General features: G+C 54.7%; 54 protein-coding genes, 1 tRNA gene and 1 pseudogene (1 of these 56 cut by a window edge). 30 read left to right on the forward strand and 26 right to left on the reverse strand.

Annotation, left to right across the window (positions count from 1 at the left end; genetic code table 11):
* Together BLP93_RS03815 and BLP93_RS03820 are read left to right on the forward strand one after the other, a co-directional pair.
* The coding region (locus tag BLP93_RS03815) for an ISL3 family transposase (RefSeq protein WP_092117403.1) at positions 1-843 on the forward strand (843 nt) is incomplete at its 5' end.
* Between the two features lie 195 nt (positions 844-1,038).
* Positions 1,039-1,464, forward strand: a complete 426-nt coding sequence (locus tag BLP93_RS03820; protein ID WP_161946184.1) for a putative glycolipid-binding domain-containing protein — start codon at positions 1,039-1,041, stop codon at positions 1,462-1,464.
* A gap of 1 nt (position 1,465) precedes the next feature.
* Here BLP93_RS03820 and BLP93_RS03825 read toward each other — a convergent pair whose 3' ends face one another.
* From BLP93_RS03825 to BLP93_RS03835, 3 genes are all read right to left on the reverse strand, one after another.
* Positions 1,466-1,831, reverse strand: a complete 366-nt coding sequence (locus BLP93_RS03825; RefSeq protein ID WP_092117407.1) for a SpoIIAA family protein — start codon at positions 1,829-1,831, stop codon at positions 1,466-1,468.
* 114 nt (positions 1,832-1,945) lie between these two features.
* A complete protein-coding gene (zupT, locus tag BLP93_RS03830; protein ID WP_092117409.1) occupies positions 1,946-2,746 on the reverse strand; it encodes a zinc transporter ZupT in 801 nt (266 codons plus the stop codon).
* Positions 2,747-2,748: 2 nt separating this feature from the next.
* Positions 2,749-5,367: a cobyric acid synthase gene (locus tag BLP93_RS03835; protein WP_092117411.1), complete on the reverse strand. Its 2,619-nt coding sequence runs from the start codon at positions 5,365-5,367 to the stop codon at positions 2,749-2,751.
* A gap of 165 nt (positions 5,368-5,532) precedes the next feature.
* Here BLP93_RS03835 and BLP93_RS03840 point away from each other — a divergent pair, with 165 nt between their 5' ends.
* Genes BLP93_RS03840 through BLP93_RS03850 form a run of 3 tightly spaced genes read left to right on the forward strand, consistent with a single transcriptional unit; the run spans position 5,533 to position 6,837 of the window.
* Complete coding sequence (locus BLP93_RS03840) at positions 5,533-5,946, forward strand: Hsp20/alpha crystallin family protein (protein WP_092117413.1); 414 nt, start codon at positions 5,533-5,535, stop codon at positions 5,944-5,946.
* Positions 5,947-5,963: 17 nt separating this feature from the next.
* Positions 5,964-6,332, forward strand: coding sequence for an Hsp20/alpha crystallin family protein (locus BLP93_RS03845; RefSeq protein WP_092117415.1), 369 nt, complete (start codon positions 5,964-5,966; stop codon positions 6,330-6,332).
* 52 nt (positions 6,333-6,384) lie between these two features.
* Complete coding sequence (locus BLP93_RS03850; RefSeq protein WP_161946185.1) at positions 6,385-6,837, forward strand: Hsp20/alpha crystallin family protein; 453 nt, start codon at positions 6,385-6,387, stop codon at positions 6,835-6,837.
* Positions 6,838-7,228: 391 nt separating this feature from the next.
* On the opposite strand, the gene BLP93_RS03855 is transcribed toward BLP93_RS03850, so the two are convergent.
* Both BLP93_RS03855 and BLP93_RS03860 read right to left on the reverse strand, forming a co-directional pair.
* Positions 7,229-8,473, reverse strand: coding sequence for a molybdopterin molybdotransferase MoeA (locus BLP93_RS03855; RefSeq protein ID WP_092117419.1), 1,245 nt, complete (start codon positions 8,471-8,473; stop codon positions 7,229-7,231).
* Positions 8,470-9,213, reverse strand: coding sequence for a molybdopterin-guanine dinucleotide biosynthesis protein MobB (locus tag BLP93_RS03860; RefSeq protein ID WP_092117421.1), 744 nt, complete (start codon positions 9,211-9,213; stop codon positions 8,470-8,472). Before BLP93_RS03860 ends, BLP93_RS03855 begins: the two co-directional genes overlap by 4 nt.
* A 283-nt stretch (positions 9,214-9,496) precedes the next feature.
* Between BLP93_RS03860 and hisS the strand changes: the two genes are divergently transcribed.
* From hisS to BLP93_RS03890, 6 genes are read left to right on the forward strand one after another with little or no spacing between them, the layout of a single operon-like run.
* Positions 9,497-10,765: a histidine--tRNA ligase gene (hisS, locus tag BLP93_RS03865; RefSeq protein WP_092117423.1), complete on the forward strand. Its 1,269-nt coding sequence runs from the start codon at positions 9,497-9,499 to the stop codon at positions 10,763-10,765.
* Between the two features lie 31 nt (positions 10,766-10,796).
* On the forward strand, positions 10,797-12,587 hold the full coding sequence (gene aspS / locus BLP93_RS03870; RefSeq protein WP_425248217.1) for an aspartate--tRNA ligase: 1,791 nt from the start codon (positions 10,797-10,799) through the stop codon (positions 12,585-12,587).
* Positions 12,587-13,105, forward strand: a complete 519-nt coding sequence (gene def, locus BLP93_RS03875) for a peptide deformylase (protein ID WP_092117426.1) — start codon at positions 12,587-12,589, stop codon at positions 13,103-13,105. The genes aspS and def overlap by 1 nt, the downstream gene beginning before the upstream one ends.
* Complete coding sequence (fmt, locus tag BLP93_RS03880) at positions 13,078-14,088, forward strand: methionyl-tRNA formyltransferase (protein WP_092117428.1); 1,011 nt, start codon at positions 13,078-13,080, stop codon at positions 14,086-14,088. Before def ends, fmt begins: the two co-directional genes overlap by 28 nt.
* Positions 14,088-14,918, forward strand: a complete 831-nt coding sequence (locus BLP93_RS03885; protein ID WP_092117430.1) for a DUF116 domain-containing protein — start codon at positions 14,088-14,090, stop codon at positions 14,916-14,918. Before fmt ends, BLP93_RS03885 begins: the two co-directional genes overlap by 1 nt.
* 15 nt (positions 14,919-14,933) lie before the next feature.
* The gene (locus BLP93_RS03890) at positions 14,934-16,259 is read left to right on the forward strand and encodes an RsmB/NOP family class I SAM-dependent RNA methyltransferase (RefSeq protein WP_092117432.1); all 1,326 of its coding nucleotides are present in this window, start codon (positions 14,934-14,936) and stop codon (positions 16,257-16,259) included.
* A gap of 45 nt (positions 16,260-16,304) precedes the next feature.
* On the opposite strand, the gene BLP93_RS03895 is transcribed toward BLP93_RS03890, so the two are convergent.
* On the reverse strand, positions 16,305-18,269 hold the full coding sequence (locus BLP93_RS03895; RefSeq protein ID WP_092117434.1) for an ABC-F family ATP-binding cassette domain-containing protein: 1,965 nt from the start codon (positions 18,267-18,269) through the stop codon (positions 16,305-16,307).
* Between the two features lie 226 nt (positions 18,270-18,495).
* Between BLP93_RS03895 and BLP93_RS03900 the strand changes: the two genes are divergently transcribed.
* Positions 18,496-19,020, forward strand: coding sequence for a type 1 glutamine amidotransferase domain-containing protein (locus BLP93_RS03900; RefSeq protein ID WP_092117841.1), 525 nt, complete (start codon positions 18,496-18,498; stop codon positions 19,018-19,020).
* A gap of 312 nt (positions 19,021-19,332) precedes the next feature.
* On the opposite strand, the gene BLP93_RS03905 is transcribed toward BLP93_RS03900, so the two are convergent.
* Both BLP93_RS03905 and BLP93_RS03910 read right to left on the reverse strand, forming a co-directional pair.
* A complete protein-coding gene (locus tag BLP93_RS03905) occupies positions 19,333-20,682 on the reverse strand; it encodes a dihydrolipoyl dehydrogenase family protein (RefSeq protein WP_092117436.1) in 1,350 nt (449 codons plus the stop codon).
* Between the two features lie 19 nt (positions 20,683-20,701).
* Positions 20,702-21,019, reverse strand: coding sequence for a carboxymuconolactone decarboxylase family protein (locus tag BLP93_RS03910; protein ID WP_092117438.1), 318 nt, complete (start codon positions 21,017-21,019; stop codon positions 20,702-20,704).
* 196 nt (positions 21,020-21,215) lie between these two features.
* Here BLP93_RS03910 and BLP93_RS03915 point away from each other — a divergent pair, with 196 nt between their 5' ends.
* Together BLP93_RS03915 and BLP93_RS03920 are read left to right on the forward strand one after the other, a co-directional pair.
* Positions 21,216-22,289 (forward strand): FAD-dependent oxidoreductase, encoded by a 1,074-nt coding sequence (locus BLP93_RS03915; protein WP_092117844.1) that lies wholly within the window; start codon positions 21,216-21,218, stop codon positions 22,287-22,289.
* Positions 22,282-22,863, forward strand: coding sequence for a 4Fe-4S dicluster domain-containing protein (locus tag BLP93_RS03920; protein ID WP_092117440.1), 582 nt, complete (start codon positions 22,282-22,284; stop codon positions 22,861-22,863). The genes BLP93_RS03915 and BLP93_RS03920 overlap by 8 nt, the downstream gene beginning before the upstream one ends.
* 43 nt (positions 22,864-22,906) lie before the next feature.
* On the opposite strand, the gene BLP93_RS03925 is transcribed toward BLP93_RS03920, so the two are convergent.
* The 8 genes from BLP93_RS03925 to BLP93_RS03960 form a co-directional block, all read right to left on the reverse strand.
* Entirely contained in the window at positions 22,907-23,845 is a 939-nt protein-coding gene (locus BLP93_RS03925; protein WP_092117847.1) for a histone deacetylase family protein, read from the reverse strand.
* A gap of 180 nt (positions 23,846-24,025) precedes the next feature.
* Positions 24,026-24,538: a 5-(carboxyamino)imidazole ribonucleotide mutase gene (gene purE, locus BLP93_RS03930; protein WP_092117442.1), complete on the reverse strand. Its 513-nt coding sequence runs from the start codon at positions 24,536-24,538 to the stop codon at positions 24,026-24,028.
* Between the two features lie 29 nt (positions 24,539-24,567).
* Entirely contained in the window at positions 24,568-26,142 is a 1,575-nt protein-coding gene (zwf, locus tag BLP93_RS03935; protein ID WP_244148633.1) for a glucose-6-phosphate dehydrogenase, read from the reverse strand.
* Positions 26,143-26,242: 100 nt separating this feature from the next.
* On the reverse strand, positions 26,243-26,446 hold the full coding sequence (locus BLP93_RS03940) for a DUF2905 domain-containing protein (RefSeq protein ID WP_208596558.1): 204 nt from the start codon (positions 26,444-26,446) through the stop codon (positions 26,243-26,245).
* 87 nt (positions 26,447-26,533) lie between these two features.
* Positions 26,534-28,555: a 1-deoxy-D-xylulose-5-phosphate synthase gene (gene dxs, locus BLP93_RS03945; RefSeq protein WP_244148634.1), complete on the reverse strand. Its 2,022-nt coding sequence runs from the start codon at positions 28,553-28,555 to the stop codon at positions 26,534-26,536.
* Positions 28,556-28,614: 59 nt separating this feature from the next.
* The gene (locus BLP93_RS03950) at positions 28,615-29,496 is read right to left on the reverse strand and encodes a polyprenyl synthetase family protein (RefSeq protein ID WP_482156186.1); all 882 of its coding nucleotides are present in this window, start codon (positions 29,494-29,496) and stop codon (positions 28,615-28,617) included.
* Complete coding sequence (gene xseB / locus BLP93_RS03955) at positions 29,471-29,755, reverse strand: exodeoxyribonuclease VII small subunit (RefSeq protein ID WP_092117446.1); 285 nt, start codon at positions 29,753-29,755, stop codon at positions 29,471-29,473. The genes BLP93_RS03950 and xseB overlap by 26 nt, the downstream gene beginning before the upstream one ends.
* Positions 29,756-29,980: 225 nt before the next feature.
* The gene (locus BLP93_RS03960; protein ID WP_161946186.1) at positions 29,981-30,748 is read right to left on the reverse strand and encodes a M48 family metallopeptidase; all 768 of its coding nucleotides are present in this window, start codon (positions 30,746-30,748) and stop codon (positions 29,981-29,983) included.
* 246 nt (positions 30,749-30,994) lie between these two features.
* On the opposite strand from BLP93_RS03960, the gene BLP93_RS03965 reads away from it, so the two are divergent.
* Together BLP93_RS03965 and BLP93_RS03970 are read left to right on the forward strand one after the other, a co-directional pair.
* The gene (locus BLP93_RS03965; protein WP_092117861.1) at positions 30,995-32,776 is read left to right on the forward strand and encodes an extracellular solute-binding protein; all 1,782 of its coding nucleotides are present in this window, start codon (positions 30,995-30,997) and stop codon (positions 32,774-32,776) included.
* A 59-nt stretch (positions 32,777-32,835) separates the two neighbouring features.
* Positions 32,836-33,930, forward strand: a complete 1,095-nt coding sequence (locus tag BLP93_RS03970) for a microcin C ABC transporter permease YejB (protein ID WP_092117450.1) — start codon at positions 32,836-32,838, stop codon at positions 33,928-33,930.
* Between the two features lie 10 nt (positions 33,931-33,940).
* Here the strand turns inward: BLP93_RS03970 and BLP93_RS03975 are convergent, their stop codons facing one another.
* On the reverse strand, positions 33,941-34,705 hold the full coding sequence (locus tag BLP93_RS03975) for a TrmH family RNA methyltransferase (protein ID WP_092117865.1): 765 nt from the start codon (positions 34,703-34,705) through the stop codon (positions 33,941-33,943).
* Positions 34,706-34,864: 159 nt separating this feature from the next.
* On the opposite strand from BLP93_RS03975, the gene BLP93_RS03980 reads away from it, so the two are divergent.
* Positions 34,865-36,502, forward strand: coding sequence for a LysM peptidoglycan-binding domain-containing protein (locus tag BLP93_RS03980; RefSeq protein ID WP_092117452.1), 1,638 nt, complete (start codon positions 34,865-34,867; stop codon positions 36,500-36,502).
* Positions 36,503-36,579: 77 nt separating this feature from the next.
* On the opposite strand, the gene aroE is transcribed toward BLP93_RS03980, so the two are convergent.
* The 6 genes from aroE to queA all read right to left on the reverse strand — a co-directional run bounded on the left by aroE (position 36,580) and on the right by queA (position 41,338).
* Positions 36,580-37,416, reverse strand: coding sequence for a shikimate dehydrogenase (aroE, locus tag BLP93_RS03985; protein ID WP_092117454.1), 837 nt, complete (start codon positions 37,414-37,416; stop codon positions 36,580-36,582).
* Positions 37,417-37,483: 67 nt separating this feature from the next.
* On the reverse strand, positions 37,484-38,032 hold the full coding sequence (locus tag BLP93_RS03990; RefSeq protein WP_092117455.1) for a 2-oxoacid:acceptor oxidoreductase family protein: 549 nt from the start codon (positions 38,030-38,032) through the stop codon (positions 37,484-37,486).
* Positions 38,033-38,794, reverse strand: coding sequence for a thiamine pyrophosphate-dependent enzyme (locus BLP93_RS03995; protein ID WP_092117457.1), 762 nt, complete (start codon positions 38,792-38,794; stop codon positions 38,033-38,035). It abuts the gene before it with no gap.
* A gap of 2 nt (positions 38,795-38,796) precedes the next feature.
* Entirely contained in the window at positions 38,797-39,861 is a 1,065-nt protein-coding gene (locus BLP93_RS04000; RefSeq protein ID WP_092117459.1) for a 3-methyl-2-oxobutanoate dehydrogenase subunit VorB, read from the reverse strand.
* On the reverse strand, positions 39,845-40,102 hold the full coding sequence (locus BLP93_RS04005; RefSeq protein ID WP_092117461.1) for a 4Fe-4S dicluster domain-containing protein: 258 nt from the start codon (positions 40,100-40,102) through the stop codon (positions 39,845-39,847). The genes BLP93_RS04000 and BLP93_RS04005 overlap by 17 nt, the downstream gene beginning before the upstream one ends.
* Positions 40,103-40,225: 123 nt before the next feature.
* Entirely contained in the window at positions 40,226-41,338 is a 1,113-nt protein-coding gene (queA, locus tag BLP93_RS04010; protein ID WP_092117463.1) for a tRNA preQ1(34) S-adenosylmethionine ribosyltransferase-isomerase QueA, read from the reverse strand.
* A 79-nt stretch (positions 41,339-41,417) separates the two neighbouring features.
* On the opposite strand from queA, the gene BLP93_RS04015 reads away from it, so the two are divergent.
* The 7 genes from BLP93_RS04015 (at position 41,418) to BLP93_RS04045 (ending at position 47,656) form a co-directional block, all read left to right on the forward strand.
* Entirely contained in the window at positions 41,418-41,894 is a 477-nt protein-coding gene (locus tag BLP93_RS04015; RefSeq protein ID WP_092117465.1) for a hypothetical protein, read from the forward strand.
* Positions 41,891-43,117, forward strand: coding sequence for a bifunctional phosphopantothenoylcysteine decarboxylase/phosphopantothenate--cysteine ligase CoaBC (gene coaBC, locus BLP93_RS04020; protein ID WP_092117467.1), 1,227 nt, complete (start codon positions 41,891-41,893; stop codon positions 43,115-43,117). The genes BLP93_RS04015 and coaBC overlap by 4 nt, the downstream gene beginning before the upstream one ends.
* A gap of 78 nt (positions 43,118-43,195) precedes the next feature.
* Complete coding sequence (locus BLP93_RS04025; RefSeq protein ID WP_092117469.1) at positions 43,196-43,783, forward strand: hypothetical protein; 588 nt, start codon at positions 43,196-43,198, stop codon at positions 43,781-43,783.
* A 165-nt stretch (positions 43,784-43,948) separates the two neighbouring features.
* Entirely contained in the window at positions 43,949-45,274 is a 1,326-nt protein-coding gene (locus tag BLP93_RS04030; protein ID WP_092117471.1) for an NfeD family protein, read from the forward strand.
* Between the two features lie 2 nt (positions 45,275-45,276).
* Positions 45,277-46,008, forward strand: a complete 732-nt coding sequence (locus tag BLP93_RS04035) for a slipin family protein (protein ID WP_092117473.1) — start codon at positions 45,277-45,279, stop codon at positions 46,006-46,008.
* 63 nt (positions 46,009-46,071) lie between these two features.
* Positions 46,072-46,341 (forward strand): GAK system XXXCH domain-containing protein, encoded by a 270-nt coding sequence (locus BLP93_RS04040; protein WP_161946187.1) that lies wholly within the window; start codon positions 46,072-46,074, stop codon positions 46,339-46,341.
* Between the two features lie 535 nt (positions 46,342-46,876).
* Entirely contained in the window at positions 46,877-47,656 is a 780-nt protein-coding gene (locus BLP93_RS04045) for a ParA family protein (RefSeq protein WP_092117868.1), read from the forward strand.
* 556 nt (positions 47,657-48,212) lie between these two features.
* On the opposite strand, the gene BLP93_RS04050 is transcribed toward BLP93_RS04045, so the two are convergent.
* Entirely contained in the window at positions 48,213-48,608 is a 396-nt protein-coding gene (locus BLP93_RS04050; RefSeq protein ID WP_092117477.1) for a hypothetical protein, read from the reverse strand.
* A gap of 84 nt (positions 48,609-48,692) precedes the next feature.
* Between BLP93_RS04050 and BLP93_RS04055 the strand changes: the two are divergent.
* Positions 48,693-49,292, forward strand: a pseudogene (locus BLP93_RS04055) (ParB/RepB/Spo0J family partition protein); the annotation flags it as partial.
* 416 nt (positions 49,293-49,708) lie between these two features.
* Positions 49,709-50,773 (forward strand): D-glycero-beta-D-manno-heptose-7-phosphate kinase, encoded by a 1,065-nt coding sequence (gene rfaE1 / locus BLP93_RS04060; RefSeq protein WP_244148644.1) that lies wholly within the window; start codon positions 49,709-49,711, stop codon positions 50,771-50,773.
* Between the two features lie 240 nt (positions 50,774-51,013).
* Here the strand turns inward: rfaE1 and BLP93_RS04065 are convergent.
* Positions 51,014-51,100 (reverse strand) — tRNA-Leu (locus BLP93_RS04065).
* Between the two features lie 237 nt (positions 51,101-51,337).
* Here BLP93_RS04065 and BLP93_RS04070 point away from each other — a divergent pair.
* Entirely contained in the window at positions 51,338-52,300 is a 963-nt protein-coding gene (locus tag BLP93_RS04070; RefSeq protein ID WP_092117481.1) for a bifunctional riboflavin kinase/FAD synthetase, read from the forward strand.
* A 21-nt stretch (positions 52,301-52,321) separates the two neighbouring features.
* Here BLP93_RS04070 and BLP93_RS04075 read toward each other — a convergent pair whose 3' ends face one another.
* A complete protein-coding gene (locus BLP93_RS04075; RefSeq protein ID WP_092117483.1) occupies positions 52,322-53,593 on the reverse strand; it encodes an RsmB/NOP family class I SAM-dependent RNA methyltransferase in 1,272 nt (423 codons plus the stop codon).
* Positions 53,594-53,830: 237 nt separating this feature from the next.
* On the opposite strand from BLP93_RS04075, the gene BLP93_RS04080 reads away from it, so the two are divergent.
* The 3 genes from BLP93_RS04080 to BLP93_RS04090 all read left to right on the forward strand — a co-directional run.
* A complete protein-coding gene (locus BLP93_RS04080) occupies positions 53,831-54,226 on the forward strand; it encodes a hypothetical protein (RefSeq protein WP_139162908.1) in 396 nt (131 codons plus the stop codon).
* Positions 54,227-54,463: 237 nt separating this feature from the next.
* Positions 54,464-56,149: an FG-GAP-like repeat-containing protein gene (locus tag BLP93_RS04085; RefSeq protein ID WP_092117487.1), complete on the forward strand. Its 1,686-nt coding sequence runs from the start codon at positions 54,464-54,466 to the stop codon at positions 56,147-56,149.
* Between the two features lie 33 nt (positions 56,150-56,182).
* On the forward strand, positions 56,183-56,914 hold the 5' portion of the coding sequence (locus tag BLP93_RS04090; RefSeq protein ID WP_092117489.1) for an RluA family pseudouridine synthase. 243 nt of this gene lie beyond the right edge of the window; the window shows 732 of its 975 coding nt (coding positions 1-732); the start codon lies at positions 56,183-56,185; its stop codon lies beyond the right edge, outside the window.

Below are 56,914 nucleotides of genomic sequence, written 5' to 3' on the forward strand. Positions count from 1 at the left end.
CGCTTGTGGCGCATCGTCCGCCATTATGTGTCCAAAGCCATTGCCGCACTGGATCTGAAGAGCCTTAAGGCTGTCGGCCTGGATGAGACGGCCTCCAAACGCGGACACAACTATATCACCGTTTTCATCGACCTGGACCGGACCGAAAAACCTGTGATCTTCGCGACCCCCGGCAAAGGCAAAGAAGGCCTGGCGAAGTTCTGTTCGTTCATTGAGGCGCACGGCGGTCATCCCGATAACCTCATCGAGGTTGTCTGCGACATGTCGCCAGCTTTCCTTTCGGCCATTGAGAAAGAATTCAAGGCCGCCAAGGTCACAGTAGACTGGTTCCATGTGGTCCAACTCTTCACCAAGGCTGTCGATGATGTCAGAAAGCTGGAGGCTAAGCAGACCAAACTGCCGGAGCATACCCGCTGGACCGTGCTCAAAGGCGGGGAAAAAGGACGCACAGATGGCCAAAAGAACGCTCTGCTGGAACTCGTCGAGCAGGGCTTCGCCACCGCAAAAGCATATCGGGTCAAAGAACTCCTGCGCTGGATCCGACAGGCCGAAACAAAGCAGGCCGCAAGATGGCGCATTACCCATTTTCTCAAGCATGCTGCTGAGTATGCAATCAACTGTCCGCTCCTGGAGCCCGTAAGGAGCGCTCTTGCCAGCTTTGAAAGGCATTTGCCGCGTATCATTAACCGTTGGCATTCCTTGCATACCAATGCACGACTTGAGGGCTTCAATGGCTTGTTCCAGGCAGCGAGGGCTCGGGCTCGAGGTTATCGAAACGTGGAGAATTTCATCATGATAGTCTACCTAATCGCGGCTCCGATTCAGATCTTGATAACATCATGAATTCCACATCAAACGTCGAAGAACCCGTCTTCTTTCCAAACGGTTTCCATACGCAGTGTACTACAAGGTCGAAGGGGAAACGGTCCACGTCTGGGCTGCGTTGGACTGCCGTCAGGATCCAGCGAAGATCAAAGTCCGACTGACAGAGACTCGAACATCACCCTGAACCCTCTATTGGGCCATACGAAACTCCAAGTGGTCGCCGCATCAGGAGTAGCACCCACACGAGATTTTAAAGCTGCAATTGCCGAAGTGGATGCGAATCCATACGGTGCATGGACAGTGAATGGTGCTGAACTGCCACAAATCACAGGCTGTCAGATCTGTGACCTCGGCTTTACTCCAGCAACGAACTTCCTTCCAGTTCGGCGACTGGCTTTGCGCATTGGTGAAGAAGCGCAAGCGCACGCCGCTTACCTGACTTTCCCTCAGTTGAGGTTTGAGGTGCTCCCACAGCGCTACAAGCGAATTTCAGACACTGAATACGAGTACCAGTCGCCAGGCGTCGGCTATAGTGGAACGCTGGTGTTTTCCGCGCAAGGGGTCATCGTCAGCTACCCCGGTCTGTTTCTCATTGAACATGTTGAAGTGGATGCTGGGAGCATGGATGTCTGGTTTTGATTCAGCTTTGATTTAACCATTTCATTGCCGCATCACGTTCGCCGTACGGAAATTGCCTGATTTCAGCTGCCACGAAATGATCGACCAGATGGTCGGCAACTTCGCCTATTGGCGAGTCTGTGACAATGGCCACCTTGTCGATTTCGCGGTGGTGGTTGCGGACGAATCGAATGTGACGCAGAGCCGCTGCCGTATCCGTCCATCCTGGAAAGTCCGCGGTTTCGATCAGCAGACCGCGGAGCCCGCCGCTTCGTTTGATAAAAGGATCTACTTTTCGAGCCAGAATTTCGAAATCCTCTTCCCGGAGCGGACCGGAAGGCCGAACATGGAGCACGGATCGTTGTTCATCAAGCGTGTGCTCGATCATCATCCTTCTCCTTACGAATCTTGTTATCGTTACGATTAATGTTGAACTTCTGGTCGGAACTTGGACGACAAACATCATCCATCTTTACAATTAATCATTTGCTCTGCCCATGTCTCACATCAACAACAACAGACTCAACGCCATGACCATCATACCGATGATCAGAGCGTAGATCGGCGTATGGCCCTGGTCGTATTCCTTGGCTGCGGGGAAAAGTTCGTCGATGGAAATGAAGACCATGATTCCGGCGACTCCGGCGAAAACCAAGCCGAAAACCGTGTCCGAGAAGAAGGGGCGCAGGATCAGGTAGCCGATCACGGCGCCAAGAGGTTCGGCCAGGCCGGAAAGCAAGGAGAGCCAGAAGGCCTTTATTCTGCTTCCCGTGGAATAGTAGACGGGCACTGCTATGGCGATGCCTTCGGGGATGTTGTGCAGGGCCACGGCTATGGCAATGGCCACGCCCAGGGTCGGATCGTGCAGAGTGGCGAAAAATGTGACCATGCCTTCCGGAAAGTTGTGGATGGCAATGGCCAGGGCAGCGAAGACACCCATCCGGTGCAGCTTGCGGTTTGCTATGCTCGGCTGCATCTCGCTTATGGACCGGACATGGTGGGGATTTTCATATTCCGGAACCAAACGGTCGATGATGCCAATGAAAAAGATCCCGGCAAAAAAGGCCCCGGCCATGAGCCAAGCGGCGGCATGCTCACCGTGGACCGGTTCAAGCAGTTCCAGGGCTTCCGGAAGCATTTCCACAAAGGAAATGTAGATCATAACGCCGGCGGAAAATCCCAGGGCCGCGGCCAGGAACATCTTGTTTTCCCGGCGGACGAATATGGCCAGAAAGCTGCCGAAGCCGGTGGACAGTCCGGCAAATGTGGTCAGGGCAAACGCCAACAACAAATTGTTTTCCATGGTCAACGCACTCTCAGGGTCTTGTAGATTTGGTCGATATCCAGGTGCTGCCGAACATGATCCGCCAACCGGTCCAGGGCGGGCTCCAGGTCCCAGCCCTGGACCCCGCACAGGGGATCAGCTCCCTTCACGGCCAACATGTTGTTCAGGAGCCAGTGTCGGAAGGAAGTGTTGTCGAAAATGCCGTGCAAATACGAGCCCCAGATGGGCCCGTCACGCCGGCCATAGCCGATGTTCTGCCCGTCGGCGTTCCTGATGATAGGGACCAGCTCAGCGGCATGCCCGGACTCCCGGACAGCGGATCGGCCGTGATGGATCTCATATCCTGCAACTTCGAGGCCGGAAGGAAGGTGGACCGCGGCTGTCCGGCACAGTGTCTTGGAAGACTCCAGGCTGGTGGTCATGGAAAGCAGTCCCAGTCCGGTAACGGACTGCGTGGTCGAGGACTCGAGGCCATGGGGATCGTGGATCACTTCGCCGAGCATCTGGAATCCGCCGCAGATGCCGATAAGCTGGGTTGGCGCAGATGCGGTTAAATCCAGGATGGCCGCGACCAGGCCACGTTCGCGCAGAAAGGCCATATCCGCCATGACGTTCTTGGTGCCGGGCAGGATGAGCAGGTCCGGATTTCCCAAATCGTTGGCGGTGCGGACCAGGCGCAGCGAAACCGAGGGCTCCGCGGCCAGGGGATCAAGATCCGTGAAATTGGAGATGTGGGGGAGGTCCAGGCAGGCCACGTCCAGCACTGCATCCTCTAAAGCCCGTTTTTCGGTTCGCGGAGGGCTCGAATGAAACAGCCGGCCCTGCTTGAAGCCCACGGAGTCCTCCTCGGGCAGGCCCAGGTCCGCAAGGTACGGCACGACCCCGACCATGGGTCGGCCAGTGCGGCGGGTGATCCACTCCAGGGCCGGATCGAGCAGGGAGCGTTGCCCGCGGAACTTGTTGATCACCAGGCCGCGGACCATCTCCCGTTCCCAACCCTCCAACGTGTCCATGGTTCCGCTCAGCGCGGCGAAGACCCCGCCCCGGTCGATGTCGCCGACCAGATAGACGGCGGCCCCGGCGTGGCGGGCCATGGTCATGTTCACCAGATCGTGACGCTTCAGGTTGATCTCCGCCGGGCTGCCCGCGCCTTCGAGAACCATGACGTCGTGCTCCGCGGCCAGACCGTCATATGCCTCATGGACGACGCTCCGCAGCTTTTCCTTGGCTCGGATGTAGTCCGATACGCTCATGTTGCCCTGGGGACGGCCCAGAACGATGACCTGGGATCCGGTCTCGGAATTGGGCTTGAGCAGGACCGGATTCATCCGGCGATCCGCTTCCAGGCCGCAGGCCTGGGCCTGGAGCATCTGGGCCCGGCCGATCTCCCCGCCGTCCGGAGTGACGCCGGAATTCAGGGCCATGTTCTGGGCCTTGAAGGGGGCCGGAGAAAAACCGTCCTGGCGCAGGATCCGGCACAGAGCTGCAGCAAGCAGGCTTTTTCCGGCATCCGAACCAGTGCCCTGGAACATCAGGGCTGGAGTCGGACTTTTGCTGATCCGGGAGGGGCGGTTTCCAAGAAAAATTTCCGACAATGCGTCGCAAAGCCTTTGGTTTTCCTCGGGCAGGCGCACGGCCACCCGGAAATAGCGTTCATCCAGTCCAGAAAAATTGGAGCAGGTCCGGATGGTGATGCGCTGTGCCAGCAGCTTTTCCGCCAGCTGAAGGGCGTTGAACCGGGAGTGAGTCGTGCGGCAGAGCAGAAAGTTTGCAGCCGAGGGATAAACCCGCAGGTCCGGCAGCCGGGCCAGGGTCTGAGCCAGTTCCGTCCGCTGAGCATTGTTCCGCTCACGACTGAGCTGCTGAAATTCGAAATCCGCCAGACAGGCTGTTCCGGCAAGCTGGGCCAAAGTGTTCACGGACCAGGCAGGACACATAGCCATGTAGCGCAGGACGAGCTGGGCGTTCATGGCCGCCAGACCGATGCGCAGACCGGGTATTGAGTAGAATTTGGTCAAAGAGAGCAGGACGATGACGTTGTCCGGTCGGTCTCTGGTCATGCGATCCAGATCGGGTACGAAATCGGCAAAAGCCTCATCAACGATGAACCAGCTGCGGGGGTGAGCCCGGGCCACGCGGCGCAGGGTCTCGGGACATACGGTGCGGCCCGTGGGATTGTTAGGCTGGCCAAGCAGTACCAAGGCGGGCTCGTGCAGTCTGTTTTGCAGCTCCTCCCAGTCCAGATTGAATCCGTTGTCCTGGTTCAGGGGCATGTGCTCGATCTCGAGGCCGTGAGTCTCACAGGCTCCATGGTAGTCGCCGTAGGCCGGACCGGGAACGACTGCCCGGTTCAGCCCCAGAAGCGGAGGCAGTCGGAAAAGGATCTCAGCAGTACCGTTATCCGCGATAAGTTCCTCTACGGGAATTGTGTGCCGTCTGGATGCGGCCTGGAGCAGGTCATGGCAGTCCGGATCAGGATAGTGAGTCAATGATGCCATGTTGTCCCGGATGAGCGCGGAGAGCCATTCCGGCGGACCAAAGGGATTCATACTGGCCGAAAAATCGAGAATGCTCTCCGGGCGGCAGTTCAGTTCCCGGCTCAAGCGCCAGATATTACCGCCGTGTGCTTGGATATTCATGTTGTTCATTTGGGGGCGTGGAAGATGGTTCGTCAATATTGTGGTCCGTGTATGCGTAGAGGAACATGGACTGCAAAAAAATGTCGATCAAGAACTTGACTGCTAATTTTTGATGTTTACGTGCTGGATCGATCACAAAATATCTTCATTCAGGAGGAAAAAGATATGGTAATCGACACGAGTCCTTTTTACGGCGGCATGGACAATTTCGACAGGGTCTTTAACGAGCTTTGGGGGCCGTTGAACATCAGTCAACGCAAGGTTGCCTATCCTCCGTTGAATATCAGCGAGGATACCGATGCCATTTACGTCCGCTGTGAAATTCCAGGCGTGAACATCGAGGACATCGACCTGACTTTTACCGATTCGACCCTGGTGATCAAGGGAGAACGCAAAATTGAAAAAGGAAAATACTTTCGCCAGGAACGGCCCACTGGTCATTTTCAGCGGGTGGTGAACGTCAATGCTCCCATTGTCGTTGACCAGGTCAAGGCCATTGCCAAAGATGGGCTTCTGGAAATCCGTCTGCCCAAGTCCGAGGACACCAAACCCCGTAAAATTTCCATCGACCTGCAGTAGGCATCAGGAGGAACAACATGAACAAGGATATCGTACAAAGCGAGGCCAAAGGGCTGCCCAGGATGAAGCCGGCCACCGACATCCTGGAAACCGGCGACGGGTTTTTTATTTATGTTGATATGCCGGGCGTCAGCAAGGAAGAATTGATAATTGATCTTTCCGACGACGAATTGCGCATCGGCGGCAAATCCACCTACCAGGGCGTGACAAACGAGAACCGCATTCATGTCGAATTCGGCAATGTGGAATATACGCGGGCATTCACGCTTTCGCATATCGTTGATCGGGAAAAGATCAAGGCGACCTTGAAAAATGGCGTACTGGAGCTGCATTTGCCGAAAGCCGAAAAAGCGCTCCCGCGCAAGATTCAGGTTGAGGCGGAATAAATTACAAGAAAATTCTCAGATAGAAGGATTATTGAATTGCAGGAGGTGTTTCATGTTGGAACGTTATTATCCCGCTTTGCGCTCCAAAAGGCAGACAGAGGGAACACGACAATCAGATATTTTCAGCATGATGGAACCGTTTTTCATGTCCTCGATGTCCCCGGGTTCCTCCTTCGGAGACATTATGCCGGCAGTGGATATTTCTGAAACTCCGGAAGCAGTCCTGGTCGATGTCGAATTGCCGGGAATCTCGCCGGAAAATGTGGATCTTCAGGTTGAAAACAACTACCTCATTTTGCGAGGAGAGAAAAAATCCGAGCACGAGGAAAAAAAGGAAAATTCCGTCCACAAGGAATGTTCATACGGCTGTTTCAGCCGCTCAATCCCCATGCCCACCGAGATTCAGGCCGACAAGGTTACCGCGAAATTCAAAAACGGCGTCCTCAAGGTCACCCTGCCCAAGGGCGAAAAGGCGCAAGCAAAACGCATATCAATTGAAAACTGAGGAGCTTTCGGCTCTTCAGCATATCCGGGCGGATCATCAATGATCCGCCCATTTTTTTGGTCGTACGGTTCAAGCATGCTTGTGCAAATGCATAAATGCAAACCGCCCGCTCCCGTCGTCGCTCAAGGCTCGGAGCTCGCCAAGAAAATAATTTTGAAAAGCAGGGGAAGAGCTGTTTTCAAAAGGATTGCCGCACCCTTGCGGGAGACAAGAAAAAATCGTCGTCAGCGTGAAGCCTTTTGCCTTCCGCATCTTTCTTGGCGGAAGTCAAAAAAATCCTTCTTTGCGTCTCCGTGCCTCGAGCGAAGCGGGTAAAAAAAGCACGTTCAGTCGAATCATTAACTTCACCTTGATTTAAGACGGCAATTATCATGGCAAACGGATATTCAGTTCAGATCAGGGGGCGGATCATGACCTGGCTTCCAGCAGTCATTCCTTCCTGATTTTCGGGGATTTCCATGAGTCCGTGCGCTTGAAGCAGGGTTTTGAGCAGTCCGGACTTGCCCAGGACCGGCGTGGCCCACAGCTGGTTTTGGGCATCCTGTTCCAGGGAGACGCGGATAAAGTCCGTGCGGCCCTGCCGGGAAGCCACGTTGCGGTTCAGTTTCGCCGGAACGCTCGCTGTCGGCCCGATGGCGAACGGCCGTTCATGTCCGCCAAGATGGGCCAGAAAGGGCATGACCAGCACCTGCATGACCACCTGGGCGCTGGCAACCTGGCCGGGCAGCCCCAATACGGCCTTGTCTGCCGCGGCGGCCAGAATGGTCGGTTTGCCCGGGCTCATGGCGATTCCATGCGCCAGAATGCGACTGCCGGGAATGCTTTGCATCGCCTCAAGGGTATGGTCGCGAGTGCCCACGGAACTGCCGCCGGAGATGATCACTACGTCGCAGTCTTCCAGGCCGCGTTTCAATGCAGCGGTGAGGGCCTCGAGATTGTCCTCAACCAGACCGAGCCGCAGGGCCTTGGCTCCGGCGGCGACCGCCAGGGCCGAGAGGGTGTGGGAATTGACGTCACGCACCAGGCCCGGGCGCACCGGCTCGTCAATCCCCACCACCTCGTCGCCGGTGGAGATGATGCCCAGGGTAACATGACGGTGGACGAGGACCCGGGAATAACCCAGAGCCGCCAACAGGCCGATCCTGGCACCGTCGAGCCGGGTTCCGGGCGCAAGGACGTTTTCTCCGGCCTGCACATCCTCGCCGCGCAGCATCACGTTGTCCCAGGGCGACAGGGACTTGCGGATTTCGATGGTGTCGGAACCGAGTTCCTGGGTCTGTTCGACCATGACCACTGCGTCCGCCTCTGGGGGAAGACATCCTCCCGTGGTGATTTTCGCGCAGTGGCCCGGTTCAAGAGAAATGTCCGAAGGATTCTGGATCTCCACGGCAAAGGCCAGATCCAGGTACGCCGGGTTGGACTCGGAAGCGCCAAAGGTATCGGCTGCCCGGACCGCATAACCGTCGACGCTGGATCGGTGCGCCTGGGGCAGGTCGTCCCTGGACGTGATGGTTTCGGCCAGGGACATGCCGAATGCCGCGGAAAGTTCCCGCTCCTGAACGGGCGCCTTGGGGAACGTGGCCAGGAGTTTGGTGAACTCCGCAACGGATACGACCTGAAAAAAGGATTCCTTCACGATTCCTCCAAGTGAATGTCGATGGTTCCGGGGGCATATCCCTTCAATTGGCAGAGCATGCCCCTGATGGTCGAAGCCATGATCGTGGCCACGAATGGGTTCATGGCCAAGGGAACTTTGTTGACGGTGATGGAAAAGGAATCCTGGACTGCCCGGCATTCATCCGGATCGGCTTTGCCGGCCACCACGTCCCGAGCCAGTGCGCCACAGTCATCCCGGCCGCAGGCTCCGCAATTCAGAGCGGGCAGAAGAAATCCGCGCTGGAGGACAAGTTCGGCAACTTCCTCGATATCTTTTAGCACCGGGAGCTTGGGCGGGCCTTCATGGGCCCAGGTGCCGAGGGCCAATCCGTTGTCCAGGGCGGCAAGGCTGTCTTGAGGGTTGTCTTGGGGATCGTCGCCCGCATCCGGGTTGCGGGGCAGAAGGATTCTCGGAAGAAAATCCAACGACTTCCCACCTTCCACCAGCAGGATGTCCGCTTCCAGATGCGTCCAGACGGACATGATCGGCATGGATCTGGGAAGGACGATCATGGTCTGTTCCGGATTGATTCCCGCCACCGGACATCCCGTACTTGCCAGCTTTCCGGTATCCGTGTGACCAAAATCAAACCCGTGACGGCTGCTCTTGATAATGCCCACTCGGTGGCCCGTGGCGCGTAAATGCTCGGCGACCTTGGCCACCAGCGTGGTTTTGCCGGAATTATGATAGCCAACGAAGCTCATGGCTCGTGTGGTCATCGCTTGCACACTCCTTTGAAGATGAAGCCGGTTTCGATTCAATTTCGCCACTTGCAGGCCGTGCTGCCCATGCAAGATACCAAAAACACCATTGGCGGCAACAGACTCGTCAATCCGTTTTTTTGACAGTGCCTGTTGATTACGCTAAAAAATTCAGTTTCTCTTTAGGCGATATCATTTTTGCGAGCACCTCATGATGCCGATCCCGGCGCACATCCCTTGTGCGTTGACGGCAGCCCTTCAGTCTCGGTATCAAACCCCTTTTTAGCGAAGGACATTTTTCATGACGACGATTCAGAGCGGAAAAGGTTTCTACGACCTTTTTCCGCCGAAAAGCGATCAGTTCACAGCCATTGAAAATACCGCCCGCGATGTTTTTTCCCGCTATGGATGTCGGGAGCTGCGCACCCCCCTGGTCGAATACACGGAACTTTTCGTGCGCGGGATCGGGGACGAGACCGACGTGGTGCAGAAGGAGATGTACTCCTTTCCGGACCGCAAGGGACGTTCCTTGACCCTTCGTCCCGAGGCCACCGCCGGGGTGCTTCGGGCGTGCATCGAGCACAAGCTGTTGCGCAAGGACGAGATCCTCAAATTTTTCACCCTGGGGCCCATGTTCCGCTATGAACGTCCCCAGATGGGCCGCCAACGCCAGTTCCATCAGATCAACGTCGAAATTCTCGGCTCGGCATCCCACCTGGTGGATGTGGACATGCTGTTCATGCTGCATCGCTTCCTGTCGGAAATAGGCCTGACCGGACTGGAATACGAGCTGAACAGTCTGGGATGCCCCCAGTGCCGTCCGGCGTTTCGCTCCGCCCTGGATAATTATCTCAAGGACGTTCAGCATGACGACCTGTGTGCCGACTGTCAGCGCCGGATGCACACCAACCCCTTGCGCGTCCTGGACTGCAAGGTTCCGGGTTGCCGGGAGATTGCCAAGAACGCCCCCGTGATCACGCAGAACAATTGCGAGCCGTGCCGGGTGCACTTTGACGCGGTGGTTTCCTTGCTGGACCGTTCCCTGCTGAAGGTCAATCTGAATCCGCTGCTGGTGCGGGGGCTGGATTATTATCAGGGGACCACCTTTGAAGTCGTTTCCACGAATATCGGCTCCCAGTCCTCCGTTGCCGGGGGCGGGCGCTACGACGGGCTGATCAGTCAGCTGGGCGGGCCGGACATGCCCGGCATCGGGTTTGCCTGCGGCCTGGAACGGCTGGTCATGCTGGCCCCTGCTCCGTCGGAACCCGGAATCGACGTCTACATCACCATGCACAGCGACTCCTTTCTGGAACAGGCGCTGGAGATCGCCCAGGTGCTGCGCGCCGCGCATTTTTCGGTGGAATTTCCCTACGTCTTTCGCAGTCTGAAAAGTCAGATGCGCTCCGCGAACAAATTGAACGCTCGTTATTCCATTATGCTGGACGAGGCGTCCTCGGCGCAATGCGAGCTGCACGTCAAGGACATGTCCAACGGCGAGCAATTCACCCTTTCCGGGTCGGAACTGCCCCTGCAGTTGCGCAAGCGGATGGGCGCTTCCCTTCAAAATTAACTTCCCTCAAGGATTGACGCACATGAATGAAATGTCGCCGCAACGAGAATGCGATCCCCTTGGCGATTGGCAACGCACCCATCACTGCTCGGAACTTCGCGCAACGGATACGGAACAGAAGACCTGCCTTATGGGCTGGGTCCAGTTTCGCAGGGATCACGGGGGGCTGATCTTTATTGATCTGCGTGATCGGCATGGCCGGACCCAGATTGTTTTCAATCCGGAGATCAACGCCGAGGCCCATGCGCGGGCGCATGTCCTGCGGTCCGAGTATGTTTTGGCCATCCGCGGCGTTGTCCGGATGCGACCGGAAGGCATGCGCAACGCCAACCTGCCCACCGGCGACATCGAGGTGGAGGTGCAGGAGTGGAAACTTCTGAACAGCGCCAAGACGCCTCCCTTCCCCATCGAAGACCGGGTCGAAGTCACGGAATCCACACGCCTGGAATACCGTTATCTGGATCTGCGGCGTCCCCAGTGCACCCGGAACCTGATCATCCGGCACAAGGCTTCCCAGTCTTTCCGGGATTTTCTGAACCTGGAAGGCTTTCTCGAACTGGAAACCCCGATCCTGACCCGCAGCACTCCCGAAGGGGCCCGGGATTTTCTGGTACCCAGCCGCATCAGCCCCGGCTCTTTTTTCGCCTTGCCCCAGTCCCCGCAGCTTTTCAAGCAACTCTTCATGGTCGCGGGCATGGATCGATACTACCAGGTGGTGCGCTGTTTTCGCGACGAAGACCTGCGAGCGGATCGTCAGCCTGAATTCACCCAAATCGATCTGGAGCTTTCCTTCGTGGACCAGGAGCAGGTGATGCAGCTTGCCGAGCGCATGATCCGCCATGTCTTCAAGCAGACCCTGGATCATGCACTGCCTGATCCGTTTCCCCGTCTGACCCACGAGCAGGCCATCCGCGACTACGGGGTGGACAAGCCGGACATCCGGTTCGAGTTGCTTTTGCATGATGTGACGGACATCGTCCGTAATTCCAACTTCCGACTGTTCGCGTCTTCCGAGCTGGTCAAGGCCTTGGTGCTGCCTCAGGGCGCCGGTCTGTCCCGCAACGACATCGACCAGTTGACGGAATTCGTGAAAATCTACGGAGCTCAGGGACTGGCCTGGATCAAGATCAAGGCGGACGAGTGGCAGTCGCCCATTGCCAAATTCCTTTCCGAGGAGGAGCGCGCCGGACTGGTTCAGGCGCTGAGCCTGAAAGAGGGCGATATCGTCTTTTTCCAGGCCGGAGTCCCGGACATGGTCAATGCGGCCCTGGGCAACCTGCGGCTCGAACTGGCGCAACGATTCAAGCTGATCGACGAGGCGGTCTTTCAACCGGTCTGGATCACCGATTTTCCGCTTCTGGAACACGATCCCGAGGCCAAGCGCTGGGTGGCCCGCCACCATCCCTTCACCAGTCCCCAGGAGGGGCATGACCGGGTGATGATCGAGGAACCGGCAAAAGCCCTTGCCAAGGCCTATGATCTCTGCTTGAACGGATACGAGATCGGCGGGGGATCCGTCCGGATCCATTCCGCCGAGCTGCAGGAACAGATGTTCGCCGCGCTGGGCATTGCCCCGGACGAGGCCCGGCGGCAGTTCGGCTTCCTGCTCAAGGCCCTGGAATTCGGCGCGCCGCCCCATGCGGGCATTGCGTTCGGACTGGACCGGCTGATCATGATCATGACCCAGTCCGCATCCATTCGTGACGTGATCGCCTTCCCCAAGACGCAAAAGGCATCCTGCCTAATGACCCAGGCCCCCTCGGGCGTTTCCAACGTGCAGTTGCGCGAGCTTGGGCTGAAGGTTCGTGAAGCGGTGAAATAATGGCCAAGATTCGTCCCATTCTGAGCTATCCGAATCCGATCCTGGCCCAGGTCGCGAAAGATATCGAAACCGTCACGCCGGAGATCTGCCGGTTGGCCGAGGACATGCTGGAAACCATGTATGATAAGGAGGGGCTCGGTCTGGCCGCTCCACAGGTCGGAGAATCCTGCCGACTGGTTGTCATCGACATATCCGGCCCGGAAAAGCGGGAGGAGCCGCTTGTGCTCGTAAATCCGCGAATCGTCTCTCAGGAAGGCCAAGTCGACTCCAGCGAAGGTTGCCTGAGCGTTTTGAACTATCGAAGCAAGGTCCAACGGGCGGAGAAGATCCGCCTGCAAGCTCTGAATCTTGAGGGGCAACCCGTGGAAATGGAAATGGACGGCATGCTGGCCATCTGCCTGCAACATGAACTCGATCATCTGAACGGCGTGCTGTTTATCGACCGGATCAGCCGATTGAAACGCTCCCTATACGAGCAGAAGTTGAAAAAATGGATCAAGAAAGACAAGCTCCCCTGAATGTCGTTTTTTTCGGTACCCCGCCTTTTGCCGCCCGGATTCTGGATGATATCGCCGGTGATCCTGACGTGCTCGTCCAGGCCGTGGTCACGCAACCGGACCGCCCCTGCGGTCGGGGACGGGTCTGCAAGCCGTCCGCGGTCAAGGAAACGGCATTGGCGAGGGGATATCCGGTTCTGCAGCCGACGACCCTCAAGGATGCAGCGGTTCACGCGGAGCTTGACGCCTATCGGTCCGATTTCTTCATCGTGGCCGCTTATGGTTTGATTTTTCCCGAGGCCGTCCTGGAACTGCCCCGCCATGGCTGTCTGAACGTCCATGCCTCGCTCCTGCCGCGCTACCGCGGAGCGTCCCCCATTCAGGCCGCCTTGCTGGCCGGTGATCATGTTACGGGCATCACCATCATGCGCATGGCCAAGGGCATGGATACAGGACCCATTCTACTTCAACGGGCCATGGGCATCGACATCAACGATACCGCGCAGACCCTGCATGATCAGCTTGGCGAGCTGGGCGGGCGATTTCTGCTGGAAAGTCTGGCCCGCCACCGGAAAGGAACGTTGATCGCCCAGGAGCAGAATCATGCCCTGGCCAGCTATGCTCCGCGATTAACCAAGGACCAGGGGCTTATCAACTGGAACCAGCCTGCTCGCACGGTGCACAATCACATCCGGGCTATGCATCCCTGGCCCGGAGCCTATTTCTATCTGCCCGGAGGGCAGCAGCCGCCTCGCAAGGTTGCCGTGCATCCCGGCAAAGTTGGCGAGCCGTTACCCGAGGGAACGCATGCGCCGGGATCATTCATCGGGATACAGAACGGAATGCTGGCAATCGCCTGCCAGGATAAGACCTACCTTGTCGAGTACCTGCATCCTTCGCACGCCAAGCGCATGGATGCCTTGGCGTTTCGATGCGGCTATCTGCAGCAGTTGCTGCCCGGCGACAATATCTGTGAAACTCTGCGTGAACCTACGGAGCCTTGATGCCGTTGCATCCCTCGTCTCCACCCCATAAATCAGGTCCTGGGGAAGACCTGACTCTCGAAAAAGCCTCGGATCCCAGAAAACGTCTGTTTATCGGGCTGATACTGGGTGCCTCCGTTCTCCTGAGCCTGTTCTTGGTCATTCTCTGGGTCATTCCCTACATCGGGCTGAAAAATATCCACGCCTTTGCTCCGATTGTTCTCGCGGTCGCTCTGCTGGCTCTGATCTCCATGATCATGTGGTCGTCCATCGGCCTCGTCCTGAACATTCTTCTGGGCAGGAGCTTTCCGCTCAGTTCTCGGTTCCGAGGCATCACCATCAAGCTCTTCCTGCCATTGATGACCCTGTTGGGGCGGTTTTTCAACATTCCCAAGGATGATATCCGGCTTTCGTTCATCAAGGTGAACAATGAACTTGTGGCCTCGGAACGGGGGCGGTTCCAGCCTCATGAAATTCTTCTGCTCCTGCCCCATTGCCTGCAAAATTCCAGATGCCCCAGGCGGCTGACCTACGACATCAAGCACTGCAAACGATGCGGCGAATGTCCCATTGACGGCCTGCTCGGTCTGTCCGAGAAATACGGGATCAAGATTGCTATTGCCACGGGCGGGACCATTGCCAGGCGCATCGTGGTCCAGAACAAGCCCAAGCTGATCATTGCGGTGGCCTGCGACCGCGATCTATCCAGCGGCATCCAGGATACCTACCCCATTCCCGTCTACGGAGTCCTGAACCAGCGTCCCTTCGGCCCTTGCCTGGACACTCTGGTCGACCTGCCCAATATCGAATCCGCCCTGGAACGCTTTTTGGCCGCTCCGGCCAAATCCTGATGTCAGGTTCTAGATATGGCGGCATCCCGTACTCCCCCAGCCAGATTTGTCGCCCTCCAGGCTCTGCAGCAGACCCTGCAGCAGGGCAACGACCTGCAGTTCGCCCTGGATTTTCAACTCCGCCGGCTGCATGTTTCGGGCAAGGATGCGAATTTGGCCACGGAACTTTGTTACGGATACCTCAGGAATAAGGGACGCGTCGCCTTTTGCCTGGAGCATTTCCTGCAAAAGCCCGGAAAGCTGCCGCCGCTGTGCCGCACGGCCTTTGAACTGGCCACCTACGAAACCCTGTTTCTGGAGCGGATCCCGGAGTTCGCCACCAGATCATGGCTTGCCAATCTGGTGCGTCAACAATGGGGCTCCGGGCTGACCCGCCTGGCCACGGCCTACATGACGAACATCTTCAAAAATAAAGCTGCCCTGAACGCGTCGGAGTTTTACCAGAAAAACGCATCTGATGCTCGGGCCTTCCTGAGCGCGTTCTATTCTTTGCCGCTCTGGATCGTGGACTTGTGGACCGAGGCCTATGGACCTGAGACAGCGCAACGCCTTGCCGCGGCCCAGATTCATCCGGCACCGCTGGGGCTGCGGATCAATCCGCTTCATGCCGGGAAGGACGAGCTTGTCCGCCAGTACGTCGCTCTTGAGGCAGAATCCGCTGACCTGGAAATTCTGGATTCCCTCAGCGTCAGTTGCTCACGCGAAACGGCCCGACGGTTGTTCCCCGAGCTGTCCGCGGACATCAAGGCAGGGGCGATTTCCAGGCAAAGCTTGGAATCGCAAAGGATATTGAAGGAGTTGGGCGCTGGTTCCTGGGGGGAACCGATCTGGGACGTGTGTGCGGGACGAGGCGGGAAGACCTGCTATCTCCTGGAACGCGGACAAAAGCAGGTCCGCGCCAGTGATCCGAACCCGTTCAGGGTGCATGGCTTGTCCAGGGAACTGGAGCGCTTGGGGCTGCCTCCCATCCCGGTCGTCGTGGCCAGGGGCGATGTCCGGCTGCCGTGGCAGAAAAAGCCCGCGACCATTCTCCTGGACGTCCCCTGCTCCGGTCTGGGGGTACTCTCTCGAAAATCGGACATCAAATGGAAACGTACGCCAAAGGACATCCCTCCGCTGATTGCTCTCCAGGACCAGCTCCTCCGCCAATCCGCCGAGGTGCTACGTCCTGGCGGACGCATCGTCTACATCACCTGCACGCTGAATCCGGCGGAAAATCAGGCCAGAATCGATCACTTTCTGGGCGAACATCCGGGATTCTCCATCACAAAGCGATATGAAACGCAGATTAATGACTCTGCTAGGGAATTTTTCTGGGGAGTCGTGCTGGAGAAAGGGTAGCCGTTTGAATGACCGAACTCCTCAATGAGCAGGTGCTGCGGCCGATCACGCTGCCTCCGGCTGATTCTCCAAAACTCCAATACTGGCTTCCAGCTCTTCCAAACGCAGCAACAGCTTTTCTCCCTTCTGTTCCACCTCGTGATACTCCTTGCTGAGGCGGGTGAACTCATCGGCGCGTGCGTAAGTTTCCGGGTCGGCGAGGACTTGTTCCAGCTCACTTTGGCGGGCCAGGACCTTTTCGAGATCTGATTCGACCTTGGCATATTCCTCTTTTAAGGGCTTGAGCCGACGAGACAGCGCATTGCGCTGTTCGGCTTCCACCCGTCGCCGCTCCTTTTCTTCCTGACGTGATGCTTTGATGTTCTGGGCCGGCTGGTCCACCGGGCAGTCCGGCTGTACCGCCTGCTGACGGTAGGCATCGTATTCCTCAAATCCGCGCGTGAAAACCCGCATCCCTTCGCTTCCCACAGCCCAGATCTCCTGGGCCGCCTCGGCCAGCAGGCGGCGGTCGTGGGCCACGAAAATCAGCGTGCCCGAATACTCCTCCAGGGCCCGGATCAGGGCTTCTCGGCTTTCCAGATCCAGGTGGTTGGTGGGTTCGTCCAGGACCAGAAAATTGGCCCGGGCCGCGAACAGAGAGCCCAGCAGGAGGCGGCTTTTCTCGCCGCCGCTCAGACTGGCAACTGGTCGTTCCCAGTATTCCTCTCCCAACAGGAAAAGGCCGAGAATGGAGCAGGCTTCAAAGTAGGTGGCCTTGGGCCCGGCGAGACGCCGCATTTCGGACATGACGGAGGTATCGGGATTGAGGATTTCGGTCTGGTGCTGGCTGAAATACCCCATCACCGTGTTCGGGCCGATCTTGATCCGTCCGTTTCTGGGCTCAAGGTCGCCGCTGATCAGCTTGAGCAGCGTGGTCTTGCCGGCGCCGTTGGGCCCGGCCAGAGCCACCTTCTGGCCCCGGTAGAGCTGAAAGGTTAGCGGCGGCCAGAGGGGACTGCCGTCAAAAGAAAAATCGAGGTCCGCGGCTGCCAGGACGGTCTGATCGCCACGGCTCGGTTCGGGAAGCGCGAAAGAGAGCGTCCTGGCCCTGGTTTGCGGGCGTTGGTTGCGCATCTCCTCCAGTTCCTTGTGCAGTTTGTCCGTGCTTTTGAGCTTGCTCTGAGCCTGCCTAGCTTTGCTGGCCTTGTACCTGAAGCGGTCGATGAAGGCGGCCTGGTGGCGGATTTTCTCGTCAATGGCCGCGGCCTGACGTTCCCATTGCTGCTCCATCTCCTCCCGCCAAGCCAAAAACTGGGTAAAGGTCCCGGGTCGCAGGATGGGTTTGGCTTCGCCCAGATAGAGGGTCTGGGTAGCCACCTTGTCCAGGAAGACCCGGTCATGGGCCACGAAGACCAGAACGCCGTCGAAACCCAGCAGGTACTGCTCAAGCCAGGTCACGGCTTCCAGATCCAGGTGGTTGGTGGGTTCGTCCAAGAGCAGCACGTCCGCGCCAGCGGTGAGCACCCGGGCCAGCTTGGCCCGTTCGCGCCAACCGCCGCTCAAGGCTTGCAGCGGCTTGTCCAGGGCACCGTCGCTGAAGCCCAGCCCGCAGAGAATCGTCTTGGCCCGATGTTCAGGGCTGTAGCCCAGTTGATGCTCCAAAATGGTTTGTTCCTCGGCCAGTATTTTCAGGCCGGCCTCATCGCGATTCCGGACGGCATCTTCCCATCGTTGCCAGAATCCGGCCCACGACGGCAGGGCGTCCATGATCCAGGCCAGCAGCCCCCGTTCAAGGTCTCCTGTCTCCAGTTCCTGGGCGACATAGCCCAAGCGGGCGCCTGATGAAAAAATGATCCGTCCGCTGTCCGGAGCGGACTCTCCGGCCAGAATGCGCAGGAGGGTGGACTTGCCCGCACCGTTGGCGCCTACAACGGCCAGTCGGGTCCCACCCGTGATTTCCAGATTGAAGTCTTTGAAAATGTCTCGGCCGCCGTAGGATTTGGTCAGGGCATGGATGGTGAGTTTGGACATGTTTTAGCGTGTGAGTGGTTAAGTGTTAAGTTATTAAGTGGTTAAGGTAGTTATGTGGATGTAGCCGCAGAGGCTTCGCTTTCATTCGCACCGCATGATCAAAGGCCGCAGCATGTTTTGCGGCAGGAAATTTTTTGCGGTACATTCAAACCATGTCAGGAAATTCGGGCAGACTGATTATTGATCAACTTGCAACCTCGCCAAAGCGGAAGACATGGAGGAGATCATGGAACTGTCGGGCAAGAAAGTCATGGTTATGGTTGCGGAAATGTATAACGATTACGAGTTCATCTATCCCTATTACCGGCTTCTGGAGACAGGCGCCGACGTCCAGGTGGTGGGTGCAAAATCCGGAGTGGTCTATTCGGGCAAGGCCGGGACCACTGCCAAAAGCACGGCAGCCGCCGAGGACCTGAGCCCCGCGGATTTTGCCGGGGTGGTTATTCCCGGGGGCTATGCTCCGGATTTCATGCGCCGCAGCGCCGCCATGGTCGATCTGGTCCGGGAGTTGGACAAGCAGGGCAAGGTCGTGGCGGCCATCTGTCATGCGGGATGGATGCTGGCTTCGGCCAAAATTCTCCAGGGCCGGACCGTGACCTCCTTTTTCGCCATCAAGGACGACCTGATCCATGCCGGTGCGAACTGGGTCGACCAGGAAGTCGTGGAGGACGGCAAGCTGATCACCAGCCGCACTCCGGAAGACCTGCCGGCCTTCATGCGCGCGGTGATTCGGGCGATGTCCCAGGTCTGACAGGGGTTTTCGGATTAAGCGTACTTTACCGGAACGAGGTCAAAAGCATCGAACCGCCGCTTTGCTTAAGACGCCAAGGTCGCCAAGGAAAAATTTTGGAAAGCAGGGGAAAAAACTGCTTTCCAAATGGATTGCCTCCTCCCTGTCGGGAGGAAACATCGCCGACAGGCGCGAAGCCTTTCGGTTGCCGCATCTTTCCGGCGGCATCCGAAATCTCTTCTTTGCGTTCTCTGCGTCCTGAGCGAAGCGGGCGGTTAAAGATTTTAGGTGTCTATTTCATAAACAAACGCTGCAGCAACTGAGAACGGACTGCTACAGCATGTATTTGATGTCCGATATGTGCGTTGGATAAGCCCACAACAGACTTTTCAACTGCTCCCTGGTCAGGCCGAACTTCATGGCCATGGCAAAAATATTGATCATTTCCCCCGCATTGTGTCCCAGGATATGCGCTCCCAGGATCGTGCCTGTAGATTCGTTGAGAATGACTTTGTAGGCCGCGTGTTTCTGGCCGATACGCCTGGAGGACATCCATTCGGAAGCATCCCCGGCATTTACCATCAACTGGATTCCCTCCTGCTCGGCATGAGCGTGGGCCTGCTCTTCGCTCATCCCTACGGCGGCCAGCGCGGGAATGCTGAAGACCACGCTGGGAATGGCCGTATAGTCGGCGTGAACGCTGTTGCCCCGAAGGATGTTCGAGGCGGCGGTATTCGCCTCCATGTCCGCGGTGGGGGAGAGAAGGTGCTGCGTGTCCGCCACATCCCCCACGGCATAGATGGACGGATTGGATGTTTGCATGAAGGAGTTCACCTTGATGCCTCGGGGGGTATGTTCCACGCCCGCTGAGTCCAGACCGAGATCCGCAAGGTCCGGAACGCGGCCTATGGCGGCCACGGCTTTGTCCACTGAGAGGGTCTGCTGATCCGATCCGGAGATGTGCAACGTCAGCCCGCCTTCGTCTTGATCGATCTGCTTCACGCTGGATTCCCGCAGAAAGGAAATTCCCTGGGCCTGTCCGGCTTCCATCAACCGCGTGACCAGGTCTGGATCAAAGCCTCGCAGAAAGGATTTGCCACGGTGGATCATTGTGGTCCGGACCCCGGCCTGGGCACAGACATGAGCAAATTCAAAGCTGATGAACCCGCCACCGATAAAGGCGATAGAAGAAGGCAGTGCATCCAGTTCAAGAAAACCGTCGCTATCCATCAGCAGTTCGTTTCCAGGAACGGACAGTTTTCTGGGAACTGCGCCTGCGGCAATTATGAATTTATCCGCGGAATAGCCCTTTTTCTCGATGCGGATCTGATTGGGGCCGGAAAATACAGCTAGGCCGTGCGCGGTCCGTATTCCTGCATCCAGGAAGCCTTGCTCTGATCTTTCGGGGACGCTGTAGGTGAAATCACGCTTGAAACGCATCAAGGCTGCCCAGTCCAGCCGGCTTTCTCCATCAACTCCCTGGCCGTGCAATGCAGATGTCCCGTGGATCGCCTGGGCCGCGGCCACGAGAATTTTCTTTGGCTGGCATCCGCGCATGGCGCACGTGCCGCCGAAAGGTTGCTTGTCCACCACCAGGACGCTGCGTCCTGCCTTCCGGCAGGCGTGGGCGGCCGTATAGCCGGCCGTGCCTGATCCAATGACGATGACGTCAAAATGTTCCATGGCTCCTCCCGGTTGAGGATTATTCGTCCTTCAAATCGGTGATCCAGCTCATGGCCGCGGCCACAGCCGGGAAGCCGATGGTCGATGTGAGAACAATCAGGGCGTGACGCAACTCATCTGTTGTTGCTCCGGCAGCCATGGCTCTTCTGGCGTGACTGTGCACGGCGCCTTCCAGGCGCTGGGCCGCGGCTGCGCCGAGCTGCACCAGATTGACGGTTTTTTCATCCAGTGGGCCGGCATCCCGCACCGCCTTGCCAAGTTCTCTCACGGCCGACATGTAGTCTGGGTGGTTCTCCTGCAACTTCTGGAAATTCTGGGGAAGTTTTTCCGCCGACATGTTCGTCTCCTCGTGTTTGAAGATTACGGCAGCGGCGTATACTCTCATCGCAACCCTGCCAAGAAAAACGTCCGCCGACCAATGAAATCGTGCTGTCTGTCCTTGCAATCTATCAAAGAAGGAGTACGTTATCCAGCAAGGTGACGTGTGCCGATTTGCCATCAAAAACAGCAACACCGTGACAGGGCAGGTGAGAATGAACACGATGAATTATGCGTTTATGTGCGCGACTCCGCCTCCATCGAATGGATTGAAGGCGGCTGTGGTCGGGTCCGGCCCCGCCGGGCTGTCTGCCGCCGGGTGGTTGGCCTGCGCCGGCTACGAGGTTCATGTTTACGACAAGCTGCCCAAGGCTGGAGGTCTTCTGGTATTCGGCATCCCGGGATTTCGCATCCCGGCAAGGCGCATTGAAGACGCTGCCCTGAAGTTGAGCGAGGACTACGGGGTGCAATTCCATTTCTGTACCAAGGTGTGCACCCAGGACAAGGTTTGCGAATCCGGAGATGAGTTTGTCCAGGAAATGGTCAGTCTTTCCGAACTGCTCCACGAATGCGCGGCGGTGCTGATCTGTACGGGAAGTTGGCGCTCCAGGAAGCTGAATATCCATGGCGAGCACCTGCCCGGCGTCTACACGTCCCTGGAATTTTTGTTTCCGCTCCGAGCCTGCAAACTGTCTCAGAGTCAAGTGGTCGCTCCACCGGTCGAGGGACGGCGGGTTGCCGTGGTCGGCGCAGGCCTGTCCGCCGTGGACGTGGTGCAGAGCTGCCTGCGCCTGGGCGCTCAGAAGGTATACCTGCTCTACCGTAAAACCATGAATGAAGCTCCTGCAGGTCGGCTGGAAATCAAACTGCTGCGCCAGCGCGGCGTGCAATGGATGGAGCGTGTCACACCGTTGCGCATCGAAGGCGCGGAAAACGTTCAGAAGCTGATCTACCGGCAAGACGAGGAACTGCCGTCGCCGGAGTCCGGCCGATACCAGGAAGAGGAACGAGAACTGACCGTGGATCTGGTGGTGGCGGCCATCGGCGAGGTGCCCACCAATCCCTTTCCCAGGGAACTGCGCCTGGAAGACATTTCCAAAAAGGGAGAGGGCTGGCTGCAGATGACCAAGTTCGATGGGGTTTTCGTTGCCGGGGACGTGTTGACCGGACCTTCAAAAATCGGCCGGGCGATTCTCAGCGGCTTGCGGGCGGCGGAATCCCTGGATGGATGGATCAAAGCCCACGCAGGCCAAGCCGAAGCAGCCTCTGAGGAGGAAGTCCATGGCTGAGTCCAAGAAAACACTCTATATCGATTACAACTTGTGCATCGGCTGCGAAAGCTGCGAGGCGGTTTGCGGCTACCTCTACGGGCAGCCACGGATTCATATGACCAGGACCAGCGACGGGATCACCGTGCCCATCAGCTGTCACCACTGCTCCAACCCGGCATGCATGAAAGCATGCAACGTGAACGCCTTTTACCAGGACGAGGAAGGCGCGGTTCTTCTGCAGCCCAAGGCCTGCGTCGGCTGCATGGTCTGCCTCTCGGTCTGCCCGTTCGCGGCCATATCCCATTCCCGAACGGGCCCCAATCCGGTGGCCAAATGCGATCTGTGCGCCGAACGGCGGGCCAAAGGCATGATGCCGGCCTGTGTGGAAATATGTCCCTGCGGAGCCGTCCTTTACGGAAGCCCTGAAGACATCGAATCCGAACTCCGGCAGCGGGTGGCCGAGGGAATCGTCCAAGCCCACATGCACCCGGAACGTTTCGGCACCCAGGTCGGGCTGCGGGCCATGAAAAAATCGGTCAATGTGGAAGGGTATTCGGTGGGAACAGGGGAGAGTTCCGAGGATGACCGGTGATGTGATTCATCGCCGAGAGAGCAATTCGCTGGTGAACAGGGTTTCAGCCTGCAAGCGCATGGACGTGAATCAATGCGGCTGATGTCAATCCTTCCAGGTCGTATCCGCCCTCCAGTAGGGAGACGATTCGCCCCTCGGCGCTAGCATCGGCAATTTCCATGGTCATCTTTGTCAACTCGTCGAAATCTTCGGGATGCAGCCGAAAAGCTCCCAATGGATCAACGGCAAGGGCATCAAATCCCGCGGAAATGAGGACCAGTTCCGGCTGGAATTCCTTTGCCGCCGGAAGGAGCCGGTCGCGAAAAGCCTCGAGAATGGGGCCTATGCCGGTTCCGGCAGGAAAAGGGCAATTGATGGTGTAGCCCTCGCCGGCGCCTTCTCCGGTTTCCCTGGCCGCGCCGGAATAGGGAAACCAGTTGCTTTGATGGGTGCTGAAGAAGAGCACGGAAGGGTCGTCGTAAAACATTTCCTGCGTGCCGTTGCCGTGGTGAACGTCCCAGTCCACGATCAGGACCCGTTCAACGCCGTGGGTAATCTGGGCGTGGCGGGCAGCCAGCGCGATATTGTTGAAAATGCAGAATCCCATGCCCTGCTTTGGACGGGCATGATGCCCCGGAGGGCGTACAACGCAGAAGACACTGCGGATTGAGCCGTTGAACACGGCATCCACAGCCGTCATGGCACCTCCGGCCGCATGCACCGCGGCGTCCCATGATCCGGGGCCGACGTTGGTATCCGGATGGCCCAGACTGCGGTGACCGCCCTTGATGCGATTGTGCGCCAGTTCAATGTATCCGGCGCCATGGCAGTAAGCCAGTTCCCGAGTTGTCGCCGGTCTTGGCGACAATCGCGGCAAAGCCGAAGCCTCCCGGTCATCTTCCAGGGCGGCAACCAACGCCGTGTATCGCATTGGGCTTTCCGGATGTCCGGCCCCGGAGTCATGAACGGCAAAGAAGGGATCGTACAGCAGCGCCGTAATCATTGGATCCTCCTCCTCAAGGCATGGAAGGCGTTTCGCCGGAAGCGGACTTTCGAATCGAACCGGTTCATTCACTATGATATGAACTCTGAGGGAATTCATCCCGGACCGAATGCAACCCGGTCCGGGATTTCATGTTCACAGCGTGTTGTTACGCAGTCAGCTGGCGATACTTCAGGCGCTTCAGGACGGATTTTTGGAAAACCGCGATTCCAGATCCGCGCCTGCCTTTTCAACCCCCTCAATCATTTTTTGACGCGCTTGGCGGATTTTCTGTGCCATTTCCTGGTCTTCCAAAGCCAGAATCTGGGCTGCAAGCCATGCGGCGTTGCGGGCTCCGCCGCTGTCCAGGGCAACGGTGCCAACCGGAAAGCCGGGAGGCATCTGGACCGTTGCCAGAAGGGCGTCCATTCCCCCCAAAGCTGAGGCCGTCAAGGGCACGCCGATCACGGGACGAATCGTCTTGGCGGCCACGGCACCGGCCAAATGAGCGGCCATCCCCGCGGCACAGATGAACACCTTGCAGCCTTGCTCCTCCAGTTCCTTGATCAGGCGCTGGACCCGTTCGGGTGTGCGGTGGGCTGAAGCCACGGTAAACAGGTGAGGAATCCCAAGGGAGCTGAGTACCTCAGAGCATGGGCTCATCTTCTCCTCATCGGATATGCTGCCAATGAATATTGCCACCTTATTCTTCATGCTTCCTCCATCGATAGTCTGTGTTTGGGTTAGATGTGATCCTGAAGATAGTTTTCGTACGTTGCCTCGACTTCCTTGGGTCCCCAGGTTCCGGCTGGATACAAATGTAGATGCTGAGCCCTGTCCCCGCAAGACTCGCACATTTCCAATATCGGGGTGAGGTAGGCCCAGCAACGCTTCACGGCGTCCTGCCGCCAGAAAAGCATCTGGTCGCCCAGCAGACAGTCCATGAGCACCTTTTCGTATGCATCCTTCAATCTGGATTTCTCTGCTTCATGGTTGTAGTCGAACCGCATGGTCACGGTGCGCAGAAAGCTGCTCATCCCCGGAGACTTGGTCTGAAGGGTCAGGTTGATCACTTCGTCGGGTTGGATGCCCAGGATGAGGCGATTCGAAGAGATTTTCTCCCCGAGAATGTGCCGGAACATGGAATGCGGCACGTCTTTGAACTGGATGACGATCCGGGTCAACTTGCGAGACAGGCGCTTGCCCGAGCAGATATAGAAGGGCACTCCCTGCCAGCGCCAGTTGTCGATGTAGGAGCGCAGAAAAGCGAATGTGGGGGTCAGGGAGTCTGGAGCGACGCCTTCTTCCTGCCGGTAACCCGGAACGGCATGGTGGTCGATGTTTCCGGGGCCGTACTGTCCGAGGACGAGATCCCTGAAACGGCCCTGGAGTTCGAAAGGGCGCAACGAGTTGAAGACCTTGGTCTTGTCGTCACGGACTGACTCGTCTTGGAACCGAGAGGGGGCCTCCATGGCTACCAGGGAGAGCAGTTGCATCATGTGGTTCTGGAACATGTCCCGGATTACGCCGGCCTGCTCGTAATACCCGGCCCGTTTTTCAACGCCCAGGGTTTCCGCGGCGGAGATGCTCACATACTCGATATAGTTGCGATTCCACAGCGGCTCGAAAATCGTGTTGGCGAACCGGAACATGAGCAGGTTCTGCACGGTTTCCTTGGCCAGGTAGTGGTCGATCCGGAAAATCTGATGTTCGCTGAAATGCTCGTGCAGCACATCGCTTAATTCCAAGGCCGAAGGCAGGTCATGACCGAAAGGCTTTTCCAGAACGATCCGGGACCATTCATGGTGTCGATCTTTTTCCCGGGCCAGTCCACTGCGGCCGAGCATCGTGGAGATCACCGGATAAAGTTGCGGCGGCACTGCCAGATAAAAAAGCCTGTTGCCCTGGGTTCCGAATGAAGCGTTGATCGATTCCAGCCGATGGCTCAAACTGTCATAGTCCTGGAGATTGTCATAGACCAAGGTCTGGTAGCGGATCTTGCGCACGAAATCATCCCGCCGATCAGGAAGCTCGTCTGTCGGAGTAGGCAAGATCCGCCTGATGCGGTCCTGGAAGGCGGAGTCGTCAAACGTGGTTCGGCTGCATCCGATAATGCCAAAATGATCCGGGAGGTGATCTGCCGAAAAGAGGTGGTACAACGCGGGGAAGAGCTTGCGTGTCGCCAGGTCGCCGGATGCGCCGAATACGACGAAAACACACGGGGCGAGACGGTCCTGGCTTCGTAACAGCTGGCCGCTTGGAAAGTCCGTCTGCACGGCTGTGTTCATGAACAGGTTTTGAGTTTCTTGATCCGTCATGGCAACCATCGTTTTATAACGCCAGACATCCTGCCTGCGCTAAGTGGTTTGCGGAGTAAGTGTTCAAATTATTGAAATTCAGTCCCTGAATAGCGAGCGTTCAATGACGCATCAGCCATATCAATAATATTGCGGCTGAACCGACCAGGATGGATGTCGTCACGGGGAGGTAAAGGCGGAATTTCCCGCGTTGAATCAGGATGTCGCCTGGAAGCCTGCCGAGCCTGAGTTTGTGGATCACCTTCCGGAAGAGGCCGGTGACCACAAGAAAAGCGACAATCAGGGTCAAGAGCTTCAACAGCATGGATACATCCCGGTTTTGCTCCGGGTATGCGGCACAACCATCCTCGCGTTACCGTCATAACCATCGCCGCATTGAAAATGTTTCTCGTTACGCAAAGAGTTCAGACAATGCTTTTTTTATTCCGAGCTTGTCCAGGCCAAGCTGCTTGCGCAACAGGCGTTGAGGTCCGTGTTCCACGAAGGCATCCGGAATGCCCATCAGTTTGATCCGTTGACCGTTGAACATGTTCTCGGCGGCCAGCAGCTCCAGGACAGCGGAACCGAAACCTCCGGCTACGACGTTTTCCTCCACAATAATAATACGTTCGTACCGGGAGGCCAGCTCCAACAGTTGCTCGGCCGGCAGCGGCTTGATGAAGCGGGCATTGAAAACGGCGACGGACTTCCCCGTTTCCAGAACTGTTTCCTCGGCCGCCTCAAGACTGGGATAGACTCTGCTGCCAAGGGCAATGATCAGGGCATCTTCGCCGGCACGCAGCAATTCTCCCTGGCCCAGGGGCAGGGGATGCAAGGTATCCTGATACTTCGCGCCGATGCCGACGCCGCGGGGGTACCGAATGGCAGAAGGGCCATTATGGTTCAGGGCCGTGGCCAGCATCTGCTGAAGCTCGCCCTCATCCTTGGGCGCCATGAACAACAGGTTGGGGATGTGCCGCAGATAGGAAATGTCGAAAGCGCCATGGTGGGTGGCCCCGTCCTCGCCGACCAGGCCGGCGCGGTCCAGGCAGATGGTCACCGGCAGGTTCTGGAGACACACGTCGTGAACCACTTGATCGTAGGATCTCTGCAGAAATGTCGAATACACGGCAACCACGGGGTGAAAGCCTTGGGAGGCCAAGCCCGCGGCCATGGTCACGGCATGCTGTTCGCAGATTCCCACATCAAAAAATCTGTCGGGGAACGTATCCGCGAAAAAGTTCAGCCCCGTTCCTTCCGGCATGGCCGCGGTGATAGCGACAATTTTCGGGTTTTGCTCGGCCAGGTCGACCAGAGTCCGGCCGAAGACATCCGTGTAGGGCGGCAGGCATCCGGATATTTTCTTGCTTTCACCGGTTTCGGGCACGAAGCAACCGACACCATGAAAGTAGGTGGGGTTTTTTTCCGCCGGAACATAGCCCTTGCCCTTGGTCGTGAGCACATGCACCAGAACCGGCCCGTCAAGTTCCTTCACCTGACGGAAAATATTCACCATGTCCTGCATGTTGTGCCCGTTGATCGGGCCGATGTAGTTGAATTTGAAGGCCTCGAAAATCATTCCCGGGGTAAAGAAGCTTTTCAAGGAGGATTCACTGAGACGGGCATAATTGGCCAGGTCGTCGCCGAACCTTGGAACCTGGCGCATCCAGGTTTCCATCTGCTGTTTGAATCGTTGTACCCAGCGTTTTGACAGTTTGCGGCTCAGGAAGGAGGAGAGGGCTCCGACGTTCCGGGAAATCGACATTTCATTATCATTGAGCACCACGGTCATGCCCACGCCCAAATCTCCCGCCTGATTCAAGCCCTCGTATGCCAGCCCGGCGGTCATGGACCCGTCGCCGATGATGGCGGCCACGGAATGATCCTGGCCTGCCAGATCGCGGGCTATGGCCATGCCCAGGGCGGCGGAAATGGACGTGCTTGAATGGCCCACGCCGAAGTGGTCAAAGGGGCTTTCGGCCATCCTGGGGAAGCCGCTGATTCCGCCCATGGTGCGAAGCGTGTGAAAGGACTCCCGTCTTCCGGTCAAAATCTTGTAGGCATAGGCCTGGTGACCCACATCCCAGACCAGGCGGTCCTTTTCGGGATTAAAGATGTTCAGCAGGGCCAGAGTCAGGTCGACCACTCCCAGGGATGGAGCGAGATGGCCACCATTTGCCGAAACCGTGGAGATGATCATTCGCCGAACTTCCGAGGCCACGGCTTCGAGTTCGGGAATTGCCAGGGAAGTAACGTCGTGAGGGTGATTGATCACGGAAAACAGCGCATGCCCATCCAATCCCCCAGACTTTGGGGGAGCGATTTTTCCTTTTTCCGGAGCCGCGTTTCCGAAAGCCGGACCGTGGTCGTCCGCGGACTGTTGCAATTGGATGGCCTCCCTGGACATGTATGTGGCGGTGGAATTGCTATGCATGGTTTCTTGGCAGTGGACTGTGTTAAGGTTTAACGTGATTGCCTGACTCAAGGTCAACGCTATGCGGATCGGATCAGGATGTACTCGGCCAGTTCACGTAAAAAATGCGCATGGTGGTTGTCATACGGCTGCAAAGACGCCAAGGCTTGGTCGGTATGGTCCCGAGCCAGACGGCGACTGGCGTCGAGACCGAGCAGGGCGGGGTAGGTCACTTTGCCCATATTTACATCACTGCCGACGGGTTTGCCCAGCACGTCTTCATCTCCGGTCACATCCAGGATGTCGTCGGTAATCTGAAAAGCCCTGCCCATGTGGACCCCATAGGCTTCGGCCCGTTCCACGTCATTCGCCCCGGCCCCGCCAAGCACGGCCCCACAGACACAGGACGCCCTGATCAGGGCTCCGGTTTTCAACTCCTGCATCCGGGACAGATCCTGCACTTGAACCGCATCCAGGCCGGTCCATTCCATGTCCAGAACTTGTCCGCCGACCATGCCGCTCGCGCCGGCAGCCCGGACCAGTTCCTGGCCTGCGCTGAGAATCCGCTCCGCGGAGACCGTGCATGAGAACAAAAGGCCGAAAGCTTCGGTCAGCAGAGCGTCGCCAGCCAGGATGGCCATGGCCTCACCGAACTGCTTGTGGTTGGAAGGTTTGCCGCGGCGCAGATCGTCATCGTCCATGGCGGGGAGGTCATCATGCACCAGGGAGTAGGTGTGAATGCATTCCAGGGCCGCGGCAGCGGGCAGCACATGTTTCCTGCTTTCTCCGGCCATCTCGGCCCAAACCAGACACAGAGCCGGCCTCAGGCGTTTTCCTCCGGCCAGAAGACTGTATTCCATGGCCTGCAGCAGAATGTCCGGGACGCCGTCACGCTTGAGGCACTGGGCCAGGAAGCGATCCACCTCGCCGCCAATTTCAGAAAGGTATGCTTTCATCATCACTGCTCTCCGGAAAAGCACTGCTCAGATCAACGGTCCCATCTGTCTGCTCAAAGGGCTCGAGTAGGCCTTGGGATAAAATCATCACCTCGTTACGGGCCGTATCCAATTGCCGACGACAGCTTTTCGCCAAGGCGACGCCATCCTTGAACAGGGCCACCCCTTCCTCCAGGGGCAGGTCCTCTCCCTCGAGACGTGCGACAATCCGCTGCAGATCCGCCAAACGGGCATCAAAGCCGGGTTCTTTTTTCTTGGCACTCATTGTTTTATCTTTCATCCTGGACAAAAATGCATTCAATGACTCTGATCTTCAATAACAGCGGGAGTTGGAACACTCAAGAAGAAAATGGGGCAAAATGCTCCGGAAGCATAAGTTCACAAGCTTTTTGAGGATCAAGCGGCGAAGCTGAAAGATCAGCACAGTTGGTCCTCAACTGCCTAGTTTAATAAACAGTTTCGCAGGCTTAGGTGAAGTCTATGCCACAGATCAATTATTTCGAGCCGCTGTGGTCAGCCATGCGGGGAGTTCCTGCCATGCAAGGCGCATGGCCTCGCGGATCTGTTTCGCCTGAGGTTCGTATCTGCGTACGAGGGTCCAGAACTCAGGCCCATGGTTCATGATTCTGGTATGACAGAGTTCATGGATGAGCACATACCGCGTCCATTGCCTCGGAAGAAAAAGCAATTTGCAGTTCAGGCTGATGTTTTTCCCTCGTGTGCAACTTCCCCACCTTGAGCGTTGATTCCTGATCGTCACCTTGGAAAACGGCAATGCCAGTTCATCTGAAATTTGATTCAGCCAGGAAGGCAGGAGCCTTCCCGCCCGCTGCCGGACCCACTGCTGTAAAGCAACAACGCTTGCCGTCGGGTGAGCTAAGCCATTGGTCATGTGCAGAGTTTTTGGGCCTGTTTCTCGTATCCGCACCAAGCTATCATTTTCCTCGGGAGACGTGGCGTAGGTAATGAACCACTGTTCCCGGATGGATTGGAAATCAAGAAATTCCGGAAGCTTTGGCATTTCAGGGGAGGGATGGCTGTGTTCTCTGCTCCTGAATCTGTTCAGGTGGCGGCTAATCCAGGACGACTTGTTCCGGATCAACACCTCCAGATCGTCCTTTCGAGTGGACATGCCCTTGGGAATGATCACCACCATTCCCTCTCTGGAAGAAAGACGAAGTCGAATTCGTCTTGCACGGATCGACTCCCTGATCTGATACGTGCAGGATCGTCCGTCATGCAGTTGAATGCTGTGCATGTTCCCGTCTTTATCCGACTTAGGCTTCAATGTCATTGCCAATTCGGAGTGTAAGGACGAATCCATTTTGGATACGTTGTCATCATTGTGCAGGAAAGCTTGCCTCCTGTTGCGTGCTTCCTTATTCTTCATGAAACCAATTCAAAATTTTCCGCAACGTCTTTCGTTGTCGCTTCAAACCAAGAATCCTCCCCAACGTTTTTCGATCATAAGTGAGGTAGCATGCCATCAAACCGATATATTTCCATGAAATTGTTTCTTCTCGTCCTTCTTTTTCTTTTCCCTTCCCTGTCCTGGGCCGAGGATGTTCCTTGGCGGCATGGCTTCTCTTTGCATGAAGATCTGAAATATGACGAAGATTTCACCCATTTCGAGTATGTCAATCCCGAGGCTCCCAAGGGCGGGGAGATACGTTTGGCTGGAATCGGCACCTTCGACAGCTTGAATCCCTTTATTTTGCGGGGAACCGCCCCTCTTGGGCTGGGCATGATCTTCGAGACGCTGACCGTACAATCCCAGGATGAACCTTTCTCGGAGTACGGGTTGATTGCCGAAAGCATTCAAATTCCCGACGACCATTCCTGGGTCGCCTTCGCTTTGCGACCGGAGGCCAGGTTTCACGATGGATCACCCATTACTGTGGATGACGTGATTTTTACGCTGCAAATCCTGCAGACCCAGGGACATCCCTTTTACCGAGCCTATTACGCCAATGTGGTTTCCGCTGAAGAAGTCGGCCCCGGGGAGGTTCGATTTAATTTCGGCGATTCAATGAATCGCGAACTTCCGCTGATTGTCGGGCAGATGCCCGTACTTTCCAAAGCCTACTGGCAGGATCGTGAATTTGACCGTACCACGCTGGATATCCCACTGGGCAGCGGTCCTTATCGAATCGCGCGGGTGGATGCCGGGCGATCCATCACCTATGAACGCGTTGAGGATTACTGGGCCGCTGACTTGCCGGTCAACAAGGGGCGGCACAATTTCGACCGCTACCGGTACGAATACTACCGCGACGTCAACGTGGCCCTGGAGGCTTTCAAGGCCGGGCAATATGATTTTCGCCAGGAAAACGTGGCCCGTCTCTGGGCTTCGGGATATGAAGGACCGGCACTGCGCCAGGGACGGATCATCATGGAGGAGATCCCTCATGAACTGCCCACTGGAATGCAGGGATTCGTCTTCAATACCCGGCGTCCGGCTTTCCGAGACCCTCTGGTTCGCGAAGCTCTAACCGAAGTGTTCGATTTTGAATGGTCCAACCAGAATCTTTTTCACGGCGCCTATACCCGGACGCGAAGTTATTTTTCCAATTCCGAACTGGCATCGAAGGGCCTCCCCTCGCCGGAAGAACTGGAACTGCTGGAACCTCACCGCGATCGTCTTCCCGAAAGAATTTTCACCGCAGAATTTCAACCTCCGGAAACGGACGGCACCGGCAACATCCGACCAAATATCCGTCGCGCCCTGGCCCTGCTGGCTGAAGCCGGGTGGTCCGTCTCTGAGCGGGATCGTCAGTTACGACATAGCACTACCGGGGAGTTGATGGAATTTGAAATATTGCTCGACAGCCCCACCTTTGAACGGGTCTGCCTTCCCTATGTACGCAACCTGGAGCGTCTGGGCATCGCGGCCCGGGTGCGCACCGTGGACGCGACGCAATACCAGAACCGCATGAACGACTTTGATTTCGACATGACAGTGGGGCTGTTCCCGCAATCACTTTCCCCGGGCAATGAGCAGCGCGACTTCTGGACCTCTGAATCCGCCGCGACACCGGGTTCACGCAATATCGCCGGAGTCCGGGATCAGGCAGTGGATGAACTGGTGGACTTGATCATCGCCGCCCCTGATCGGGACAGCCTGATTTCCCGGACCAGGGCGCTGGACAGGATTCTACTCTGGAATCATTACGTCGTCCCGCACTGGCATTCCAGGGTATTTCGCGTGGCCTACTGGGACAAGTTCGCCCGACCCGAGATTTCTCCCAAGTATGGGCTGCCAGTGGATGCATGGTGGGTGAAATAGGTCTGAATTATCAACAAGCTGTTTGAACCTTTCAACGTTCTCCCAAATAGCAAAAATAAATGTCCGCCTACATCCTGCGCCGTATTCTGCTTATGATTCCCACCCTTCTGGGGATCATGATCCTGAACTTCATAATTATCCAGGCTGCCCCCGGGGGGCCGGTCGAACGCGTCATCGCGGAGCTGCGCGGCCATGACGTCACGGCAACTGCGCGTTTCGCAGGTACGGAGCGGGGGGAGCATCAGGCCTTGCACCTGACCGGACCAACCGAATCCAGATACAGGGGCGCTCAAGGCATTGACCCGGACCTGATTGCCGAACTGGAGCGGATGTATGGTTTTGATCAGCCGCCAGTGAAGCGTTTCTTGCAAATGATCGGCAACTATGCCCGCTTTGATTTCGGTGAAAGCTTTTACCGGGACCAAAGCGTGACGACATTGATCCTTCAGAAGTTGCCCGTTTCCATTTCTCTGGGGCTCTGGACTACCCTGCTTGTCTACGTCATCTCCATTCCTCTGGGGATTCGCAAGGCGGTACGGGACGGGTCCACTTTCGACGTGGCCACAAGCGCCATGGTCATCGTCGGATACGCTATTCCGGGGTTTCTGTTCGCGGTCTTGTTGATCGTCCTTTTTGCCGGCGGGAGCTTTTTGGATCTTTTTCCTCTGCGCGGCCTGACATCAGAGCACTGGCATGAACTGAGCTGGCCCATGCGCATCCTGGATTATTTCTGGCATCTGACCCTGCCGGTCACGGCCATGGTCATTGGTGGTTTCGCCGGCTTGACCATGTTGACCAAGAATTCTTTCCTTGAAGAAATCAACAAGCAGTATGTGATCACTGCCCGCTCCAAAGGACTTAACGAATCCCAGGTGCTGTACGGCCATGTGTTCCGCAACGCCATGCTCATCGTAGTCGCCGGCTTTCCCAGCGCCTTTATCGGCATCCTTTTCACCAGCGCGTTGCTCATCGAGGTCATTTTTTCCCTGGACGGACTCGGGCTCTTGGGATTTGAGGCCGCGATCAACAGAGACTATCCGGTGATGTTCGGCACCTTGTATATTTTCACCCTCCTTGGCTTGGTTCTCAATCTGATCGGCGACTTGATGTACACCCTGATCGATCCCAGAATCGATTTCGAGTCTAGAGGCTGATTCCTGAGATTCAGGCCATTTCGTCCCTGGTTTTGGCGAACATGCCCAAGGCGATGGCCCCGGCTTGGGCAACGTTCAGGGATTGCATGATGCCCGGCATGGGAATGAAGATTTTATGGTCGCAGCGTTTTAAGACATTTGGCCTGATCCCCTTATCCTCATTACCTAGAACAAGGATTGACGGATATGCCGGAATCATCCTGAACATGTTTTCTCCCTCCGCATCCACGGCACACCCATACACTGTGAACCCTTGTTCCCGGCAATAATCCAGACTGCGCGCCAAGTTGGTCACATGCGCGATGGGCAGTTTGTTCAATGCGCCAGCGCCCGCTTTCGCGGCAACTGTTCCGGGGAAAGCGGTCCTGTTCTTGGGAAGGATCATTCCTGCTCCACCCAGGGCGACCATGGTCCGAGCCAATGTCCCGAGGTTTCCCGGATCCTGGACCTGGTCTAGAGCCAGGACCAGAGGCAGTGGGGCTTTTGTGACCTGTTCAAGTACTGCCCCCATGTTGGTGAAGCCGGGCTGAAAAATTCGCGCCAATGCACCTTGGTGGTTTCCCGAATGAATTCGTTGCAATTCCCCCGCGGAAACCATGCGGAAGCGCACCTTTTGGCTTTTGCAGATGTCCACGATCCGTTCTAGTGCCCTGGAGCGAACATCGTTCTGTATATAAACGAGATCAACCTGTTCCGGCTTCGCGAAAAGGATCTCCTGAACAGGTTTCCTGCCGATAGTCCAAAAATCCTGGTCCTGGTCTGTCTTGTCCGTCATGTTTTTTTCCAACATCTTGATTTTTTGTGCCTTGCGCTTCATTTTCTTTTCCGCTAATCATCCCCGCTGTAAGAAACTTCGACAGTCTGCCCATATCTCATTATCACGCAATGGGAAACGTCAACGGAGTCGTCAATGCCAACCCGATGGAGACTTTGCATGCCCCTACGTTCGAGCCTTCTTATCCTGATAATGACTCTTCTTCTCTCGGCCTGCGCCGCCAACCAAAAGCAGACGCCCGTATCAACACTTCCGCTTCCAACACATGCGCAACAGGATAAGAATGTCAGACAAATTGCGGATGGGCAATCAACCACACTGGAATTGATTGAAGAAGGCGAGCTGACGTACTTGCCTGATCCTCCACTTGATGCCTTCGGACAACCCATGGTTGATTTGCAAACACCCTTGACCGAAGCGGAGCAGCGGGCCCTAGACACACCCACTGAATTTGAATTCGTTCTGGATATTAAAGAAACGAAAGATGTTGAGCGTTATTTTCGTTATTTTACCCACGAAGGCCGCGATCGGTTTGAAATGTGGCTGAGACGGTCCGAGCAATTTCTGCCCGAGGTACGTGACATATTCGCAAGCTACGGTTTGCCTCATGATCTAATATATCTGCCCTTTCTTGAAAGCGGCTACAATCCCATGGCCTACTCCAGGGCTGGCGCTGGCGGGATGTGGCAATTCATGCCCGCTACCGGACAAATGTACGGTATGACGTTTGACTGGTGGATTGACCAACGCCGCGATCCCCGGCTCTCCACTCACGCCGCGGCCGCCTATCTATCCAGGCTCTATGACATGTTCAACTGCTGGCATTTGGCCCTGGCTGCCTATAATGCCGGAGAAGGGCGTATATCACGTGCCATGCAGCGTAGTGGCACGGACAATTATTTTGACCTCGCCGCCATTAACAATTTGCTTGCCAATGAGACTCGCCATTATGTTCCGAAATTCATGGCTATCCTCAAAATAATCCAGAATCTTGAAGAGCTTGGTTTTGACCCCATCGACTGGTCCAATGGGCCGTCCTTGGCGGAGATGGAGATCAAAGGAGGGACGGATCTGGTCGCCTTGTCCAACTCTTGCGGTATGGATTGGGAAACATTCCGTAGTTACAACCCTTCTTTTCGTCGCCAGGTAAGCCCACCTGAACGCAATTTAAAAATATTTGTCCCTCAAGAAAAACAGCAACTTGTTGCTGCGTATTTAAAAAAACCGACAACCTCTACCCTTACCGGCTTCCAGCGATATCAGGTTCGACGGGGCGACTCCTGGTGGGTGCTTTCATCGCGGTTCAACACGCCCATTGATGTATTAAAACGGATCAACAACAAAAATACGAATACTCTACGAATTGGTGAATCACTCATGGTGCCCGGTTCTCCGGCAGTCGTTGCCGCTGCCCAGAATGCAGGCAATAGTGCCGCCACTCAGGAAAGGGCGAGCCAGCGGGCCAATTATGTAATTCAATCCGGCGACACGCTCTGGCAGCTTTCACGCAAATTTGGAGTAACTGTCCAAACATTGGCCCAGGCCAACGGGATTTCTGAAAAGCAAACCCTTCAAGTTGGACAACGCATGTACATACCCCAGGTTGATCGCGCCGGTTCCACTGCTCGCGCCTCCGTTACTCCCAAAGTCGTACAGTACAAGGTCCGTAATGGTGATAACCTCTGGCGCATAGCCCAACGTTTCGGCGTCACGACCAACAATCTCGTTGCCTGGAACAAGTTGCCGCGTAACGGACTCATTCGTCCAGGCGATAATTTGAAGATTTACGTTCCTTGAGTAGGTTCGATTAAAGAAGTGCCTTTAAGCACAAAATTTTAATTTGCGCCGTGTCGATTTTTTGGTCCTTCGACAGTTCATGTATGCAAGGCTGACATGACAATATTGCGAAAATCTACCGAATCAGGAGTGAGTCCGGTCCAGAGTTGAAACTGGGCGATGGCTTGGGCGGTAAACATGTCCATGCCCTCAATGGTGTGTGCGCCTGAGGTTTCGCCTTGACGCAGAAATGCGGTCTTGCGTGGGTTGTAGACGAGATCGTAGACATGCCGGATGTCCGTCATTTCACCGGGCCACGGAGATTGCTCAACCAGTTGTCCCATCATTCCCAATGGCGTGGCGTTGACCAGCAGATCTCCCCGCCAGTCGGCACGCCCTGTCCAATCCAGACGATTGACGCCAAATTCTTGAGCCAGCTGCTCAGCGGCCTCAGGCTTTCTTCCTGTTATAGCGATCTGTTGCACACCTGCCTGTTTCAATCCCTGTAATGCGGCCCTCGCCGCACCGCCCACCCCGAGAATCAAGGCCGACTGTATCAAAGCCAGATGAGTTTCAAGAGGTTTCAGGAATCCCAGGACGTCCGTATTCTCGCCCCACAATCTTCCTTCTTTCCAATATAGGGTATTCACCGCGCCCACATGCCGAGCATCCTGGGAATAATCATCCAGGTAGGGCATGACGGCTCGTTTGTGAGGTATGGTGACACTGACCCCAAAAATGGGGAGGGTCCGCACGGCGGCGAGAAATTCAGGCAGGTTCTCGGGGAGCAAGGGCCAGCGAAAATAGGCGGCCTGGAGACCGTATTTTCGAAAGCCCCAATTGTGCAGCAAAGGGCTCAGGGTATGTCCGAGAGGATGGCCAATGATCCCGTAAATTGCATCGGGGACAAAAAATTCTTGATCAGTGGATGTCATGGCTGTGCGCCCTGGGGCTTACGCTTAAGCCCCAGGGCTGTCGATGAATGTTGCAGAATTGATGTGGTTATCTGCTGACCGCGTCCGCACCGGCTTGGATTGCCTGCTCATTGGCCGGGATCATCTTGGCGTAATTCGGTGAGATCACCTTTTTCAGGCTCTCCTTGACGACGCTCAGGGGGACTACCCCGGTCAGTTGTACATATGCTCCGATGGCAACCATATTCGCCATCCGTGTGTTGCCGAGGCTGTCGGCAATTTCATTTGCCGGCACTCCCACCGTGCGAACGCGCTCTGCATCCGCAAGCTCCATGTCGACCAGGGAGGAATTGATGACGATGATACCGCCATCCTGGACCCTGGGCTGAAACTTTTCCAATGATGGTCGGTTCATGGCGATGAGCGAGCGTGCGTTGTGGATAATCGGCGATCCGATGTCCTCCCGCGATACCACCACGGTGCAGTTTGCCGTTCCTCCCCGCATTTCCGGGCCGTAGACCGGCAGATACGTCACATTCTGGCCGTCTTCCATGGCGGCATAGGCCAGCAATGTTCCGATCAGCATGACTCCCTGACCGCCGAAACCGGCCACGATTACATCCTGATAGGAGTTCATTTATGCATCCTCCTTAACCGAAAGATCCTTGAACGTACCCAATGGAAAATAGGGGATCAGTTCTTCGGATATTCGTTTGTTGGCCTGCACCGGCGTCATTTTCCAATTTGTCGGACAGGTGGCCAGGATTTCCACGAAACCAAGACCGAGATTGTTCATCGGCGCTTCAAACGCCTTGCGCACGGCTCTCTTGGCATCCCTTAACCGCTTGACCGTGTCCACCGCTACACGGGCAGCATAGGCGGTTCCGCCGAGAGAGGCGATAATTTCCGTCATCTTGATCGCCTCTCCTTCATTTTCGGCGCAACGGCCACTCGGGCAGGTCGTGGTTTTCTGCCCAACCATGGTCGTCGGAGCCATCTGTCCGCCTGTCATCCCGTACACGGTATTGTTCACGAAGATAATGCTCACGCGTTCTCCCCGGTTGGCGCAGTGCATGGTTTCCGCCAAACCAATGGACGCCAGATCCCCGTCACCCTGATAGGTGAACACGGCAGCTTCAGGTCTGGCCCGTTTGACTCCGGTAGCCACGGCCGGGGCTCTGCCGTGGGGCGCCTCAACGGCGTCTACTTTGAGATAGTTATAGATAAAAACAGAGCATCCTATGGACCCGACACAGATGGCCTTTTCGGCAAGGCCCAGTTCCTCCAGACATTCCGCTACCAGCCGCTGTGCCACGCCATGTTGACATCCAGGGCAATAGTGGGTGGGGATGTCCGCCAGGACGCTTGGCAAGGTGAAAGCTTCTTTTCCATTTTTCATGATCAGACTCCCAGTGCCCGAAGAATTGGTTGTTCAAAGTCATCCGGCGTCGGCAGATTTCCAGGCAAATGGCCATGGAAATCCGAATCCGCATGTCTTCGGATGGCCAGTCGTACATCATCAACCATCTGTCCCAGGTTATGTTCGATGGTCAAGAACCGTTTGCCTGCTTTCGCCAGACGTTCAAGTTCCAGGTTTGGGAATGGAAACAAGGTGATCGGCCTGTGCAGCCCTATGTTATGGCCGCTTGCCCTGAGCTTGCGGATAGTGCTTTTCACGATCCGCCCGATGGAGCCGAAGGCCACGACAACGAGTTCCGCATCGTCAACAAGAAAGTTGTCGAACAGAACTTCACGCTCCATGCTCAAGTATTTCTCACGCAAACGCGAGTTATGCCCCGCCAGTGCTCCATCCACCAGGTGCAGGGATTTCAAGAGTCTCGGATCGCGGTGTCCCTTGCCGGTCAGGTTCCAGCCGAGGTCTGTTGCACCCTGTGTAGAACTCGTCGGATTTATTGAAACAGGTTCCATCATCTGCCCGATGATGGCGTCGCCCAAAATCATGACCGGATTACGATAGGCAAATGCCAAGTCAAAAGCCTTGAGGACAAGGTCGTAGGCTTCCTGAACAGTTCCCGGAGCCAATACAAGCTGCCGATAGTCGCCGTGCCCGCCGCCTTTGACGGCCTGATAGTAATCGCCTTGGGAGGGGCCGATATCGCCAAGCCCCGGACCGCCGCGGCTGATGTTCACGATCACGGCCGGCAGCTCGGTTCCCCCCATGTAAGAGATGGCTTCCTGTTTCAAGGAAATTCCCGGGCTCGAAGATGACGTCATTGCACGAATGCCACAGGCCGCAGCGCCGAGCAGCATGTTTGCGGCGGCGACTTCACTCTCCGCTTGGACAAAAGCCCGGCCCAACTGCGGCATGACCTTGGACATGTATTCCGGGATGTCGTTCTGTGGGGTGATAGGGTAGCCAAAAAAACATTGGCAGCCGGCATCCACGGCGCCCCGACAAATGGCCTCATTGCCTTTGACCAGGATTCGTTCAACCTTCGAGGACATCTGCTTGTACTCCTTTTTTATCCTTGGCAGGATTTCTCCAGACAGATATGGCATAATCCGGACAGATCAAAGCACAGGCGGCACAACTCGTGCAGCTTTCCATGCTGTCGTCGACAACTTCAACAACCTTATACCCCGATTTGTTGAAACGCGGCGACACAGTGATGATTTCCTTGGGACAAACCGTGATGCACAAGGAACATCCCTTGCACCGATCTTCCCGAAATGTGACTGGTTTCATTATTCACTCTCCTCTGATATGGTCTGATTCATGATTCTTACTCGATCTGTCATTTTTTGAAAAGATGAATGCAACAAATCGCAAATTCAGATCAGGTCCGGTTCAGTATCCATGCGATGTAAATTACGGCTTGATGAACATCGCGTCGCCATATGAAAAAAACTTGTACCGCGCTTCCACTGCCTTTCGGTAGGCGGCGAGCATTCGCTCTCGACCGGCAAACGCACTGACGAGAACGAGCAGACTGGACCTTGGCAAATGAAAATTCGTGATCAACCCCTCAACAATTTTGAACTCGAAGCCAGGATAGATATACGTATCCAGCCACCCTTTGAACGGTTCAAGCCGACCCTTTATGGCTGCGATCCCTTCGAGCGTCCTCATGGATGTCGTACCCACGGCTATGACCGGATTTCCATCCTTTTTGGCTTTGCAAATCATTTCCACGCAATGCTCGTCAATTTTCACGTATTCGGAATGCATCGTATGATTTCGGATATCCTGTTCACGAATTGGGCTGAAGGTTCCATAGCCAACATACAACGTAACCTCGGCCCATGAATGGCCCGCGTCCAGCAATTTGTCCCGCATCTCCCGGGTGAAGTGCAATCCGGCGGTCGGTGCGGCTATGGATCCCTTTTCTGCCGAGTCGGCATAGATCGTTTGGTAACGGTCCGAATCTCCCGCATCTGGTTTGCGGCGAATGTACGGTGGCAGGGGCATCTCGCCGGCTTGATTCAGAATACTTTCCAGACTATTTCCGTTCCAATGCAGTATTACCTGACAATGCCCAAATCTTTGTTTTTCTATCACTTCAACAGTAAGCTGGCCGAAGTTTATTTTTTTTCCTTCCTTGAATTTTTTACTCGGCCGAAGGAGCGCTGTTGCGCTAACTTTGCATGATGAAGCAGTTTTCACCAAATTTTGCTGTAAAAGGTCCAGCGGCGTTAGCAAAAGCATTTCCAGCTCGCTGCCCGTCTCTGTCCTGGCTCGGATTCTAGCCGGTACCACCGTGGAATTGTTTACGACGATAAGGCTTTTTTTAGATAAATGGTCTAGAAGTTCGGCAAACGCGCTGTGTTGAACCGAAGAATCTTGCCTGGAGACAACCAGCAACTTGGAATCGCCTCTCCGCAGAGGAGGAGATTGAGCGATTAATTCTTCTGGCAGATGATAATCATAATCATCCAGGAAAAACTCTTTACTTGTGTCACGCACTGATTCAATATACTTCATCTTTTTCTTGAATCCCGTTTTTAGTTGAGTTACCTTTCTATCAATTTAATTGATTCATCAATGCCTTATGGAGAATACCATGAAAATGTTTCCTCATCTTGTTCTCGCAATGCTGCTTTTTTTCCTTGTTTCCTGTTCCGGCAAGCTTGTCGCTTCAGAAAATGATGTCTCAGATTCTCAGGTAACATTCAAAGGTTCAGCTAATTATTATTACGATTTTGACGATATTCTTGTACCTCGGGACATGGAACTTCAGCCTCGATCGTCTTTTGTCGTTGAAACGCCCGGTGTCAAAGCCGGAGTCCTTGTCTTCAAGGGCAGAGTTGATCCCGTTTCGTTGACTTCCTTTTTCACCAACAACATGCTCAAGGACGGCTGGCAAATGAGCAGTTCATTTCGCTATCAGAGAGCAATCATGGTTTTCACCAAGCCTGACAGGGACTGCATCATCAATATTCAGGACGGTCGAATAACCACGACAATGGAGATCTGGATCGCACCCAAGGGCAATGTCGCCGCTGGCCCGGTTCGACACGAACGGACATTGACCCAATGAATTTCAGTCATACCGACTTCACGGGCTTTTCAGGGACAAGAGTTCATCTTGGCGTCTGCGGCAGCATCTCGGCGTTTCGGGCCGTGGACATCATGCGTCGATTGCAACGTGCGGACATTACAGTCGGTGTGACGTTGACCAAGGCGGCGCAGGAGTTCATCCGGCCGCTTCAGTTCCAAGCCCTGACCTCCGGACCGGTCTATGAAGGACTTTTTGCAGCGAATCAAGCTGAGTATGCGCATCTTGAACCTGCCCAAAACGCCGATGTCCTGCTCATTGCCCCATCAACGGCCAACATGCTTGCCAAACATGCCCATGGCATTGGTGATGATCTTCTCAGTTCGCAACTATTTTCTTTTGCTGGCACGACAATTCATGCACCGGCAATGAATCCTCGGATCTGGTCCAACCCTGCAGTGCAAGCAAATGTCGCCGCTTTGAAAAACCGAAATGTCGTCTTCGTCCCCCCTGAAACAGGGCTAATGGCGTGCGGAGAAGTAGGAGAGGGCAGGTTGGCGGAAACTGAGGAAATATTTCTGACAACTTTAAAGACACTGTTGCCTCAAAACCTCGCCGGAAAGCGTATGCTTGTCAATCTCGGGCCAACCCAGGAGTTTTGGGATCCGGTTCGGGTGTTGACCAATAATTCATCTGGAACCATGGGGGCTTCCATCGCCTTGGCCGCATGGTTGCTGGGAGCGGAGGTCTCTGTAGTCGCCGGGCCTGTTCCTTCTTTATGGCTTCCACGTTTTCTTGACGTCATCAGCGTTTCCAGTGCGTTGCAAATGCATGAAGCTTGTCTCGACATCGCCTCAAATATGGATATTATTTGTTGTACCGCTGCGGTATCTGATTATCGTTTCTTGAACAGTCCGCGGGAAAAGGTAAAAAAGTCCGAACTCGGATCAAACCTGGTGCTTGAATTACAGCAAAATCCTGATATTCTTTTTGATATCGGCAAGAAAAGGCGATCATCCCAGTTTATCATCGGTTTCGCCGCTGAATCCTGTAATATTCAGTCTGAAGCGCTACGTAAATTGAAAGATAAGAATTTGGATCTGATCGTCGCGAATCCTGTCAACATGTCTGATTGCGGATTTGGCTCCAGTCGGAATATGGTTTTTATCGCCGATGCTTACGGCAGGCAAGAGAGTTGGCCTGTTCTCCCGAAATCAGAGATTGGAATGCGAATTGTTGAGTGGGTCATGGATTCCCAGGTGTAGGTCACTGCCAATGCCGTGTGGGTGATTTCCTTATGTTCTGGGGCTTTGATTCATAGCGTATTTTTTTGTGAACAAATTATGTTGAACAATCAACTGGAAGAAAATATTCGGATCTTTCGCGAAATGGGGTTGGCGTTTCTTTACCACCCCACTCAGGAGATGCCTTCCACTGCAGTGATTACTAAAGACATTCCCAGTCATGATCAACAGCAGGTTTATTCTGAGGCGACCTTTCCTGAACCCTTCCTTTTTTACCTTCATAAGATTTCAGATTCTGTTAAAGTAGTATGGACATACTTCGAGCTTGACCAGGACTTTCGTGGGAATCCAGATCCACAACGTTTGGAACTGTGGTATTCGATTATGAAAGCGAAGGGCTTGCAACAGCAGCACGTGGCTTTTTGGCCTATCGAACTGCATCCTTGGCACTCTGCAACGATCTCTCGATCTATAGATTTTTTTTGTAAATTTGTTAACAAGGTATGTCCAAAATTTATCTTTTGCTTCGGCTCTGCTGCTCATGGACTGTTTCATGATCATTCAAACGCGTTGTCCTTCAATACTTCCGTACCCATTATTTTTCTTCCTGGCGCCGAGGAAATGTTGCCTGATAATAAGTCTGTAAAAAGAAAAGCATGGAGCCTGATACGCCCTTTGGAAATTTAAACCATAAATCTATTCTTTAACATATATTATATCCAGAATGTCCAACATGTAAGGACATGCAATCAATCGGCACCACTGGCTTGTTTTTAACCTATGTCCGAACTTGTTTCTGTAACTTTATGAATTTTTTTCCAATTGGTTCATTTTTTACATAAAGAGTCTCTTATGCAACAAGCTTTCTTTTTCTTCATTTCTTTTTTCTTTTTTTGTTGGACTTCATTATTTCCTACCTTGACCCATGCTGATCAAGCACTGTCAATTCATACTTTGCAGATTCGTGGTTCCATCAATCCAGCCCAGGAAGATCTTTTAAAAGAAGCAATTACGAATGCCTTCAGGGAGCAGTCTTTGATGCTCGTAGTTCAACTCGATACTCCTGGAGGGCTTGGCGAAACAACAAGAAACATGGTTAGGCAAATTTTGAATGCGCCTTTGCCTGTTGCAATTTGGGTGGGCCCTGATGGATCCCGTGCCGCATCAGCAGGGGTATTCCTCGTCGCATCTTCGGCAATCGCCGGCATGAGCCCAAATTCCAATATTGGCTCCGCTCGCCCTGTAGGGGTTGGTGGCGAGGATATTCCAGAAGCTATGGCAGACAAGATCCTTAATGACTTTCTCAGCTTGGTTCGATCTTCCGCCCAAAGTCGCGGGAGAAACGTTGACTGGTACATCAGTGCCGTCACAGAGAGCGCCAATTTGACTGGTACGGAATCTGCCATGCAACGTGTTGTCGAATTTGTCGCGGTCAGCATTCCAGACTTTGTGGAGCAAATTGGTATCCGTGGTTTTGATTGGCAAAATGAAAGAATTTATTTTCAAATCGACGACGTTCAATTTATCGACATTGAACCCGGCCTTTGGTACTCCATATTATCTTGGATGCTTGACCCGCAAATCGCCTATTTCTTGTTAATGGGAGGACTCGCGGGCATCTTTTTTGAGTTGACCAATCCAGGGGCGATTTTCCCAGGTGTCCTAGGCGGACTATGCCTGTTGCTTGGGCTATACGCTCTCTCCATTTTACCGACAAATGTTGCTGGTCTCCTTTTGATCCTTTTCGGGCTTATGCTATTTGGGTTGGAACTGATGGTTACAAGCTTTGGTTTACTGAGTATTGCCGCAACCATAGCCATATTTTTCGGGTCTGTGATTCTTTTTCGCTTTGAATATGGACTTGGCGGAGTTCATATGGCTACCATACTTGTCACCACCGCAGGTATTTCGGCCTTTATGGCTTTCTGTATTTACCTAGTAGCCAGGGCCCACCATCATAAGCCTTTTACCGGACCGCATAAACTTATTGGTGGTAACGCGAGAGTCCTTCGTTGGTCAGGCCAGCGAGGCATGGTGCATTTGCATGGCGAATCCTGGAGCGCGGAAAGTCAAACTCCGATGAGCTTGGAGCCTGGTGATCTCGTAACTGTAGCTGAAGTTGACGGCCTTGTACTAAAGATAACTCATAATCAACCACATAACGATACCGGAGGATGACCATGGCTTCTTTTTTACCATTATTACTTATTGTCGCTTTTTTCCTGTTTTCTGCAATTCGGATTTTGAATGAATACGAGCGAGGCGTTATTTTTCGATTAGGACGATATGTTGCGACAAAGGGACCTGGATTGATCATCTTAATTCCAGTTCTTGACAAGATGGTCAAAACCAGCCTTCGAACTGTTGCAATGGATGTTCCGCATCAAGATGTCATCACCAAAGACAATGTTAGTATCAAGGTTAACGCCGTCATCTATTTTCGCGTAGTTGATCCTTCTAAATCAGTGTTGCAGATTGAAGACTATCTATTTGCGACGTCTCAATTGTCTCAGACCACGCTGCGAAGCGTTTGCGGAGCTGTTGAGCTTGATCAAATCTTGTCTCAGCGTGAAGAAGTTAACTTGCAAATTCAAACTATCCTTGACACGCAAACGGATGCATGGGGGATCAAGGTTTCCGGTGTTGAGTTGAAGCATGTGGATCTACCTACGGAAATGCAACGCGCCATGGCAAAACAAGCTGAGGCTGAACGTGAACGTCGCGCAAAGATCATCAACGCAGAGGGTGAATTCCAGGCAGCTGAAAAGTTGACCCAAGCTGCCGAGATTATCGCACGCAGTCCTAATGCTCTTTCACTACGCTATCTGCAGACAATGCGTGAGATGGCATCTTCCAGCCAATCCACGATCCTTCCGATCCCTCTCGATTTTCTTAAACTTATCAGTAAATAACTCTTGTATTAAAACCTTTAACCAACTTATATCCCGATGAATTTTGCAGCTCATAAAAACCAAATGCGTGAGTTGTTTGCTTCTCTTCAGCAAACTGCTGAATCGGGCGAACTGCCGACATTGAATGACGTCACTGCTTTTTTGCATTTATCTGAAAAGATGACCATGCATGCAGATGATTCTTGGCATTCCGAGGCAGAAGATTTTTTGCACTTGACCCGACAGTTGCTCATGGTTGTCAAAAAGCGGAATATTCAGGAGGCTGTCCTGCTGATTGATGCCCTCCACGACGCACAAACCTTTTGCCACAAAACCTTCAGGGTCGAAGGTTAATGTTTCACGTGAAACATTAACCTTCGACTTCTTTGCAGCGCTCCCTTCGGGTCCTGCTTGTCTTGGTATTGCCACCTTCTGAACGTCTCCAATCGTTCATGCCTTGAGAGCATTGCGTGAACTGACAGTGTATGGCATTTATGCCCCGGAACGTTTGGATGGCCAATATGGCTTCGGCATCAGTCAAGGCGAGCAGGGCCTATTCAAGTCATCATATCCATAATTATTATGTTCCTCGGCTGACGCCAGGATTGTCTCAATGTGCGGCGACGCGTGCTCATTTGTTGTGTTGGCCAGTTCTGTGCTTGCCTCCTTGTCGAGCATTGAATCATCGATGTTTGATGCAGGATCTCGTCTTGTGCCGGAAGGTCTGGCTTTGGCTGCACATGCATGCAGATGTCAACATAAGTGAATACAACTCATGCGAACATTCTGCTGTTGTCGGTTGAAAACCGCATGCGGAATTAATCTGCTGAGGGTTGTATTGATATTGAGACAATTGGTTCAATACTTAAAATTGGAAAGTGAGGAAAAGGTGGCAAAAGTCGTTGTTGTTGCCAATCAAAAGGGCGGTGTGGGCAAGACCACCACCGCGGTCAATTTGGCGGCATGTCTTGCCGTGATGGAAAAAAAAATTCTTCTGGCGGATTGTGATCCTCAAGGGAATGCAACGAGTGGCGTTGGGTGGGACAAGGCTTCACGAAAACAGAACTTGTTTTCCGCATATTTTGAGCCGGTTTGTTTCCAAGATGCCGTGCATGCAACATCATTCCCATATCTTTCTCTCCTCCCGGCAACATCTGACTTGGTGGGAGTGGAACTCGAACTTGTGGGCAGGGAAGGGCGGGAATTTTATTTACGGGAAGGGATCAAACAGATTGGCGATGCTTTTGACTATGTGATAATTGACTGCCCTCCATCATTGGGCTTGTTGACCGTGAATGCCTTATGTGCGGCACAATACCTCATTGTACCTATGCAGTGCGAGTTCTTCGCGTTGGAAGGCATGGCTCAGTTGATGCGCACTTACAAGTTGATCCGACAGCGATTGAATCCGAATTTGTCAATGCTGGGGATTATCTTGACCATGCACGACGCGAGGAGCAACTTGACCAAGGATGTAGAGAATGAGGTCAAGAGTCACTTTCCCGGAAAGGTTTTCGATACAACAATTCCAAGAAACGTTCGGTTATCCGAGGCTCCAAGTCATGGGCTGCCGGTCATCAACTATGATATCAAGTCCAAAGGCTCTCAAGCCTATCTGAAACTTGCGGAAGAATGCATCAGCCGTCTGGGGCGTGCAGGTGCAGCCTGATCAATCACACCGGGCAGCCTCTTTTTGGCTCAGTCAGACAGGCGATGCCGAAAAAGAGGTGCCAAGCCGACACTTCGGGTTTTGTTATGAAAGGTGCTGAGTCGCTACAGTTATGAACCACAAAGGCACGAGAGGCACGAAGGAAAAGCGAAGAAACGGCTTCCAGCTTGACGGCTATGTTTATATCCCGCGTATCTACTCAGCACATTTTGCTTGCATGGCATGAAGTGGTCCGGCTTGTCTCGATTTTTCGGCATCGCCTGCCTGAATGATTCAGGATTCGTTCATCGAACCATTGCCAGACGCTTGAAGCGCCAAATGCTGTTCATTTACGCAGTGGTTCGATGCTGCGAAGCCGACGAAGGAGTTGCGAGGTCGAAAAATCGAGACAAGCCGGACCGCTGGTGAGTAGTTACCATCCCGCAGGAATGGCAAGTTTTCACTTTGTGGTTCACCCCGGCAAAGTGAAATTATTCATTTGTGGCCTTTGTACCTTCGTGGTTCAAATGTTTCTCTTGGGTTGCGAGCATGGACCCGCGTTAGCTGTTGGATTGTTTTAGTCATTTGGCGGGGTGCAACTTACTTCAATGACATCCTTGAAGTGATTTTTTCTGATTCTGGCATGGCATGCGCAGCACTCAAATGATACGAGTCCGCCGAGATTCGCGGCCTTCAGGTGAAACTTGCGCGGTGTGTCATGTTGCCAATCTTCGGTTGTGATGCCGCAGTGCTGGCAATTCACGTCCTTGTCCACAGGGTAGGGGAAATCCCAGCATGCCACCAGTGTTTCCCAGTCAGCGATCGGTTCTTTGACCTGCTTGGGTTTTATAACTGGATTTGCGAGAGCGTTCTTGATGGGATTATCAAGTTGATCCCAGAGCGATGAGGGGATAAAGACTCCTAGACGTTTTCCAGATGCATCAAATGCATGAATGATCGAGTTTTCAGACATGGGAACTCCTTTAGAAAATTATTGTTACGCCTCGAAAAGAGATTATCTTTTTGGGTTTCATGTCAAGTCAATGGGAGAAGATAAATGGCCTTACGCGGATTGGGGAGAGGGCTCGGTGCCTTGCTCGGCGAGGAAAGCCAGGAACAGGGGCTTCTTTCACGTGATTCTACCTTGATTTCCGTAGATGCTCTACATCCAAATAGATACCAACCTCGAAAAACATTTTCACAGGAATCCTTGGCGGAGCTGGCATCTTCAATCAGGGTCCATGGTGTCTTGCAGCCGGTAATCGCTCGTGCAGGCCAAGAGGACGGCACGTATGAACTCGTTGCTGGAGAACGACGTTGGCGGGCTTCAAAAATCGCAGGATTAGTGGAAATACCGGCGATCATCCGCGAAATGAGCGACAGGGAAAGCCTTGCTCTCGCGTTAATAGAAAATGTGCAACGCGAAGATTTGAATGCCATTGAGCAGGCGATGGCGTTGCAACAACTGCAAACCGAATTCAAGGCGACCCAAAACGATTTGGCGGAGCGGACAGGTTTGAGTCGCTCCCACATTACCAACCTGCTGCGGTTGTTGCAGTTACCAGATAATATTCAACGAGATATTCAGCAAAATATTTATACTGCCGGACATGGCAGGGCGTTGGCAGCCATCACGGATCCTGAGTATCAGAACATCCTTCGAAAGAGAATTGTGGATTTTGGTCTTTCAGTACGCGAATGTGAGCAGCATGCCGCGTACTGGAAATGCAATGGATGCTTCACGTTTCAAGGCAAGCAGGACTGTGTAAAGAAATCCGATACGCAAAACCTCTTGCAAATGAAGTATGAGTCTGTGTTGGTCAAGGAGATCGGAATCAAAAAAATCACTCTCCGAGGTTCGGAAGAAAAGGGCACCATGTCGATGAGTTACGGCTCCCGTGAGGAGTTTGAACGGTTGCTGACGAAACTGGGTGTAAATGGAGAACGCATAAATTCATGAGCAGTAGCTATGGATATTCCGCGCGGAGACACAGTCAGCTCGGATCAATTCAGCAGAGGCTCAGCCTGCCTTGAATTCGGCCTCGCAACATTTTCCAGAGAGATTATCAATTGATGGAACATCAAGATAAAGCAGCGATCAACATCACACGGGAAGCGTTGCTCGCGGCGATTGAAAACATGACGAAGAACAAGGTCGTGATCGTTGGCGATGTGATGCTTGATGAGTATATCTTTGGTTCGGTGGAGAGGATTTCTCCGGAAGCCCCGGTGCCGGTGGTCTGTGTGGAGAACGAGGAATATCGGCTCGGGGGGGCGGGAAATGTGGCCAAAAACATAACCACCCTCGGCGGCAAGGTTCAACTGTTCGGTTTTCTTGGCCAGGATCAGGCTGCAAAACGCATCTCGGACATGTTTGCCGCACATGCAATAGATGATTGTTGTGTCAAGGAATGTGATCGGCCGACAACACGGAAAACGCGGATCATCGCTCAGCAACAACAGGTGGTGCGTGTGGACCGGGAGTCCTCCTGCATTCCTTCGGATGGAGGAATGCGGCATCTGTTGCACGGCGTGGCGGAAGCAATGCGCACCAGCTCAGTTTTGATCATATCCGATTATGGCAAAGGGCTCATTACTGGCTCCGTGATGGACGAGATTCGATTGATTTGCGAAGCGTTGGAGCACAAGCCGCGAATCATTGTTGATCCCAAGCCCAGGAACTTTCCTTTCTATAATGGGGTCACCATGTTGACTCCGAATACCAAAGAGGCAGGCATCGATTGGCATCTCGCGGCGGGGAGACAAAAGAACGAGGAAGCCATAAATGAAGAAATCTTCGCCGTCGGCAACCGTCTGATGCGCGAGCTGCAAAGCCAACACTTGCTCATTACCATGGGAGCGAGGGGAATGATGCTGTTCATGTCTCAACAACAGGCAATCCATATTCCGACAGCGGCTCGCAAGGTATATGACGTGACTGGAGCAGGGGACACCGTCATCGCTGTTCTCGGGCTGGCTCTGGCATCTGGCCTAGATCCTTTGACTGGCTGCTTGTTGGCAAATTATGCGGCGGGGATCGTGGTGGGCCAAGTCGGGGCGACAGCGGTAAGTCCGAAACAGCTCAAAGAAGCCGTTCTTACCTGGTCGCTTCCAGAGGTCCGTCAGATTGCATCCTGACGACTGAAATCGCACTTCTCGGCTATAAATCGTTCCGGATCGCGAAAGGTATTTGCATCATTCGCAATATCCCGCAACTCTCATGTTGCAAAACATATAGCCGCATTGTTCATACTGATATGATCAAATGGCGTTGCGCAATTCATTGGCTGCCTAATTATCGTGCATCATTTTGAGTCGGTTCGGGAGCTAAAACAAAAAAGGCTCCAACTTTTCAGTTGGAGCCATATATGACGTTTTTGGTGCCGAAGGGGAGAGTCGAACTCCCACGGAGAAACCCCCACTAGACCCTGAACCTAGCGTGTCTACCAATTCCACCACTTCGGCACGAAGAGAAGCTTCTACGCGGATTGGCTTAGGTTGGCAAGAGGTTCTGTAAATTTTATTTCAGCACAAAAGTTATGACTATTTGGCATAACGCCGACAGCGGATTTTATCATATCACGGTTGAAGGTCCCATCGCTTTCCAGTAGACATCATAGGTGCGCCTCCTGCCGAGTCATCTTCTGTTTTTTTCTGTTCGGCAGAGGCTTATACCTTTCTCATCAGGAGCATCCCCATCGCATGCAGGTTTTGCGTAGTCTTCAAGAGGCTTTGAAAAACGTTTCGAAGTCCTGCGTTACCATCGGCAATTTTGACGGCGTTCACATGGGCCATCAAAAGCTGCTTTGCCGAACCAGACAAAAAGCCGCTCTCAGCGGGTTGTCCAGCGTGGCCGTGACTTTTGAGCCGCATCCCTTGCGGGTGCTTGTCGGGGCGCATACGCCGCCGTTCATCACCCTTCCCCATCAAAAGTTGGAGGCCATCGCTACTCTGGGCATGGACTTCACCTTCTGCGTCGAGTTTACAAAAGAACTGGCCAAGCTGGAGCCCGAGGAATTCGTCTGTACCTATCTAGTCCAAGGACTGGGAATGCGGAATATGGTCATAGGCTACGACTACGCCTTCGGGCGCAACCGTAAGGGCGACTACGTCATGCTTTGCGAACTGGGGGAGCGTTATGGCTTTGACGTCGAGCAGATCGGTCCTGTCCTGATCGATGACGCGGTGGTCAGTTCTTCACGGATCCGGGACATGGTTCAGTCCGGGCTGGTGTGGGAAGTTAGACCCCTGTTGGGCAGGTTTTATCGAGTCCAGGGCAAGGTGGTGACGGGACGCAATCGAGGCGGCAAGCTGTTGGGATTTCCTACGGCCAATTTGCGACTTCTAGACGAACTGTTCCCCAAGACAGGGGCATATGCGGTCTGGGCCGAATATCTGGGGCGGACGTATCCGGCTGTGGCCAATATCGGCTACAACCCCACGTTCGGCAATGACGTGCTCTCCGTGGAAGCCCATATTCTGGACTTCGAGGAAAACATATACGACAAGGAAGTCTGCATTCATTTCGTGCAACGGCTGCGCAGCGAGCAGAAATTCGAGAATCTGGAAGCTCTGATTTCCCGCATCCAGGAAGACATCCTCCTGGCCCGCCGCATTCTCGGGTCGCCGGAAGCGCACCTAGTTGAGGCGCGACACTGCGTTTAGCAGGTTGTTGAAAATCCCGCGTCAGCGCGGCGACCAAAGGCAGCGATTGCCCTTGACAGTTGCCCAGCCCAGGGGCAGTCCGCGCCAATAGAGGCCGAATGGCCCGCTTTTATTCCGCGATGGGATTTGCCCGGCCGGAAGTTGCAGGCTCTGGCCTTGCAGAAGTCTGACCAATTCTTCGACATCATCAATGTTAACTCCGCGTTGTGGCGCATATTCCGGAAGAAGCAGGCGCAGCCGGGTGTTCAGGCGCACAACGTCGCCCTGGAGTCGGCCCAACTCATAACCCTGCCACCGGAGCCCCAGCGGGAAGTCCATTGTGCGTTCGGGCAAAAACATGATCCGTCCTTTAAAGTTGCGCACTTCGCCGGCGGGCAGGTTTGCCCAGGCAATATCTTCTGATCCTGAATACCTGCTCATATCCAAGGGCTTGCCGGGTAAATCGTCCCGGTCCGAAAGCGCATCCGGAGGATTGTCGCCCTTCTCCCGGATCAGGGCAGACAGAAAGAAGCCCTGTCCTTCGCCGGCTTCGGTGCGCACCTGCATGCATCCGCCGGTCAAGTCGGAGGTTGTACAGGAATCGTCAAATCCCGGCAGAAAATGAAGAGGCGTTGATTGCAAATCAAGTTCGGACAAGGCCCATTGGACTTGATCTTGGTTCTCTTCTGGGTTGGTTGTGCAGGTGGAATACAGGAGTCGTCCTCCTGGAGCCAGCATTGAAAATGCCTTGCGCAACAGTTCGCGTTGCAAGGAGATGAGCGGTTTGAGCTTGTGCGGGGGCCACATTTCCAAAATGCGGGGATTGCGCTCCACTGTCCCCCAACCGCTGCAGGGAGGATCGAGAAGAATATGAGAAAACAGCCCTTCCGGCAGGGGAAGGTCCTGTCCCGGATAGCGGCAAGTGGCCACATGTGTCAGGTTCAAAGCCGCCAGATTGTGGCGCAGGGTCGCCAAGCGCTGCTCATTGGGTTCATTGGCCAAAACCAGGCCCGTCGGCCCCACAAGCTGGGCCAGCAATCCCGTTTTGCTGCCGGGGCTGGAGCACATGTCCAGAACCATGGCCCCAGCGGGAGGATCGAGCAGCAGCGGGGGGAGCATGGACGAACGGTCCTGAATGTAAATCAGCCCGAATGCCGCCGCCATGGACGAACCAAGTGGCTTGGGCTGTTCGTGCACCTGATAGGCCAAGGGAGAGAAAGGTTCCGGGGAGAACACATAACCTTGGGATCGAAGCAGATCTTCCACTAGGGAAACCTGTTCGGGTTGGCAGACGATACGAAAACTTCTCGGCATTCGTCTTATGCCCTTATACGTGGCTTATGAGTGGTTATTTTTTTCATTCTAGGGACTTGCATCGTGGAGTGTTCGGCTTGCGGATGAAGGGATATTTGCTTTAGAGGGGAAAAGAGTTTATGAGAGCTATTTGTTTAAACCATAAAACGGTTGCGTGAGTCATTGTTCCAATCAGTTCCTTCAGTAAAGTCTCGGGATTCGCCCAATCATACCATTTCAGCAGCATTGTTCGCAGCCTTGTTTCAAGCGCTTGAGGTCTGCGTTCCGGAACAGCGGGCGGCAATTCTCGATGTACTGGAGCCCAGGCTGGGTTCCGTTCATGATGATTTGTCCGGCAAGGTTCGTGCCCTGCAAACTCCCGGGCTGGAAAGACAGGACAAAATTCAGGGCTTGTGGTTGCTGTATCTTTCCTTTGTAGCCTATCCTCAGGGTGATGTGCAAATCTGGATCGGGCCCGACCTGTTCAGCGATGATACAGGAAACCATCTGCGACTGATTCTGCCGGGGAAAGTATCAGCGATAATTTCAACCATGCTTGAAGATATGCGAATACTGGCGCGGGTCGTGAGCCCCTGGGCCGATGTCGTCGTCAAAGAGACTCGGCCAGGGCATGTCGTCGTGATTCTGAGCTGAAACGGACGACGTGATAATTGTTGTCGAGGTAATTGTTCAGCAGATCCAACTCCTGGCTGTTAGTTTCAGCACTGACCCAAAGTGATCACCCTTTGCCTTATCTGCCGTCTCCGAATGATCTTATCCGCGAAAGCGGGTACCGTTATCTTGCACCAAAGTGCAGAGTGGTAGTTTACTCGTTGTGAATAATTCATCCAGCCCCATTTCTTTCTCTCCCCGCCAATGAAAGGAGAATTTATGCGTTATCTGTTTCGCTTCATGATTGTTGCATTCATTTTTTTCAGCAGCGCGACATTTGCCTGGTCCCAGGCTGCCGCGGAGACTGACGAAACTCTCAAACGTTTCGCGGTGCTGCCGTTCGCGGTCCACGGACCGGATCAATATGCCTATCTCGGTCAGGGCGTACAAACCATGCTCACATCGCGTTTGAAGTGGACGGATCGGTTCGAGGACCTGGACAGGTCGACCATCGCCCAGGTCGTGGCCTCCATTCCGCGATCGCAGGAAGAAGCCCTTTCGGCACATGCTGCTTTGGGGGTGGACTATCTGATTTTCGGCAGCGTGACCATCCTGGGCGATCAAGCCAGCCTGGACGCCCACGTGGTGGATGCGCAGGGACGGGACACTCCGCAATCGGCGCAGGTCGCCTTGAACGATCTGATTCCGGCCCTGGAAGGCATGGCCAGGGAGATCAACGCGCAGGTATTTGGCAGGCCCCAGGCTCAGACTCCCCAGCAGGCCCAGGCCGCAAGTCCTGCGGGCCCTGTTCATCCCGACTTGATCTACAATGAATATGGTCCGGAGAGGACACCCTATCACCTCAATCCGGACATTCTCTACTCTGGCGCCGCGGATTCCCCGGGCCGCTGGCGCAGCCAGGCTCTCCCGTTTGCTTCACTGGGCGTGGTGGTCGGGGATGCCGACGGCAATGGGCGAAATGAGATTTTTATGCTTACGGACAACAAGGTCCTGGCCTATCATGCCGTCGACAACAGGCTGATGCCTCTGGGCGAATATGCCGCGCCTCTGCGTCTGCAATGCCTGAACATCAACCTGATGGACATCAATGGCGACGGTTTTAAAGAAATTATCGTCTCCGCCATCATGGACGAAACGCCCAGGTCCTTTATTCTGAATTTTATCGATGGCAAGTTCGTACTGGCCGAAGACCGCATTCCTCTCTATCTGAACGTGGTTCGCATACCCCCGGACTATAGGCCGACCTTGATCGGTCAGCGCAAGGGGCGCACTCGGCTGTTCGATTCGGGAGTGCATGAGATTTTGCGCATGAACGGGCAGCTTGACCTGTCGCGGGCCTTGAACCTGCCGCAGGGGACGAACGTCTTCAATTTTGCCTTCCTGCCCCAGGACGATGACTTCAAGGTTGTCGTTGCCGACAACAAGGACAAATTGCGCGTTTTTTCCTCCAACAACACATTTCAGTCCGTCACTGAAGAACCCTACGCCGGATCTTCCCTGGGGTTGGAAGTGGACGAGTCTTTTCCCGGCATCAGGCAGGATCTGGACGGAGACATGATGAGCTATTACTATATTCCGTCGCGTCTGGTACCGGTCAAGCTGGGTCAGGGCGCTTCCTGGAATCTGCTCGTGAACCGGAATATTTCTCTCTCGGCCCAGTTCTTCGCCCGGTACAGATATTTCCCACAGGGCGAAATCCACGCCTTGTTCTGGGATGGCATCAACATGAACATCAACTGGAAGACGCGTCGCATCCGCGGAACCGTGGTGGATTACGGGCTGGCCGATGTCATGAACGATGGCAGAACCGAACTGTTCGTGCTTGTTAACACCCACCCCGGCGCCACCGGTTTCACGCAGCGCCGCACAGTTTTGCTTTCCTACACCCTGGATATGGATGCGGAAATGGAAGAGGGGTTCACGCTGGACATGGGGCTGAACTAGGGGAGCAATCGCTACCGCAAAGCAGGCATTCCCATGGCCGCGGTTCAATTCTGGAAGGTGAGCAGAGCCGAGGCGGGACAGAAGCTGCTCCAGTTTCTGCGCCGCCGCCTGGAGGGAGCCGTCCCCCCTCCGGCTTTACAACGTTGGATTCGCACCGGCCAGGTGCGTGTAGACGGGTCCCGGGCCAAGCCCGGGACCCGTCTAGAAGAAGGGCAGGAGATTCGCGTTCCTCCCTATTCCGTTGAACAAGCAGCACCGCCAGGTACACCGGGGATGAGTGCTTCAGCCAAACTCAAGCCGGTTGTCGTCCATGAAGACCATGACCTGCTTGTTTTGGCCAAGCCGCAGGGCTTGCCCGTCCATGCCGGCACTGGACATCATGACTCCGTCGCCGCCGGATTGGCCGTTGAATTTGCCCACAGTTCATGGAAGCCGACCCTGGTCCATCGCCTGGATCGCGATACATCCGGCCTGCTGGTTGTCGCCAAGACCTACTCCTGCCTGCGCATGCTGCACGATCAGTGGCGTGCGGGGCTCGTCAACAAATCGTACCTGGCCTGGGTTCACGGGGCGACTTACTGGTCGACGCCGACTCTTCTAGAAGATGCGGCGAGAAAAGTTCAAAGCGACGTTGGGGAAAGAATGGTCGTTGGGGACGGCAAAACCTGCCGTTCCCTGGTTCGCACCATCCATCATTCAGAATCCTGCAGCCTGGTGCTGATTGCACCCATCACCGGACGTACCCATCAAATTCGGGTCCAGCTC

Source organism: Desulfonatronum thiosulfatophilum, from assembly GCF_900104215.1.
GTDB lineage: Bacteria > Desulfobacterota > Desulfovibrionia > Desulfovibrionales > Desulfonatronaceae > Desulfonatronum > Desulfonatronum thiosulfatophilum.

Bases quoted from the DNA above. Each gene is read 5' to 3' on its own strand.
- BLP93_RS03825 (WP_092117407.1), bottom strand. From the start codon at position 1,831: ATGATCGAGCACACGCTTGATGAACAACGATCCGTGCTCCATGTTCGG.
- zupT (WP_092117409.1), bottom strand. From the start codon at position 2,746: ATGGAAAACAATTTGTTGTTGGCGTTTGCCCTGACCACATTTGCCGGA.
- BLP93_RS03835 (WP_092117411.1), bottom strand. From the start codon at position 5,367: ATGAATATCCAAGCACACGGCGGTAATATCTGGCGCTTGAGCCGGGAA.
- BLP93_RS03840 (WP_092117413.1), top strand. From the start codon at position 5,533: ATGGTAATCGACACGAGTCCTTTTTACGGCGGCATGGACAATTTCGAC.
- BLP93_RS03845 (WP_092117415.1), top strand. From the start codon at position 5,964: ATGAACAAGGATATCGTACAAAGCGAGGCCAAAGGGCTGCCCAGGATG.
- BLP93_RS03850 (WP_161946185.1), top strand. From the start codon at position 6,385: ATGTTGGAACGTTATTATCCCGCTTTGCGCTCCAAAAGGCAGACAGAG.
- BLP93_RS03860 (WP_092117421.1), bottom strand. From the start codon at position 9,213: ATGACCACACGAGCCATGAGCTTCGTTGGCTATCATAATTCCGGCAAA.
- hisS (WP_092117423.1), top strand. From the start codon at position 9,497: ATGACGACGATTCAGAGCGGAAAAGGTTTCTACGACCTTTTTCCGCCG.
- aspS (WP_425248217.1), top strand. From the start codon at position 10,797: ATGTCGCCGCAACGAGAATGCGATCCCCTTGGCGATTGGCAACGCACC.
- def (WP_092117426.1), top strand. From the start codon at position 12,587: ATGGCCAAGATTCGTCCCATTCTGAGCTATCCGAATCCGATCCTGGCC.
- fmt (WP_092117428.1), top strand. From the start codon at position 13,078: ATGGATCAAGAAAGACAAGCTCCCCTGAATGTCGTTTTTTTCGGTACC.
- BLP93_RS03885 (WP_092117430.1), top strand. From the start codon at position 14,088: ATGCCGTTGCATCCCTCGTCTCCACCCCATAAATCAGGTCCTGGGGAA.
- BLP93_RS03890 (WP_092117432.1), top strand. From the start codon at position 14,934: ATGGCGGCATCCCGTACTCCCCCAGCCAGATTTGTCGCCCTCCAGGCT.
- BLP93_RS03895 (WP_092117434.1), bottom strand. From the start codon at position 18,269: ATGTCCAAACTCACCATCCATGCCCTGACCAAATCCTACGGCGGCCGA.
- BLP93_RS03900 (WP_092117841.1), top strand. From the start codon at position 18,496: ATGGAACTGTCGGGCAAGAAAGTCATGGTTATGGTTGCGGAAATGTAT.
- BLP93_RS03905 (WP_092117436.1), bottom strand. From the start codon at position 20,682: ATGGAACATTTTGACGTCATCGTCATTGGATCAGGCACGGCCGGCTAT.
- BLP93_RS03910 (WP_092117438.1), bottom strand. From the start codon at position 21,019: ATGTCGGCGGAAAAACTTCCCCAGAATTTCCAGAAGTTGCAGGAGAAC.
- BLP93_RS03915 (WP_092117844.1), top strand. From the start codon at position 21,216: ATGAACACGATGAATTATGCGTTTATGTGCGCGACTCCGCCTCCATCG.
- BLP93_RS03920 (WP_092117440.1), top strand. From the start codon at position 22,282: ATGGCTGAGTCCAAGAAAACACTCTATATCGATTACAACTTGTGCATC.
- BLP93_RS03925 (WP_092117847.1), bottom strand. From the start codon at position 23,845: ATGATTACGGCGCTGCTGTACGATCCCTTCTTTGCCGTTCATGACTCC.
- purE (WP_092117442.1), bottom strand. From the start codon at position 24,538: ATGAAGAATAAGGTGGCAATATTCATTGGCAGCATATCCGATGAGGAG.
- zwf (WP_244148633.1), bottom strand. From the start codon at position 26,142: ATGACGGATCAAGAAACTCAAAACCTGTTCATGAACACAGCCGTGCAG.
- BLP93_RS03940 (WP_208596558.1), bottom strand. From the start codon at position 26,446: ATGCTGTTGAAGCTCTTGACCCTGATTGTCGCTTTTCTTGTGGTCACC.
- dxs (WP_244148634.1), bottom strand. From the start codon at position 28,555: ATGCATAGCAATTCCACCGCCACATACATGTCCAGGGAGGCCATCCAA.
- xseB (WP_092117446.1), bottom strand. From the start codon at position 29,755: ATGAGTGCCAAGAAAAAAGAACCCGGCTTTGATGCCCGTTTGGCGGAT.
- BLP93_RS03960 (WP_161946186.1), bottom strand. From the start codon at position 30,748: ATGCACAGCATTCAACTGCATGACGGACGATCCTGCACGTATCAGATC.
- BLP93_RS03965 (WP_092117861.1), top strand. From the start codon at position 30,995: ATGAAATTGTTTCTTCTCGTCCTTCTTTTTCTTTTCCCTTCCCTGTCC.
- BLP93_RS03970 (WP_092117450.1), top strand. From the start codon at position 32,836: ATGTCCGCCTACATCCTGCGCCGTATTCTGCTTATGATTCCCACCCTT.
- BLP93_RS03975 (WP_092117865.1), bottom strand. From the start codon at position 34,705: ATGACGGACAAGACAGACCAGGACCAGGATTTTTGGACTATCGGCAGG.
- BLP93_RS03980 (WP_092117452.1), top strand. From the start codon at position 34,865: ATGCCCCTACGTTCGAGCCTTCTTATCCTGATAATGACTCTTCTTCTC.
- aroE (WP_092117454.1), bottom strand. From the start codon at position 37,416: ATGACATCCACTGATCAAGAATTTTTTGTCCCCGATGCAATTTACGGG.
- BLP93_RS03990 (WP_092117455.1), bottom strand. From the start codon at position 38,032: ATGAACTCCTATCAGGATGTAATCGTGGCCGGTTTCGGCGGTCAGGGA.
- BLP93_RS03995 (WP_092117457.1), bottom strand. From the start codon at position 38,794: ATGAAAAATGGAAAAGAAGCTTTCACCTTGCCAAGCGTCCTGGCGGAC.
- BLP93_RS04000 (WP_092117459.1), bottom strand. From the start codon at position 39,861: ATGTCCTCGAAGGTTGAACGAATCCTGGTCAAAGGCAATGAGGCCATT.
- BLP93_RS04005 (WP_092117461.1), bottom strand. From the start codon at position 40,102: ATGAAACCAGTCACATTTCGGGAAGATCGGTGCAAGGGATGTTCCTTG.
- queA (WP_092117463.1), bottom strand. From the start codon at position 41,338: ATGAAGTATATTGAATCAGTGCGTGACACAAGTAAAGAGTTTTTCCTG.
- BLP93_RS04015 (WP_092117465.1), top strand. From the start codon at position 41,418: ATGAAAATGTTTCCTCATCTTGTTCTCGCAATGCTGCTTTTTTTCCTT.
- coaBC (WP_092117467.1), top strand. From the start codon at position 41,891: ATGAATTTCAGTCATACCGACTTCACGGGCTTTTCAGGGACAAGAGTT.
- BLP93_RS04025 (WP_092117469.1), top strand. From the start codon at position 43,196: ATGTTGAACAATCAACTGGAAGAAAATATTCGGATCTTTCGCGAAATG.
- BLP93_RS04030 (WP_092117471.1), top strand. From the start codon at position 43,949: ATGCAACAAGCTTTCTTTTTCTTCATTTCTTTTTTCTTTTTTTGTTGG.
- BLP93_RS04035 (WP_092117473.1), top strand. From the start codon at position 45,277: ATGGCTTCTTTTTTACCATTATTACTTATTGTCGCTTTTTTCCTGTTT.
- BLP93_RS04040 (WP_161946187.1), top strand. From the start codon at position 46,072: ATGCGTGAGTTGTTTGCTTCTCTTCAGCAAACTGCTGAATCGGGCGAA.
- BLP93_RS04050 (WP_092117477.1), bottom strand. From the start codon at position 48,608: ATGTCTGAAAACTCGATCATTCATGCATTTGATGCATCTGGAAAACGT.
- rfaE1 (WP_244148644.1), top strand. From the start codon at position 49,709: ATGGAACATCAAGATAAAGCAGCGATCAACATCACACGGGAAGCGTTG.
- BLP93_RS04070 (WP_092117481.1), top strand. From the start codon at position 51,338: ATGCAGGTTTTGCGTAGTCTTCAAGAGGCTTTGAAAAACGTTTCGAAG.
- BLP93_RS04075 (WP_092117483.1), bottom strand. From the start codon at position 53,593: ATGCCGAGAAGTTTTCGTATCGTCTGCCAACCCGAACAGGTTTCCCTA.
- BLP93_RS04085 (WP_092117487.1), top strand. From the start codon at position 54,464: ATGCGTTATCTGTTTCGCTTCATGATTGTTGCATTCATTTTTTTCAGC.